The organism is Dryocola clanedunensis (assembly GCF_038405435.1).
Taxonomy (GTDB): Bacteria; Pseudomonadota; Gammaproteobacteria; order Enterobacterales; family Enterobacteriaceae; genus Dryocola; species Dryocola clanedunensis_A.
Map to the genome: position 1 here is coordinate 56818 of NZ_JBBYHZ010000006.1, position 57671 is coordinate 114488.

The 57671-nt window shown below is 54.9% G+C and carries 47 protein-coding genes and 1 pseudogene (2 of these 48 only partly in view); 31 read left to right on the forward strand and 17 right to left on the reverse strand.

All coding sequences use genetic code 11. The annotated features are described in order from the left end of the window. The 7 genes from bcsA to AAE045_RS14610 all read left to right on the forward strand — a co-directional run. A protein-coding gene (gene bcsA / locus AAE045_RS14580) for a UDP-forming cellulose synthase catalytic subunit (RefSeq protein ID WP_455548347.1) crosses the window boundary here: on the forward strand, nucleotides 1-1663 show its 3' portion. 959 nt of this gene lie to the left of the window's left edge; 1663 of the gene's 2622 nt are visible here — the last part of the coding sequence; the start codon falls outside the window, past its left edge; its stop codon occupies nucleotides 1661-1663. A 10-nt stretch (nucleotides 1664-1673) separates the two neighbouring features. Next, nucleotides 1674-4091, forward strand: coding sequence for a cellulose biosynthesis cyclic di-GMP-binding regulatory protein BcsB (bcsB, locus tag AAE045_RS14585; protein ID WP_455548348.1), 2418 nt, complete (start codon nucleotides 1674-1676; stop codon nucleotides 4089-4091). 3 nt (nucleotides 4092-4094) lie between these two features. Next, on the forward strand, nucleotides 4095-5204 hold the full coding sequence (gene bcsZ / locus AAE045_RS14590; RefSeq protein WP_455548349.1) for a cellulose synthase complex periplasmic endoglucanase BcsZ: 1110 nt from the start codon (nucleotides 4095-4097) through the stop codon (nucleotides 5202-5204). Then, a complete protein-coding gene (gene bcsC, locus AAE045_RS14595) occupies nucleotides 5186-8662 on the forward strand; it encodes a cellulose synthase complex outer membrane protein BcsC (RefSeq protein ID WP_455548350.1) in 3477 nt (1158 codons plus the stop codon). The genes bcsZ and bcsC overlap by 19 nt, the downstream gene beginning before the upstream one ends. Nucleotides 8663-8863: 201 nt before the next feature. Then, complete coding sequence (locus AAE045_RS14600) at nucleotides 8864-10360, forward strand: EAL domain-containing protein (protein ID WP_455548351.1); 1497 nt, start codon at nucleotides 8864-8866, stop codon at nucleotides 10358-10360. 170 nt (nucleotides 10361-10530) lie between these two features. Further along, complete coding sequence (locus tag AAE045_RS14605) at nucleotides 10531-11811, forward strand: dicarboxylate/amino acid:cation symporter (RefSeq protein WP_455548352.1); 1281 nt, start codon at nucleotides 10531-10533, stop codon at nucleotides 11809-11811. 204 nt (nucleotides 11812-12015) lie between these two features. Beyond that, on the forward strand, nucleotides 12016-13500 hold the full coding sequence (locus AAE045_RS14610) for a M16 family metallopeptidase (RefSeq protein WP_455548353.1): 1485 nt from the start codon (nucleotides 12016-12018) through the stop codon (nucleotides 13498-13500). Nucleotides 13501-13571: 71 nt separating this feature from the next. Here the strand turns inward: AAE045_RS14610 and kdgK are convergent, their stop codons facing one another. Then, a complete protein-coding gene (gene kdgK / locus AAE045_RS14615; protein WP_455548354.1) occupies nucleotides 13572-14510 on the reverse strand; it encodes a 2-dehydro-3-deoxygluconokinase in 939 nt (312 codons plus the stop codon). Between the two features lie 234 nt (nucleotides 14511-14744). On the opposite strand from kdgK, the gene pdeH reads away from it, so the two are divergent. The 3 genes from pdeH to AAE045_RS14630 all read left to right on the forward strand — a co-directional run bounded on the left by pdeH (nucleotide 14745) and on the right by AAE045_RS14630 (nucleotide 17894). Beyond that, complete coding sequence (gene pdeH / locus AAE045_RS14620; RefSeq protein WP_455548355.1) at nucleotides 14745-15518, forward strand: cyclic-guanylate-specific phosphodiesterase; 774 nt, start codon at nucleotides 14745-14747, stop codon at nucleotides 15516-15518. A gap of 62 nt (nucleotides 15519-15580) precedes the next feature. Next, complete coding sequence (locus AAE045_RS14625) at nucleotides 15581-17647, forward strand: AsmA family protein (protein WP_455548356.1); 2067 nt, start codon at nucleotides 15581-15583, stop codon at nucleotides 17645-17647. Nucleotides 17648-17726: 79 nt separating this feature from the next. Further along, entirely contained in the window at nucleotides 17727-17894 is a 168-nt protein-coding gene (locus tag AAE045_RS14630; protein ID WP_455426490.1) for a type II toxin-antitoxin system CcdA family antitoxin, read from the forward strand. Between the two features lie 178 nt (nucleotides 17895-18072). Here AAE045_RS14630 and AAE045_RS14635 read toward each other — a convergent pair whose 3' ends face one another. The 3 genes from AAE045_RS14635 to AAE045_RS14645 form a co-directional block, all read right to left on the reverse strand. Beyond that, a complete protein-coding gene (locus tag AAE045_RS14635; protein WP_455548357.1) occupies nucleotides 18073-19398 on the reverse strand; it encodes an MFS transporter in 1326 nt (441 codons plus the stop codon). A gap of 333 nt (nucleotides 19399-19731) precedes the next feature. Continuing rightward, the gene (yhjD, locus tag AAE045_RS14640) at nucleotides 19732-20793 is read right to left on the reverse strand and encodes an inner membrane protein YhjD (RefSeq protein ID WP_455548358.1); all 1062 of its coding nucleotides are present in this window, start codon (nucleotides 20791-20793) and stop codon (nucleotides 19732-19734) included. Nucleotides 20794-20843: 50 nt separating this feature from the next. Then, nucleotides 20844-21743, reverse strand: coding sequence for a LysR family transcriptional regulator (locus AAE045_RS14645; RefSeq protein WP_455548359.1), 900 nt, complete (start codon nucleotides 21741-21743; stop codon nucleotides 20844-20846). A 119-nt stretch (nucleotides 21744-21862) separates the two neighbouring features. Here AAE045_RS14645 and AAE045_RS14650 point away from each other — a divergent pair, with 119 nt between their 5' ends. Then, the gene (locus AAE045_RS14650) at nucleotides 21863-22621 is read left to right on the forward strand and encodes an SDR family NAD(P)-dependent oxidoreductase (protein WP_455548360.1); all 759 of its coding nucleotides are present in this window, start codon (nucleotides 21863-21865) and stop codon (nucleotides 22619-22621) included. A gap of 216 nt (nucleotides 22622-22837) precedes the next feature. On the opposite strand, the gene AAE045_RS14655 is transcribed toward AAE045_RS14650, so the two are convergent. Together AAE045_RS14655 and AAE045_RS14660 are read right to left on the reverse strand one after the other, a co-directional pair. Beyond that, nucleotides 22838-23236, reverse strand: a complete 399-nt coding sequence (locus tag AAE045_RS14655; RefSeq protein ID WP_455548361.1) for a YdeI family stress tolerance OB fold protein — start codon at nucleotides 23234-23236, stop codon at nucleotides 22838-22840. Nucleotides 23237-23368: 132 nt separating this feature from the next. Then, nucleotides 23369-23542, reverse strand: coding sequence for a DUF1127 domain-containing protein (locus AAE045_RS14660; protein WP_455548362.1), 174 nt, complete (start codon nucleotides 23540-23542; stop codon nucleotides 23369-23371). A 176-nt stretch (nucleotides 23543-23718) separates the two neighbouring features. On the opposite strand from AAE045_RS14660, the gene AAE045_RS14665 reads away from it, so the two are divergent. After that, a complete protein-coding gene (locus AAE045_RS14665) occupies nucleotides 23719-25137 on the forward strand; it encodes an aminotransferase-like domain-containing protein (RefSeq protein ID WP_455548363.1) in 1419 nt (472 codons plus the stop codon). Between the two features lie 168 nt (nucleotides 25138-25305). Continuing rightward, a complete protein-coding gene (locus tag AAE045_RS14670) occupies nucleotides 25306-26937 on the forward strand; it encodes an STY4199 family HEPN domain-containing protein (RefSeq protein ID WP_455548364.1) in 1632 nt (543 codons plus the stop codon). 72 nt (nucleotides 26938-27009) lie between these two features. Here AAE045_RS14670 and gorA read toward each other — a convergent pair whose 3' ends face one another. Continuing rightward, nucleotides 27010-28362, reverse strand: a complete 1353-nt coding sequence (gene gorA, locus AAE045_RS14675; protein ID WP_455548365.1) for a glutathione-disulfide reductase — start codon at nucleotides 28360-28362, stop codon at nucleotides 27010-27012. A gap of 270 nt (nucleotides 28363-28632) precedes the next feature. On the opposite strand from gorA, the gene AAE045_RS14680 reads away from it, so the two are divergent. Beyond that, complete coding sequence (locus AAE045_RS14680; RefSeq protein ID WP_455548366.1) at nucleotides 28633-29292, forward strand: bactofilin family protein; 660 nt, start codon at nucleotides 28633-28635, stop codon at nucleotides 29290-29292. A gap of 4 nt (nucleotides 29293-29296) precedes the next feature. On the opposite strand, the gene AAE045_RS14685 is transcribed toward AAE045_RS14680, so the two are convergent. Further along, nucleotides 29297-30139, reverse strand: coding sequence for a 23S rRNA (adenine(2030)-N(6))-methyltransferase RlmJ (locus tag AAE045_RS14685; protein WP_455548367.1), 843 nt, complete (start codon nucleotides 30137-30139; stop codon nucleotides 29297-29299). Between the two features lie 170 nt (nucleotides 30140-30309). Between AAE045_RS14685 and prlC the strand changes: the two genes are divergently transcribed. After that, nucleotides 30310-32352, forward strand: a complete 2043-nt coding sequence (prlC, locus tag AAE045_RS14690; protein ID WP_455548368.1) for an oligopeptidase A — start codon at nucleotides 30310-30312, stop codon at nucleotides 32350-32352. A gap of 25 nt (nucleotides 32353-32377) precedes the next feature. After that, nucleotides 32378-33136 (forward strand): 16S rRNA (guanine(1516)-N(2))-methyltransferase RsmJ, encoded by a 759-nt coding sequence (rsmJ, locus tag AAE045_RS14695; RefSeq protein WP_455548369.1) that lies wholly within the window; start codon nucleotides 32378-32380, stop codon nucleotides 33134-33136. A gap of 87 nt (nucleotides 33137-33223) precedes the next feature. Here the strand turns inward: rsmJ and uspA are convergent, their stop codons facing one another. Then, nucleotides 33224-33661, reverse strand: coding sequence for a universal stress protein UspA (gene uspA / locus AAE045_RS14700; protein WP_202305012.1), 438 nt, complete (start codon nucleotides 33659-33661; stop codon nucleotides 33224-33226). A gap of 346 nt (nucleotides 33662-34007) precedes the next feature. On the opposite strand from uspA, the gene uspB reads away from it, so the two are divergent. Next, nucleotides 34008-34343 carry a universal stress protein UspB gene (gene uspB / locus AAE045_RS14705; protein WP_202305010.1) on the forward strand — a complete coding sequence of 112 codons (336 nt, stop codon included), beginning with the start codon at nucleotides 34008-34010 and terminating at the stop codon, nucleotides 34341-34343. Nucleotides 34344-34541: 198 nt separating this feature from the next. On the opposite strand, the gene pitA is transcribed toward uspB, so the two are convergent. Beyond that, a complete protein-coding gene (pitA, locus tag AAE045_RS14710; RefSeq protein WP_455548370.1) occupies nucleotides 34542-36044 on the reverse strand; it encodes an inorganic phosphate transporter PitA in 1503 nt (500 codons plus the stop codon). Between the two features lie 229 nt (nucleotides 36045-36273). Here pitA and AAE045_RS14715 point away from each other — a divergent pair, with 229 nt between their 5' ends. The 3 genes from AAE045_RS14715 to AAE045_RS14725 all read left to right on the forward strand — a co-directional run bounded on the left by AAE045_RS14715 (nucleotide 36274) and on the right by AAE045_RS14725 (nucleotide 38286). Next, nucleotides 36274-37488 carry an NAD(P)/FAD-dependent oxidoreductase gene (locus AAE045_RS14715; protein ID WP_455548371.1) on the forward strand — a complete coding sequence of 405 codons (1215 nt, stop codon included), beginning with the start codon at nucleotides 36274-36276 and terminating at the stop codon, nucleotides 37486-37488. Nucleotides 37489-37642: 154 nt separating this feature from the next. Next, the gene (locus AAE045_RS14720; protein WP_455548372.1) at nucleotides 37643-37903 is read left to right on the forward strand and encodes a hypothetical protein; all 261 of its coding nucleotides are present in this window, start codon (nucleotides 37643-37645) and stop codon (nucleotides 37901-37903) included. A 38-nt stretch (nucleotides 37904-37941) separates the two neighbouring features. Continuing rightward, nucleotides 37942-38286: a TnsA endonuclease N-terminal domain-containing protein gene (locus tag AAE045_RS14725; protein ID WP_455548494.1), complete on the forward strand. Its 345-nt coding sequence runs from the start codon at nucleotides 37942-37944 to the stop codon at nucleotides 38284-38286. On the opposite strand, the pseudogene AAE045_RS14730 reads toward AAE045_RS14725, so the two are convergent. Next, a pseudogene (locus AAE045_RS14730) lies at nucleotides 38279-38784 on the reverse strand (transposase); the annotation flags it as partial. The gene AAE045_RS14725 and the pseudogene AAE045_RS14730 overlap by 8 nt on opposite strands. A gap of 561 nt (nucleotides 38785-39345) precedes the next feature. Here AAE045_RS14730 and AAE045_RS14735 point away from each other — a divergent pair. The 4 genes from AAE045_RS14735 (at nucleotide 39346) to AAE045_RS14750 (ending at nucleotide 44320) form a co-directional block, all read left to right on the forward strand. Beyond that, nucleotides 39346-40389, forward strand: coding sequence for a nucleotidyltransferase domain-containing protein (locus tag AAE045_RS14735; RefSeq protein WP_455548373.1), 1044 nt, complete (start codon nucleotides 39346-39348; stop codon nucleotides 40387-40389). Continuing rightward, a complete protein-coding gene (locus AAE045_RS14740) occupies nucleotides 40386-42122 on the forward strand; it encodes a ThiF family adenylyltransferase (protein WP_455548374.1) in 1737 nt (578 codons plus the stop codon). Before AAE045_RS14735 ends, AAE045_RS14740 begins: the two co-directional genes overlap by 4 nt. Further along, nucleotides 42115-42582 (forward strand): Mov34/MPN/PAD-1 family protein, encoded by a 468-nt coding sequence (locus tag AAE045_RS14745; protein WP_455548495.1) that lies wholly within the window; start codon nucleotides 42115-42117, stop codon nucleotides 42580-42582. The genes AAE045_RS14740 and AAE045_RS14745 overlap by 8 nt, the downstream gene beginning before the upstream one ends. A gap of 136 nt (nucleotides 42583-42718) precedes the next feature. Next, nucleotides 42719-44320: an SAVED domain-containing protein gene (locus AAE045_RS14750; RefSeq protein WP_455548375.1), complete on the forward strand. Its 1602-nt coding sequence runs from the start codon at nucleotides 42719-42721 to the stop codon at nucleotides 44318-44320. Nucleotides 44321-44596: 276 nt separating this feature from the next. Here AAE045_RS14750 and AAE045_RS14755 read toward each other — a convergent pair whose 3' ends face one another. Beyond that, nucleotides 44597-45076, reverse strand: coding sequence for a HEPN family nuclease (locus tag AAE045_RS14755; RefSeq protein WP_455548376.1), 480 nt, complete (start codon nucleotides 45074-45076; stop codon nucleotides 44597-44599). Between the two features lie 952 nt (nucleotides 45077-46028). On the opposite strand from AAE045_RS14755, the gene AAE045_RS14760 reads away from it, so the two are divergent. The 4 genes from AAE045_RS14760 to AAE045_RS14775 all read left to right on the forward strand — a co-directional run bounded on the left by AAE045_RS14760 (nucleotide 46029) and on the right by AAE045_RS14775 (nucleotide 49954). Then, a complete protein-coding gene (locus tag AAE045_RS14760) occupies nucleotides 46029-46304 on the forward strand; it encodes a hypothetical protein (protein ID WP_455548377.1) in 276 nt (91 codons plus the stop codon). Nucleotides 46305-47158: 854 nt separating this feature from the next. Beyond that, nucleotides 47159-48214: an ABC transporter substrate-binding protein gene (locus AAE045_RS14765; protein WP_455548378.1), complete on the forward strand. Its 1056-nt coding sequence runs from the start codon at nucleotides 47159-47161 to the stop codon at nucleotides 48212-48214. Beyond that, a complete protein-coding gene (locus AAE045_RS14770) occupies nucleotides 48201-49205 on the forward strand; it encodes a FecCD family ABC transporter permease (RefSeq protein WP_455548379.1) in 1005 nt (334 codons plus the stop codon). Before AAE045_RS14765 ends, AAE045_RS14770 begins: the two co-directional genes overlap by 14 nt. Continuing rightward, nucleotides 49202-49954: an ABC transporter ATP-binding protein gene (locus AAE045_RS14775; RefSeq protein ID WP_455548380.1), complete on the forward strand. Its 753-nt coding sequence runs from the start codon at nucleotides 49202-49204 to the stop codon at nucleotides 49952-49954. The genes AAE045_RS14770 and AAE045_RS14775 overlap by 4 nt, the downstream gene beginning before the upstream one ends. On the opposite strand, the gene AAE045_RS14780 is transcribed toward AAE045_RS14775, so the two are convergent. Then, nucleotides 49941-50663 carry a substrate-binding domain-containing protein gene (locus AAE045_RS14780; protein WP_455548381.1) on the reverse strand — a complete coding sequence of 241 codons (723 nt, stop codon included), beginning with the start codon at nucleotides 50661-50663 and terminating at the stop codon, nucleotides 49941-49943. The genes AAE045_RS14775 and AAE045_RS14780 overlap by 14 nt on opposite strands. 160 nt (nucleotides 50664-50823) lie before the next feature. On the opposite strand from AAE045_RS14780, the gene AAE045_RS14785 reads away from it, so the two are divergent. Then, nucleotides 50824-51714 (forward strand): LysR substrate-binding domain-containing protein, encoded by an 891-nt coding sequence (locus AAE045_RS14785; RefSeq protein WP_455548382.1) that lies wholly within the window; start codon nucleotides 50824-50826, stop codon nucleotides 51712-51714. Nucleotides 51715-51769: 55 nt separating this feature from the next. On the opposite strand, the gene AAE045_RS14790 is transcribed toward AAE045_RS14785, so the two are convergent. The 4 genes from AAE045_RS14790 to AAE045_RS14805 form a co-directional block, all read right to left on the reverse strand. Next, the gene (locus tag AAE045_RS14790) at nucleotides 51770-53146 is read right to left on the reverse strand and encodes an MFS transporter (RefSeq protein WP_455548383.1); all 1377 of its coding nucleotides are present in this window, start codon (nucleotides 53144-53146) and stop codon (nucleotides 51770-51772) included. Nucleotides 53147-53207: 61 nt separating this feature from the next. Beyond that, complete coding sequence (locus tag AAE045_RS14795) at nucleotides 53208-54200, reverse strand: transketolase family protein (protein WP_455548496.1); 993 nt, start codon at nucleotides 54198-54200, stop codon at nucleotides 53208-53210. A 5-nt stretch (nucleotides 54201-54205) separates the two neighbouring features. After that, complete coding sequence (locus tag AAE045_RS14800; RefSeq protein ID WP_455548384.1) at nucleotides 54206-55054, reverse strand: transketolase; 849 nt, start codon at nucleotides 55052-55054, stop codon at nucleotides 54206-54208. 99 nt (nucleotides 55055-55153) lie between these two features. Further along, a complete protein-coding gene (locus tag AAE045_RS14805; protein WP_455548385.1) occupies nucleotides 55154-55999 on the reverse strand; it encodes an NAD(P)-dependent oxidoreductase in 846 nt (281 codons plus the stop codon). Between the two features lie 479 nt (nucleotides 56000-56478). Here AAE045_RS14805 and AAE045_RS14810 point away from each other — a divergent pair, with 479 nt between their 5' ends. After that, nucleotides 56479-57240 carry a HalD/BesD family halogenase gene (locus tag AAE045_RS14810; protein WP_455548386.1) on the forward strand — a complete coding sequence of 254 codons (762 nt, stop codon included), beginning with the start codon at nucleotides 56479-56481 and terminating at the stop codon, nucleotides 57238-57240. A gap of 10 nt (nucleotides 57241-57250) precedes the next feature. Beyond that, nucleotides 57251-57671, forward strand: the 5' portion of a protein-coding gene (locus tag AAE045_RS14815; protein ID WP_455548387.1) for a class I SAM-dependent methyltransferase. 320 nt of this gene lie beyond the right edge of the window; the window shows 421 of its 741 coding nt (coding positions 1-421); the start codon lies at nucleotides 57251-57253; its stop codon lies off the right edge, out of view.

A 57671-nucleotide genomic window follows, 5' to 3' on the forward strand; every position in this document is an offset into this window, starting at 1 on the left:
CCGTGAGTTTGCCGAACAGGTGGGCGTGAAATACATCGCCCGCACCACGCATGAGCATGCCAAAGCCGGTAACATCAACAACGCCCTTAAGCACGCCACCGGCGAGTTCGTGGCAATTTTTGACTGCGACCACGTGCCGACCCGCTCGTTCCTTCAGCTGACCATGGGCTGGTTCTTTAAAGAGAAAGAGCTGGCGATGATGCAGACGCCGCACCACTTCTTCTCGCCGGATCCGTTTGAGCGCAACCTCGGGCGCTTCCGTAAAACCCCGAACGAAGGGACGCTGTTCTACGGGCTGGTGCAGGACGGCAACGACATGTGGGATGCCACCTTCTTCTGCGGCTCCTGTGCGGTTATCCGCCGTGAGCCGCTGGACGCGATTGGCGGCATTGCCGTAGAAACCGTAACCGAAGATGCCCATACCTCGCTGCGTTTACACCGCCGGGGCTGGACGTCCGCCTACCTGCGTATACCGCAGGCTGCGGGCCTGGCAACGGAAAGCCTTTCGGCACACATTGGCCAGCGTATTCGCTGGGCGCGGGGCATGACGCAGATTTTCCGCCTCGATAACCCGCTGTTCGGCAAAGGGCTGAAGCTGGCGCAGCGTTTGTGCTACGCCAACGCCATGTTCCACTTCTTGTCCGGTATTCCGCGGCTGATCTTCCTGACCGCGCCGCTGGCGTTTCTGCTGCTTCATGCCTATATCATCTACGCACCGGCGTTGAGCATCGCGCTCTTCGTACTGCCGCATATGATCCACGCCAGCCTGACGAACTCGAAGATTCAGGGGAAATACCGCCACTCGTTCTGGAGTGAAATTTACGAAACGGTGCTGGCCTGGTATATCGCCCAGCCGACGCTGGTGGCGCTGTTTAACCCGCACAAGGGCACGTTTAACGTGACGGCGAAGGGCGGCCTGGTGGAGAACGAATATGTCGACTGGGTGATCACCAAGCCGTATCTGTGGCTGGTGATGCTCAACCTGCTTGGCGTCGCGGTCGGCATCTGGCGCTTCTTCTACGGGCCTGAAAACGAGGCGCTGACCTGTATTGTGAGCATCGTGTGGGTGACCTATAACCTGATTATTCTCGGCGGTGCCGTTGCGGTGTCGGTGGAAAGTAAGCAGGTTCGCCATTCGCACCGCGTTGAGATTCGTATGCCAGCGGCTATCGCCCGCGAAGACGGCCACCTCTTCCCCTGCACCGTGCTGGACTATTCCGACGGCGGGGTAGGGATCAAGCTTGACGGCTCCGCCAACGTGCTGGAAGGGCAGAAGGTGAATCTGCTGCTCAAACGCGGGCAGCAGGAGTTCTTCTTCCCGGCGCAGGTTATGCGCGTCTTCGACGACGAAGTGGGTTTAAAGCTCGTTAATATGACGACCCGCCAGCATATTGATTTTATTCAATGTACCTTTGCCCGCGCGGATACCTGGGCGCTGTGGCAGGACAGTTTCCCGGAAGACAAGCCGCTGGAGAGTCTGCTGGACATCTTCAAGCTGGGCTTCAGGGGTTACCGACATCTGGCAGAGTTCGCTCCGCCATCACTGAAATTTATCTTCCACACCTTCACCCTGCTGGTGGACTGGATTGTGTCATTTATTCCGCGTAGCCCGGCGGAAACCCGAGCAGAACAGCGGACAGTGTCTGCATTGGCCCAACTTTGATGAAAACGCGATGAAAAGAAAACTCTCCTGGTTATGTGCGGCGGCAATAGGCCTTAATGCCCTGCCGATGATGATGGCAAACGCTGCCGATCCGGCAGCGCCAGCCGACCCTGCTGCCACGGCGGCGCCGACGGTTCCGGCCGTTGCGCCTGCAACGCAGGCCGTTGTTACGCCTGCGCCCGGCACGGCGGAAGCGGTTACGCCTGCCACGCCGCCGGATGCCAATCCTGTCGTCGGCCAGGTCATGCCTGGTGTCGTCGGTGCGGATGCCCCGGTCGTCGCCGAAAACACCCCTTCTCGCGACGTGAAGCTGAGCTTCGCGCAGATTGCGCCAGCGCCGGGCAACATGGTGCTGCGCGGCATGAACCCTAACGGTTCCGTTGAGTTCGGCATGCGCAGTGACGAAGTTGTCTCGAAGGCGATGCTGAACCTGGAGTACACGCCATCGCCGTCCCTGCTGCCCGTTGAATCGCACCTGAAGGTTTATCTTAACGATGAGCTGATGGGCGTGCTGCCGGTGACCAAAGAGCAGCTGGGTAAGAAAATTACCGCCCACCTGCCTATCGATCCGCTGTATGTCACCGACTTTAACCGCGTGCGCCTGCAGTTTGTCGGCCACTATCGCGACGTATGTGAAAACCCGGGCAGCTCCACGCTGTGGATGGACGTCGGTCGCGGCAGCTCCGTGGACCTGACTTACATGAAGCTGCCGGTGCAGAACGATCTGTCCCACTTCCCGGTGCCGTTCTTTGACAGCAACGATAACCGTGCGCTGGTGCTGCCGATGGTGTTTGCCGGTACGCCGGACGTTGCACAGCAGCGTGCCGCCGGGATTATCGCCTCCTGGTTCGGCTCCCGCTCCGTCTGGCGTGGACAGCAGTTCCCGGTGCTCTACAACCAGCTGCCAGAGCGTAACGGCATCGTGTTTGCCACCAACGATAAGCGCCCTGACTTCCTGCGTGACCATCCGCCGGTCAAGGCGCCGACCATCGAGATGATGTCGCACCCGGATAACCCGTACGTGAAGCTGCTGGTTGTCTTTGGCCGTAACGATAAAGATCTGGTGCAGGCGGCAAAAGGCATCGCCCAGGGTAACGTGCTGTTCCGCGGCAGCAGCGTCACCATCGATGACGTGAAGCCTCTGCTGCCCCGCAAGCCGTACGATGCGCCAAACTGGGTGCGCACCGACCGTCCGATTACCCTCGGCGAGCTGAAAAACTACGAGGAGCAGCTGCAGTCCAGCGGCCTCGAGCCGACGGCGATTAACGTCACCATGAACCTGCCGCCGGACCTCTATCTGCTGCGCAGCAACGGTATCGATATGAACCTGAAATATCGCTATACCGCGCCGCCGATGAAAGACAGCTCGCGCATGGATATCAGCCTCAACAACCAGTTCCTGCAATCCTTCAGCCTTGCGCCGAAAGATGCCGGTAACAAGCTGATGCTGCACCTGCCGGTGCTGCAGGGCCTGCTGGACGGCAAAACGGACGTGTCTATTCCGGCCCTGCGCCTGGGTGCGGCAAACCAGCTGCGCTTTGACTTCTCGTACACCAACCCAATGCCGGGCGGGACGCTGGAAAACTGTATTTCCTACCAGCCGGTGCAAAACCACGTGGTGGTGGATGACTCGTCAACCATCGACTTCTCTAACTACTATCACTTTATCGCCATGCCGGATCTGCGTTCATTTGCCAACGCGGGCTTCCCGTTCAGCCGCATGGCTGACCTGTCGCAGACTATCGTGCTGGTGAATAAAGATCCGAAGCCCGCGCAGGTGACCGCGATGCTGGATGCGCTGGGCTCTATTGGCTCCCAGACAGGCTTCCCGGGCATTAACGTCACGCTGACCGACGATGCCAGCACCGTGCAGGACAAAGATGCGGATCTGATGATTATCGGCACTATTCCCGACAAACTGAAGGACGATAAGCGCATTGACCTGCTGGTGGACGCGGCGAAGAGCTGGGTGAAAACGCCGATGCGCGAGTCCGCCCTGCAAAGCGTGATGACGGATAAGACTGACCGGGCGGCAGATGCGCAAACTACCGTCTCATCCAGCGGCCCGATGGCGGCCATCGTCGGCTTCCAGTCGCCGTATAACGACCAGCGTAGCGTGGTGGCCCTGCTGGCGGACAGCCCGCGCGGCTATGAACTGCTGAGCAACGCGATGAACGACAGCGGCAAACGAGCGGCGATGTCCGGTTCGGTTGCGGTTATCCGTGAGTCCGGCGTCAACGGCATCCGCGTTGGTGATATCTACTACGTCGGGCATCTGCCGTGGTACGAGCGCCTGTGGTATGCGCTTTCTACCCACCCTGTGCTGCTGGCCTTCCTGGCCGCAGTGAGCGTCGTGCTGCTGGCGTGGGTGCTGTGGAGAATTCTGCGCATTCTGAGCCGTCGTCGTATCGACCCGGATGACGAGTAAATTATGAAACTGCGGATGGGGATGCTGATGACAGGCCTGTTATTAGCATCCGTCACCGGGCAGGCTGCCTGTGAATGGCCCGCCTGGCAAGGCTTTAAACAAGCGTACGTCAGCGACGAAGGGCGGGTTATCGATCCGAGCAGCGAGCGGAAGATAACCACCTCCGAAGGGCAAAGCTACGGCATGTTCTTCGCGCTGGCCGCCAACGACAAGCCTGCCTTTGCGAAGCTGCTGGGCTGGACGGAAAACAATCTTGCCCAGGGCTCGCTGAAAGACCATCTCCCGGCCTGGGAGTGGGGCCGCAAAGACGACAATACCTGGACCGTGCTGGACAGCAACTCCGCCAGCGACGCGGACATGTGGATTGTCTGGAGCCTGCTCGAAGCCGGGCGGCTGTGGAACAAGCCGGACTATACGCGCCTGGGCCAGAGCCTGCTAAAGCGGGTGGCGAAAGAGGAAGTGGCGAAGGTGCCGGGCCTCGGCAATATGCTGCTGCCGGGTAAATACGGCTTTAACCATGCTCCCGAGTGGCGCTTCAACCCAAGCTATCTGCCGCCCCAGGTGTTAAGCCGCGTCACGCGCTACAAAGGCCCGTGGAAATCAATGGTCAAAACCAACCGGCGCCTGCTGCTGGAAACCTCCCCGAAAGGCTTCGCACCGGACTGGGTGAACTGGATAGAAGGCAAGGGCTGGCAGATGAAGCCCGGCGAGCCGCTGGTGGGCAGCTATGACGCGATCCGCGTCTATCTGTGGGCAGGCATGATGGCGGACAGCGATCCTGACAAAGCCGCGCTGCTCAGGCGCTGGCAGCCGATGGCGCAGATGACCGCTGACAGCGGCCTGCCGCCGGAGCACGTAGCCGTCGTGACCGGCGAGCGCAAGGGCGACGGCCCGGTCGGATTTTCCGCTTCGCTGCTGCCGTTCTTACAGGGCGATAAAGCCGCGCTCGACGTCCAGCGCAAGCGGGTTGTGGACAACCAGCCGCAGAGCGACGCCTATTTTAACTATGTATTAACGCTCTTTGGTCAGGGATGGGACCAGAAACATTTTCGATTTAATGCTCAGGGTGAGCTACTCCCGAACTGGGGCAAGGCATGCGCAAATTCTCAATAAATATTCTTAGCTTATCGCTTGGCCTGGTGCTGATGCCCCTGACCGCAGCTGCCGTCACGCCCCAGCAGCAGCTGCTGGAGCAGGTGCGGCTGGGTGAAGCCAGCAAACGTGAGGATTTGGTACGCCAGTCCCTGTACCGTCTTGAGCTGATGGACCCGAATAACCCGGACGTCATTGCAGCGCGCATGCGTTATCTGCTGCGTCAGGGCGATCAGGCTGGCGCGAAGAAACAGCTGGAGCGGCTTGCTGAGCTGGCCCCGTCCTCTTCTGCCTACCAGCAGGCGACGACCACCATGTCGCTCTCCACGCCGGAAGGGCGTCAGCAGCTGCAGCAGGCACGGCTGCTTGCCTCAACGGGCCACACCGCCGAAGCCGCAGCCGCCTACGAGAAAATTTTTAACGGTAATCCACCGGCGGGCGATATAGCCGTGGAGTACTGGACGCTGATGGCGAAAGAACCCGCCCGCCGCGGGCAGGCCATCGACAAACTTAAAGCGCTGAATATCTCAAGCCCCGGCAACGCCATGTTGCGGGCTAATCTGGCACGCCTGCTGTTTGCTGATGGCCGAGACCAGGAAGGATTTGCGGCACTGGAGCAGATGGCGAAGGCGAGCAACAGCCGCCAGGACGCCGCCGATCTCTGGTATGCGCAAATCAGCGATATGCCGGTAAGCACCGCAAGCGTTGCGGCTTTGCAGCGCTTCCTCGGCGTCTTTAGCGAAGGCGAAAAAGCCGATACCGCGCGAGCGGCGCTGGCCGAACAGCAAAACAAGCTCGCTGATCCTGCGTTTAAAGCCCGTGCTGAAGGCCTTGCCGCCCTTAGCGCCGGTACGGCGGGCAAAGCGATTCCGCAGCTGCAGGAGGCCGTGGCGGCCGATCACAGCGACAGCGAAGCCGTTGGCGCGCTGGGCCAGGCTTATTCGCAGCAGGGCAACCGCGCGAAGGCCGTGCAGCAGTTTGAAAAAGCGATCAGGATGGATCCTGAGAGCGATAACCGTGGCAAATGGGACAGCCTGCTGCAAACCAACCGCTACTGGCTGCTCATTGAACAGGGCGACGCCCAGCTCAAGGCCAACAATCCTGACGGCGCGCAGCAGAAGTACCAGCAGGCGCGCAGCGTGGATAACACCGACAGCTATGCGGTGCTTGGCCTGGGGGATGCCGCGGTTGCAAAGAAAGACGACGCGGCCGCCGAGCGCTATTACCAGCAGGCTTTACGCATGGACAGCGGCAACAGCAACGCGGTGCGCGGGCTGGCTAACGTTTATCGTCGCCAGTCTCCTGAACGCGCCACGGCGTTTATTCAGGGGCTTTCCGCCAGCCAGCGCCGCAGCATTGACGATATTGAGCGCAGCCTGGAAGGGGAGCGCCTGGAGCAGGAAGCCACCGCGCTGGAAAGCCAGGCGCAGTGGGCGCGGGCCGCAGAAGTCCAGCGCCAGCGCCTGAAGCTGGACCCGGAAAGCGTGTGGATCACCTATCGCCTGAGCAAAGATTTGAGCGCGGCAGGCAGCCGCAGCGAGGCGGACTCGCTGATGCGTAGCCTGGCCCAGCGCCGCCCGACGGACCCGGAGCAGGTCTACGCCAACGGGCTGTATCTGTCCGGCAACAATCAGGAAGAGGCCGCGCTGACCCACCTGAATACGCTGCCGCGCAGCCAGTGGAACGACAATATCAACGAGCTGGCGGACCGCCTGCAAAGCAACCGCGTGCTGGCTACCGCCAGCGCCCTGCGCGAGGGCGGCAAAGAAGACGAGGCCATTGCGCTGCTGAAACAGCAGCCCCAGTCGGACCGTATCGATCTTACTCTTGCCGACTGGGCCACCCAGCGGGGAGACAGCGCTACCGCCGTGCTCCAGTACGAACAAATTCTTAAGCGCGATGCGAATAACACCGACGCGCGCTTAGGCCTTGCCGAGGAATATGCCTCCCAGGGCAATAAGCAGCGGGCGCGCGACCAGCTGACACAGATGCAAAAAGCACCGGCCAGCGAGCCGCCGACGCTGAATACCGAACGCCGTGTGGCTAACGTGCAGGCCGCAACGGGCGACACCGCCCGGGCGCAGCAGACCTTCGCCCGCATTATCCCGGAAGCCAAAAGCCAGCCGCCTTCCATGGAGAGCGCGCTGGTGCTGCGTGACGCCGCCCGTTTCCAGGTGGACAGCGGCCAGCCGAAGCTGGCGTTTGAAACCTATAAAGACGCGATGGTTTCCGCAGGCGTGACCGATAAGCGTCCGACGGACAACGACACCTACACCCGCCTGACGCGTAACGATGCGAAGGACGACTGGCTGAAACGCGGCGTGAAAAGCGACGCCGCCGACCTCTATCGCCAGCAGGATGTGAACGTCACGCTGGACCACGACTACTGGGGATCGAGCGGCACGCCGGGCTACTCCGATCTTCAGGCCCACACCACCATGCTGCAGCTCGATGCGCCGCTCAGCGACGGGCGGATGTGGTTCCGTACCGACATCGTCAATATGGACGCCGGGTCGTTCAGCAACGGCAGCAACGGCGGTTACAACGAGCGCTGGGGCACCTGTGACGACCACGGCTGTACCGGCAGCAACAGCCAGACGGCGAACGGCGCAAGCCTGGCCGTCGGCTGGAAAAACAAAACCTGGGAAGCGGATATCGGCACCACGCCGCTGGGGTTTGACGTGGTCGACGTGGTGGGTGGCGTCAGCTACAGCAACGATCTCGGCCCGGTAGGCTACACGCTGAACGCGCACCGTCGTCCTATCTCCAGCTCAATGCTGTCGTTTGCAGGCCAGCGCGATCCGAATACCGACACGGTCTGGGGCGGCGTGCGCGCCACGGGCGTGGGCATCAGCACCAGCTACGACAAGGGCGAAGCCAACGGCGTCTGGGCGAGCCTGAGCGCGGACACGCTGACCGGGAAAAACGTTGAGGACAACTGGCGGGCGCGCTTCATGACGGGCTACTACCACAAGCTCATCAACGAGAACAACCGCCGCCTGACCGTTGGCCTGACCAACATGCTCTGGCACTACGACAAAGATCTCAGCGAATACTTCCTGGGCCAGGGCGGCTACTACAGCCCGCAGCAGTACGTTTCGTTTGCGGTGCCGGTTATCTGGCGCCAGCGCACGGAAAACTGGTCCTGGGAGCTGGGCGGCTCCGCGTCCTGGTCCTACTCGAAATCGAAGGACGGCAAGCGTTATCCGATCTCAAGCCTGGTGCCGAATAACGGCCTGTACCCCGATCGCGACGACCCGTCGGCCGGCGGCAGCAGCAACGGCTTCGGCTATACCGCGCGGGCGCTGGTGGAGCGCAGGATTGACTCCCACTGGTCGGTTGGCGCGGGGATAGACATTCAGCAGGCGAAGGATTACACCCCAAGCCACGCGCTGATCTTCGTGCGCTACTCCATGGCAGGCTGGCAGGGCGATATGGATATGCCGCCGCAGCCGCTGGTGCCTTACGCGGATTATTAATGTTTGCCGGATGGCGCTGCGCTTACCCTACCTACGGACTGGGTGTTTACCAGGGCGGATAAGCGCGGCGTCATCCGGCGGAAGTCCATTAACAGATTGAACCGATTCTCCGCTGTCATCGCCTAAACGTGCTAACAATGCAGTATACTCAGGCCGCATAGGATAATGCTTAGACGGTCAGAGAATCAGCGGAGAGTAAGCTTGCGAGTCAGTCGTTCCCTCACGATAAAACAAATGGCGATGGTGTCTGCCGTCGCCGTGGTCTTTATTTTCATTTTTATCGTCGTGCAGCTCTTCCACTTCGTGCAGCAAAGCCGCTACGACACCGCAAGCCAGATGGAAAAAATCGCCCATTCGGTGCGTTTACCCCTGTCCGAAGCCATTCTGAAGGCGGATATTCCGCAGGCGGAGGCCATTCTCAGCCAGATCCAACCCTCCGGCATCATCAGCCGGGCGGACGTGGTGCTGCCGAACCAGTTCCAGGCGCTGCGCAAAAGCTTCCTTCCGGAGCGGCAGATCCCGATGTGGATAGCCCGCCTGTTCGAACTGCCGGTGCAGATCTCCCTGCCGCTCTATTCCCTTGAGCGACCGGCGAACCCGCAGCCGCTGGCGTATCTGGTGCTGCAGGCCGACTCCTGGCGGATGTACAAATTTATCATCAGCACCATTTCCACGCTGCTGACCACCTATCTGCTGCTGGCGCTGATCCTGTCGGTGGCGATCAGCTGGTCGATTAACCGGCTGATTATCCATCCGCTGCGCAAAATCGCCCGCGAGCTGGACGATCTCACCCCGCAGGACGCCGGTGGCCATCAGCTGAAGCTGCCGCCGCTGCACCACGATGACGAAATCGGCATGCTGGTTCGCAGCTACAACCGCAACCAGCAGATGACGTTCCGCAGGTTCCAGACGGAGCAGGCCCAACGTCGCCAGACGGAAGAGTACGATATTCTGTCCATGCTGGAGAATCACCGGCTGGCGCTATGGCTTCAGCCGCAGGTCAATATGCGCAGCGGCGAGACGGTCAGCGCTGAAGCGCTGCTGCGGGTGCGGCAGCCGGACGGCGAATGGGGCCTGCCGGAGGGGCTTATCGAGCGGATTGAGGCCTGCGGGCTGATGGTGAACATCGGCACCTGGATCCTCGAAGAGTCCTGCCGTACGCTTGCGGCGTGGCAGAAGCGGGGCATTGCGATGCCGCTTTCCGTTAACCTGTCGGCACTCCAGCTGCTGCATAAAGAGATGGTGCCGTCGCTGCTGGAGATGCTGGCGCGCTACCGCATCCAGCCGGGCACGCTGATTCTGGAAGTCACCGAGAGCCGCCGTATCGAAGACCCCGACGCGGCGGTCACCATTCTGCGCCCGCTGCGCAAAGCCGGGGTGCGCATTGCGCTGGACGATTTTGGAATGGGCTACGCCAGCCTGCGCCATCTGCACCATATGAAGGCGCTGCCCATCGACGTGCTGAAAATCGACAAGAGTTTCGTCGACGGCCTGCCGGAAGACGGCGAGATGGTCAGCGTGATCGTGTCGATGGCGAAAACCCTCGGCCTGAAGCTGGTGGCGGAAGGGGTTGAAAAGGCGGCCCAGCGGGACTGGCTGCTGGCGCGGGATGTCACCATAGCCCAGGGCTTTTTGTTCTCGAAGGCGCTCTCGCCGGAGGAATTTGAAACCCGCTATCTCTCCACGCCGACAGCGTAACGGCTTTGTTGCAAATGTTATGGGCTGGCGCGAGTCAGCTCAATAATTTAACAATTTTGTTTACAAATTAGCGCTGTATCACGTATCTGCACGTTCATGAGTGGTAATTTTCCCCCGCAGGCCGCACGGCTGGTCGCGGTGCTGCGGAATTTACCTCTCAAGGACACCCTATGAAACTCTTCAAAAGCCTCTATTTCCAGGTACTGACCGCTATCGCCGTCGGTATTCTGCTTGGTCATTTCTACCCGGAAATCGGCGCGCAGATGAAACCGCTGGGCGACGCCTTCGTTAAGCTCATCAAAATGATTATCGCTCCCGTCATCTTCTGTACCGTCGTCACCGGCATTGCGGGGATGGAAAGCATGAAGGCGGTGGGGCGCACCGGCGCCGTGGCGCTGCTCTACTTCGAAGTGGTCAGCACCATCGCCCTGATTATCGGCCTCATCGTGGTCAACGTGCTGCAGCCGGGCGCGGGGATGAACGTGGACCCGGCGACGCTGGATGCGAAAGCGGTGGCGATGTATGCCGAGCAGGCGCAGCAGCAGGGGGTTGTCGCCTTCCTGCTTGATGTGATCCCCGGCAGCGTCATCGGCGCCTTTGCCAGCGGCAACATTTTGCAGGTGCTGCTGTTCGCCGTGCTGTTTGGTTTTGCCCTGCACCGCCTGGGGCACAAGGGCCAGCTGATCTTTAACGTGATTGAGAGCTTCTCGCAGGTCATCTTCGGCATCATCAATATGATTATGCGCCTGGCCCCGATTGGCGCGTTCGGCGCGATGGCCTTTACCATCGGCAAATACGGCGTCGGCTCGCTGGTGCAGCTCGGCCAGCTGATTATCTGCTTCTATATCACCTGTATTCTGTTCGTGGTGGTGGTGCTGGGATCGATTGCCCGCGCGACCGGCTTCAGCATCTTCAAGTTCATCCGCTACATTAAAGAAGAGCTGCTGATCGTGCTGGGAACCTCTTCTTCCGAGTCCGCGCTGCCGCGTATGCTCGATAAGATGGAAAAGCTGGGCTGCCGCAAGTCGGTGGTGGGGCTGGTTATTCCAACGGGCTATTCGTTCAACCTGGACGGCACCTCCATCTACCTGACGATGGCGGCGGTATTCATTGCCCAGGCCACCAACAGCCACATGGATATTTTCCACCAGATCACGCTGCTGGTCGTACTGCTGCTTTCCTCAAAAGGGGCGGCGGGCGTAACGGGCAGCGGGTTTATCGTGCTGGCGGCCACCATCTCCGCCGTAGGCCATTTACCGGTGGCCGGGCTGGCGCTGATCCTCGGCATCGACCGCTTTATGTCCGAAGCGCGCGCGCTGACCAACCTGGTCGGCAACGGCGTCGCGACGGTGGTGGTGGCGAAATGGGTCAAGCAGCTCGATGAGAAACAGCTCAAAGAGACGCTGGATAACAAACATTCTGCCAAAAAAGTGACCGAAGTCTCTTCATAACCCCCTCAATTGCCCGCAGCGACTTGCCCTTGCTGCGGGCGACTCGGCATAATCCCCTCATACTTATCTTTTTTATTCTTTAAAAGTGACGTTTGCGCGTATCCGCGGTCAAACGGAGTGGTGCTTTGTCACCAGCGAGGGCCAGTTCTGCTAACACTGCGCCATCGTTACACTTTTTAACCAGGAATGTTTTCAGGGGTTCACATGCAGGGCACCAAAATTCGACTCTTAGCTGGCGGATTGCTGTTGGTCGCCGCCGCCGGTAGCGTGCAGGCAGAAGCTCTACAGCCCGACCCGGCATGGCAGTCCGGCCAGCTGGCCAATGGTTTTCAATGGCAGGTGCTCGCCACACCGCAGCGCCCAAGCGATCGTGTAGAAGTCCGACTGCTGGTGAATACCGGCTCCCTGACTGAGAGTACCCAGCAGAGCGGCTACAGCCACTTCATGCCGCGCCTGGCTTTGACCCAGCACGGCAGCCTGCAGCCGCTGCAGGTGCGCTCTTTATGGCAGCAAAGCACCGATCCGGCGCGTCCGCTGCCGCCGGTCGTCGTCTCCTACGACTTCACGCTGTTTAACCTCAGCCTGCCGAATAACCGCAATGATTTACTCAAAGAAGCGCTGACGTTTCTGGCGGACAGCAGCGGCAATATGGCGGTAACGCCTGAGACCGTGAACGCCGCGCTGCAAACCCAGGATATGGTCGCCAGCTGGCCGATGGACACCCAGGACAGCTGGTGGCGCTACCGCCTGAAAGGCTCCACGCTGCTGGGCCACGACCCGGCGCAGGATTTAAAGCAGCCGGTGGATGCCGAACAGCTCAGGGCATTTTATGAGAAATGGTACACCCCGGACGCGATGACCCTCATCGTGGTGGGCAACGTCGACAGCCGCAGCGTGGCCGAACAGATTAACAAGACTTTCGGCACGCTTAAGGGCAAGCGCGAAACCCCGGCCCCGGTGCCAACCCTCTCTCCGCTTAAGCTCGATCCTGTCAGCCTGATGACCAACAGCGTGCGCGAAGATCGCCTGTCGCTGATGTGGGATAACCCATGGCAGCCGATCCGTGATTCTGCGGCGCTCCTGCGCTACTGGCGTGCGGACCTGGCCCGTGAGGCGCTGTTCTGGCACGTGCAGCAGAACCTCAGCAAAAATAATCCTAAGGATCTGAATCTCAGCTTCGACTGCCGCGTGCTCTACCAGCGCGCCCAGTGCGGGATTAACATTGGTTCACCGAACGAAAACCTGAACGCTAACCTCTCCACCGTAGGCCGTGAACTGGTGCGCGTGCGCGATAAAGGGCTTTCCCAGCAGGAGTTTGATGCGCTGATAGCCCAGAAAAACGACGAGCTGACCAAGCTGTTTGCCACCTATGCCCGCACCGATACCGACGTGCTGATCAACCAGCGTTTGCGTTCGCTGCAGAATCAGGTGGTGGATATCGCGCCGGAGCAGTATCAGAAGCTGCGCCAGGACTTCCTGAGCAGCCTGACGCTGAACATGCTCAACCAGGACGTGCGCCAGCAGCTGTCCCAGGAGATGACCCTGGTGCTGCTGCAGCCGAAAGGCGAGCCGGAGTTCAACATGAAGGAGCTGCAGGCGACGTGGGATAAGGTGATGACGCCTGTCGCGGTGCAGCCGCTGACGGACAATCCTAAGCAGGATGTGTCGGATATACCTCCGGCGCAGTAGCCACTGCGGTGGATGACGCTAATGCTTATCCACCCTACGGTTTTGCGATCGTAGGGCGGATAAACGCAGTGTCATCCGCCGTATGGCATTGCACTTTTAGGAATAATAGCCCCGCGGTACTGAATCACGGTGCTGGCGGTTAAATGCCCGCGTTTGGCTGCCTCTTCGGCGCTGCCTCCGGTCAGGCGTACGGACAAATAGCCCGCGCTGAACGAATCCCCGGCGGCCGTCGTATCAACCACTTTCTCTTTCGGTAATTTCACCGCCGGAACCTCCAGCGTTGCTTCACCCTGAATGGCCACCAGGCAGGACTCTGCGCCGCGCTTGATGACCACTTCCTGCACGCCTGCGGCCTGGGTGCGGGCAATCACCTCTTCCGCTGGCTTCTCGCCCCACAGCAAATCTTCGTCGTCCAGCGTCAGGAAGGCGATATCGGTGTGGCTCAGCATCTGCTGATACACCTTCTGCGTCTCTTCTTTGCTGGCCCACAGGCGCGGACGATAGTTGTTATCGAAGATCACCCTACAGCCGTTCGCACGGGCTTTTTCCAGCAGCGCCATTAGCTTCTCACGGCTGGCTGAATTGAGGATCGCGAGGCTGATACCGCTCAGGTAGAGATAGTCAAACTGAGCAAGCTCCGCGCAGATCGCTTCAGCCTGCTCGCTTTCGAGCCAGAAACGGGCCGCCGCTTCGTTGCGCCAGTAGTAGAAGGTGCGCTCGCCGCTGGCGTCCGTTTCGATGTAATAGAGGCCCGGCAGGCGGTGCTCCAGCCGCTGGGTGAGATCGGTGCGAACGTGTTCGTCGTGCCAGGCATCCAGCATCTGCTGGCTGAAGCTATCTTCGCCCAGCGCCGTCACGTAATGCACTTCCAGCTCCTCTTCGGGAACCTGACGGGCGATATAAACGGAGGTATTAAGGGTATCGCCGCCAAAGCCGCGGCTGACTTCCGCACCCTTTTGCGACAGTTCAATCATGCATTCGCCGATAACGGCAATTTTCCGGGTTGGCATAAGTAGGTAACCTGATTTTTTTAGAATTGCGGCTAGTTTGGGGGGCGACTAAAAATGAGTCAAACGATTTAAAACGACGTTTCGAAAAACTTTGAGCCAGGCCAATTTTCTCTCTTCACCGGTAAATTCTGCCAACAGGACGAACCACTGACGATGAACATAAAGTTATCAATCGTCACGCCGATAACCTTTCGACGGGCCATCTGAGTTATCAAGTCAAACAGGACGTACAGGATGAAGTTGAAGCAGATTACTCACCGGCTTAATACGGCTGAAGCGAGTATCGAAAGTTTGCAGGAACGGCGGTTTTGGTTGCAGTGCCAGCGGCAATATACCTTTCAGCCGATCTATAAAATCGACGGAACGCTGATGGCGGTAGAGCTGCTGACGGTGGTGACGCATCCGGGCGAGGAAAACATGCGCATCCCACCGGATCGCTATTTCGCGTCCATCTCTACCTCCAGCCGCCTGAAGGTGATAGAGGAGCAGCTGCATCTGCTGGGGGAGTGGCAGGCGGTGTTTCTCGGCCACGGTATTCTCGCCTCGGTGAACGTGGACGGCCCGACGCTGATGGCGATGAAATATCACCAGCCGATTCTGGCGCTGATCGATAAGCTGCCGTGGGTGCGCTTTGAGCTTGTTGAGCATATCACCCAGCCGCAGGCCGCTACCCTTGCGCGGATGCATGAGTTTGGCCCGCTGTGGCTGGATGATTTCGGCACCGGCATGGCGAACTTCTCGGCGCTGAGCGAGGTGCGCTATGACTACATCAAAGTTGCCCGCGACCTGTTTATCATGCTGCGAAAAAGCGAAGAGGGCCGCACGTTGTTTACCATGCTGCTGCAGCTGATGAACCGCTACTGCAAAGGAGTGATTGTCGAAGGGGTGGAAACGCTCGACGAATGGCGTGACGTACAGGCTTCGCCAGCGGTGGCCGCCCAGGGCTATTTTCTGTCACGACCCGTGCCTTTTGAACACCTTGAAAACGTTTTGATTCGCCTTCCCTGATGCCGTTTTGGTGACCCTAAACTATCTTTAGTTAAGGCAAGTCACACAGGAAGGTGAAACACATGACAAGAACCGGCAAAATTATCAGTGCAGTCGTCGGGGTTTTATTGTTGTTGGTTGTGGTAGCAATTATCGTGATTGCGACGTTTGACTGGAACCGGCTCAAACCGACCATCAACCAAAAAGTCTCGACGGAGCTCAACCGGCCCTTCGCCATACGCGGGGATTTAGGGGTCGCGTGGGAGCGTAATAAAGAGGAAACCGGCTGGCGCAGCTGGGTGCCCTGGCCGCACGTTCATGCCGAAGATATTATTCTGGGTAATCCCCCGGAAATTCCTGAAGTCACCATGGTGCACCTGCCCCGCGTAGATGCCACTCTTGCGCCGCTGGCGCTGCTCACTAAAACCGTCTATATCCCGTGGATCAAGCTGGTGCAGCCTGATGCGCGGATCATCCGTCTTTCCGAAAAGAACAATAACTGGACGTTTAAGCTGGCGGGGGATGACAAAAAAGACCCGAACGCGCAGCCGTCCGCCTGGTCTTTCCGCATGGACAATATCCTGTTCGATAAGGGGCGCATCTCCGTTGACGATAAGGTCAGCAAGGCGGATATGGTGATCCTGGTCGACCCGCTAGGCAAACCTCTGCCGTTTAATGAAGTCTCCGGGGCTAAGCCAACCGGCAAAGACGCCGCGAAAGCGGGCGACTACGTGTTTGGCCTGAAGGTAAACGGGCGCTACAACGGCGAGCCAATCGAAGGGACGGGGAAAATCGGCGGCATGCTGGCGCTGCGCAGCGAAGGCGACACGGCCTTCCCGGTGCAGGCTGACGTTCGCTCCGGCAATTCCCGCGTCGCGCTTATCGGGACCGTGAATGACCCGATGAAAATGGGCGGCGTGGACCTGAGGCTGAAGTTCTCCGGCGACTCGCTGGGCAACCTCTACGATCTGACCGGCGTGCTGCTGCCGGATACGCCGCCGTTTGAAACGGACGGCCACCTGCTGGCGAAAATCGATACCGAAAAGGGCTCGGTCTTCCGCTATCTGAACTTCAACGGCCGCATTGGCGACAGCGATATCCACGGCTCGCTGACCTATTCGCAGGGCAAGCCGCGTCCGAAGCTTGAAGGCGACCTGGAGTCGAAACAGCTGCGGCTGGCAGATTTAGGGCCGCTGATTGGCGTGGATTCCGGCAAGGGCGCGCAGCAGAGCAAGAAATCCGAAGAGAAGAAGGGCGAGAAAACGGTTCAGCCTGCGGACAAAGTTCTGCCGTACGACCGTTTCGAAACGGATAAATGGGACGTGATGGACGCGGACGTGCGCTTCAAAGGCGGCCGCATCGAACACAGCGGCACCCTGCCGCTTAGCGATCTCTCTACCCACGTTATCCTGAAGAATGCCGACCTGCGCCTCCAGCCGCTGAAATTTGGCATGGCGGGGGGGACCATCAGCGCCAATATTCATCTGGAAGGGGATAAGAAGCCGATGCAGGGGCGGGCGGACATTCAGGCGCGCCGTCTGCAGCTTAAGCAGCTGATGCCGAAAGTAGAATCCATGCAGAAAACACTCGGCGAGCTGAACGGTGATGCGGATCTTCGCGGCCAGGGCAACTCCATTGCGGCGCTGCTGGGCAGCAGCGACGGTAACCTCAAGCTGCTGATGAACGACGGGCTGATCAGCCGTAACCTGATGGAAATTGTCGGCCTTAACGTCGGGAACTACATCGTCGGGGCAATCTTTGGCGATGACGAGGTGCGCATCAACTGCGCCGCCGCGAACCTGGATTTACGCAACGGGGTGGCGACGCCGCGCATCTTCGCCTTTGATACCGAAAACGCGCTGATAAACGTGACGGGGACCACCAACTTCTCCAGCGAGCGTCTCGATCTGACCATCGACCCGGAGAGCAAAGGGATCCGCATCATGACCCTGCGCTCGCCGCTCTACGTGCGCGGCACGTTCAAAAATCCGGATGCGGGCGTGAAGGCCGGGCCGCTGATTGCCCGTGGCGCAGTCGCCGCCGCGCTGGCAACGCTGGTCACTCCGGCCGCCGCGCTGCTGGCGCTGATCTCACCGTCTGAAGGGGATGAAAACCAGTGCCGTAATATTCTGGGGCAGATGAAGAAGTGATATTGCTTAAATAATTTTTACGATCTAGATTCCCTTAAACACATGGACTCGTCATGTGTTTAAGGGAAAAGGAAAGGCCATGGAGCAAGGAAAGAAACCAGATCGTTGCATAAAACCATTTGTCGAATTGAAAAGTAAATACATAAAACAGCAACATTGGAAGGAACATAACCGTGAGGGGCTTCAGGAGCTAAACCGTATTACAGAGATAAGCGGGAACTTTGCGAATGAACACCGGAAATTTTGATGTTAGTAAACATACTCACAAAATAGAAAAGTAAAAAATTTAATAGAGTATTTTTCATCAAGAATATGAAAAATAGTGTCGGAAGGCGCCAGGCTTTTCCGACCTACAATTTCACACAGTATTAACTTATTACGTGAAATTATAGGGTGGAAAAGCGCTGACGCCTTCCACCAAAAGGTTACAGCGACTGGTGACGAGTCTCTTTGGTCAGCAGCAGCGCAATCAGCGTCAGAACGGACATCCCCGCCAGATAGACACCGACGTAGAACAGGCCGTAGTTAGACTGCAGCCAGGTGGCGATATACGGCGCGACGGACGCGCCCAGAATCGACGCCACGTTATAAGAGAATGACGCCCCGGTGTAGCGCACTTCCGTCGGGAAAAGCTCCGGCAGCAGCGCGCCCATCGGGCCGAACGTCAGGCCCATCAGGCTCAGGCCAATCAGCAGGAACGCCATCACCAGCGCTTCGCTCCCCGAGCCCAGCAGCGGCTGGAACAGGCACAGCGCAAAGATAATCATCAGGCTGGTAATCACAATCATGCACTTGCGGCGGCCAAAGGCATCCGCCAGGTAGCCCGCAATCGGCACCATCACGCCAAACCCAATCACCGCCATCATCAGCATCCACAGCACGTCGTTGCGCGAGAAGCCCAGGCCCACCGGGACAGCGGCGGTGCTGTAGGTCATGGAATACACCGTCATGATATAGAACAGCGTGTAGGTGGCGAGCATGATAAACGTGCCCAGAATCGTCGCTTTCAGATGCTTGCTGAGCAGCGTGCCCATCGGTACTTTAACCTGCTTGCCCGCTTTGGCGATTTTGGCAAATACCGGCGTTTCATGCAGCGAGACGCGAACGTACAGGCCGATAATCACCAGCACCGCAGAGAGGATAAACGGCACGCGCCAGCCCCATGACATGAACTGTTCGTCGGTCAGCAGCCAGGAGAGCAGCAGGAAGGTGCCGTTGGCAAAGAAGAAGCCGATTGGCGCGCCGAGCTGCGGGAAGGAGCCATAGAGCGCACGCTTACCCTTTGGCGCGTTCTCCGTTGCCAGCAACGCGGCACCGCCCCATTCCCCGCCCAGGCCAAGCCCCTGGCCAAAACGCGCCAGCGCCAGCAGCATCGGGGCCAGCACGCCGATAGTTTCATAGCCCGGCAGCAGGCCGATAATCACCGTGGAGACGCCCATGGTCAGCAGCGAAGCAACCAGCGTTACCTTGCGGCCCACGCGGTCGCCGAAGTGGCCAAACAGCGCGGAGCCAATCGGACGGGCCACGAAGGCAATGGCAAAGGTCGCCAGCGACTGTAGCGTGGCAGCCGTCGGATCACCCTGCGGGAAGAAGATGTGCGGGAAGACAATCACCGCTGCGGTGGCATAGATATAGAAGTCGAAGAACTCAATGGCCGTGCCGACCAGAGAAGCAACAACGACTTTTCCCCGTGAGTTGACCGGCGTGCTCTCGGTCTCGGTATCGATAGATGTGGCAATGGATGCTTGCATAATTTTTTCTTATTTATATGGCGACGAAGGGCCATATTACGCACAGCAAAAGCCTGATTTCAACGCGCCCGGCGGCCCGGGTGCGCTCGAAAATTGTTCATAAAGCGAATAATTTTCATCCCTCCGCAGAAGCATCTTATATATTCTTATATTCAGAAGTAAGGCAGATAATAAAACTGGTTTTTGGTTAAATAAAAGTTACAGGCTGGATTTATGTTCTGGGGTGGCTGTCGGGGCTGAATCCGATTTTGGTGGATGACGCCACCCTACGTAACACTGCGATTCGTAGGGGAGATAAGCGCAAGCGCCATCCACCAAAATGTTTTGTGTGCGTTATTTATGGGTTTTCCCGGGCATTCTCGGGTCGTCTTTGTACTCCGCCGTGGCAATCCACGCCGCGCAGAACAGCGTTAAGCGTGCGAAGAAATAGAAGAAGGCCATCAGCCCCAGCACGGAGCCAAAGGCCGCGCCGGACGGCGAGCTGACCAGTTTTGGCAGGCTGTAGGTCATGATGATTTTAATCACCTCGAAGCCGATGGCGGCGATAAACGTGCCGCGGATCAGCGCCTTTTTGCGCGGGCGGTGGCGCGGCAGACGCCAGAAAATCCAGAAGAACAGCAGGTAGTTGGCGGCAATAGAAATGGCGAGGCCAATCAGATGCCAGGCCGGTTTCAGCCACTCAATGCTGTCCAGATGCAGGAAGCTGATGATGGTCGCCTGCGCCGAACCGGCAATCGACGTAATGGAAAGCGTGACCACCAGCGCCACCAGCAGGCCAATCAGCGAGATAAAATCGCGCAGATATTTCACCCAAAATTTCTCCTGGTCCTTTGGGTTGCGCTCCCACCTGTCCCGCGACTGCGCACGCACCGCCTCGCGCAGATTTCCCATCCAGTTGATGCCTGAATAGAGCGCAATCAGCAGGCCGACCAGCCCGACCGTGGTGCGCTGCTGCACGGCGGTATTAATAATATTTTTCAGCGTGGCCGCAAGCGTGGGGTCGCTGACGTTGGTGAAAATCTTGTTGAAGATATCCTGCAGCAGCGTCGGGTGGGAGGCCAGAACATACCCGCCAGCGGCGAAGGCCACCATCATGATGGGGATGAGCGACAGGAACGAGAAGTAGGTGATCGCCGCGCCGAACTGATTGCCCAGCCGGTCATTGAAACGTTCGGCAGCGCGTATCAGGTGGGCAATCATCGGCCGTCTGACCGTTTTGTTCACGGTATCAATGGTGTGATTGACCGTCGCATTGCTGGTCTTGATTTTTACCAGCGGGTCCGCGCTGTCCGGCTGTTCCACAGGCGCGGCTGCGGGTTTAGGCTCCGTCTGAAACTGAGCGACCGGCTCGTAATCGAGCGAGTCGGTAGGGCGTTTTTCCTGATTATCCGGCATCAATGGTTCCTTATCTTTGGGCTGGACGTTAGGGAATTATAGCCCGAACGCTAATCGACATAGGATTTCATTGCCCCGGTGAGCCATTCCATAAACAAATGTACCCGCCGCGACAGGTTGCGGCGATGGGGATACAGCAGCGAAACGGGCAGGGGAGCCGCGCGATACTGCGGCAGGATCTCAATGAGCTTTTTGCTTTTGAGGTGCTCTTTCAGGCCGATTCGCGGCGCCTGAATAATGCCCAGACCCGCCAGACACGCGGCCTGGTACGTCTCCGTGCTGTTGACGGTGATCACCCCGCCGGTTTTTATCCACCGCGCTGATTTATCCTCCCAAACTTCAAACCCCTGCGGGCGGGTGCCGAGATTGACGGCGTAATGCACCACGGCGTGGGAGGCGAGATCCTCCAGTGAATCCGGGTAGCCGAAACGTGCCAGATAGTCCGGGCTGGCACAGTTAACCTGCGTCAGCCTGCCCACCGGGCGTGCCACCAGGCCTGAATCCTTCAGGTGGCCCACGCGTACCACGCAGTCGAACCCTTCCCGCACCACATCAACCAGCCTGTCGCTGCTGCTTAGCTCCAGCTCAATACCCGGATACTGCTGCAAGAAAGCCGGCAGCTTGTTCAACACGAGATTTCTGGCCAGCGACACGGGCATGTCCACGCGCAGGCGTCCGCTGATGGTGGAAGGATCGTGCAAAAAAAGACCATCCAGTTCGTCCAGGTTGGCGAGCAGATCCCGACAGCGTTCGTAATAGACCATGCCGTCCTGGGTTAACTGTACGCGGCGGGTGGTGCGATAGAGCAAACGCGTGCCCAGCGCGCTTTCCAGCGCCTGGATCTGCCGGGATACGCTACCTTTAGGTAGCCCCAGGGTGTCGGCGGCACGGGTAAAACTCTCCAGTTCAGCCACCCGGATGAACAGCTGCATTGCCTGTATTTTATCCACTAAAAACCGCCATTGTTGTTTGAAATGAAACAGTGATGCGCATATAGCCATCTTTATCGATTTTTTAGCATCTAATAAGCTGTATCTCAATCACCGTACAGCAATCAACGAGGCAAAATATGAAACAAACCATCGCAATAGTGACCGGCGGCAGCCGTGGATTAGGAAAAAACGCCGCGCTGAAGCTGGCGGCCAGGGGCGTCAGTATCATCCTCACCTATAACAGTAAGCAGCAGGAAGCGCAGGACGTTGTGCGTGAACTTGAGCTGAAAGGCGTGAAAGCGGTAGCAATTCAGCTGAACGTCGGCGAAAGTGCCAGCTTCGCGGCCTTTACGGCGGAAGTGAAACAGCAGCTGCACGACGTGTGGCAGCGCGACTCGTTTGATTATTTAGTAAACAACGCCGGTATCGGGCTGGACGCGTCGTACGAAAAAACGACGGAGGCGCAGTTTGATGAATTAATGAACATCCACCTGAAGGGGCCGTTCTTCCTGACCCAGCACCTGCTGCCGCTGATAAAAAACGGCGGGCGCATTTTGAACGTCTCTACAGGGCTAACTCGCTTCGCATTTCCCGGCAAGGCCGCTTACGCCACCATGAAAGGGGCCATGGAAGTGCTGACGAAGTATCAGGCTAAAGAGCTGGGCGAGCGCGGTATCTCGGTGAATATCATCGCGCCGGGGGCGATTGCGACAGATTTTGGCGGCGGCGTCGTACGGGATAATGAGCAGGTGAACAAGGCAATTGCGGAACATACCGCCCTGGGCCGCGTGGGTCAGCCGGATGATATCGGCGATGCGATTGCTGCAATTTTGAGCGATGAAATGGGCTGGGCTAACGCACAGCGCATTGAGGTGTCCGGCGGGATGATGCTGTAGGTTTGTTCCTCTCGCCTGTGGGGCTGTCTTGTACGGGTCTCTGAAAATGTTATGGGCGAGATCGAGAGGGTTCCGTTCACCGTTCGCAACGGTAGCAGGGATAGCAAGACGTACGGGGGAACGGAATACCTGCGGGTTTACAGATCTCACCCTGATATGTAACCAGAGTGAGATGTGAGTAAGCTGCAGCACCCTGCTGGGAGAGAATAAAGCTCGCTACTGCTTCTGCAGGTGATCCACTTTCATCACGGCGGGCTTCTGCTTTTTATCCAGCGTGCCGTTAATGGCGACCAGCTGGTCGGGCTGTATGCTGCGGCCATCAAACACTGCCAGCGGGATGCTGACGTCCAGGGTGCCGCTCTTGTCTCTGAACTGGTACCGGTCTTCCCCCGTTTTCTTAATCAGGTTACCGGTCAGCGAGATGCTGGCGCCGTCATGCATTGCCTTCGCCTGCACCACGGTCATCCCCTGCGCGTCTTCCATGCCGCGATAGCCTTTATCCATCGCATGCGGTGACGGTGGGGCGGCGTCCGTTTTTAGCCCACCCTGATCGTCGGCCAGTACAGAGCAGCTGAATAAGGCGGTGAATCCTGCAATAACCAGAACTTTCTTCATTGGTTCTCCTTAGGCTTGAGCTTTTGGTACACCCTTTAAGCCTGGCATAAGGTTGCAAAATCGTCTTTTTTCGTCCGCATTTCGTCCGCAGTAAAAAATGACGACGCGGGTGAACGGCGCCGTCAGGCGTACTTATTTCCTGCGTGATAGGTCATCCGGCGTCAGTCCAATGTCTCTTAATTGTTCCTTACTCAGCTTCTGCAATGTGCGCTCCGTCTGGCGCAGCAGCCTTCTGTGCCGAAAATACTGGTAGATCATAATGAAGCCGTAGAACGGTCTGCGAGCGCGGTTTTCTTCAAAGCCCATGATGTTTCTCCTCTGATCGGTTCGAGGTTCATCATGCGCCGCCATACAATTTGCAGACAGATTCAAATATAACTTTTATTTAACATACAGAAGCGCTAAAACTTGAACTGAATGGTGCTCTGACCGGGGATCTGTACTGGTTTTTGGCTCTGTATGGTTAAAAAAGAGGATACAGCATGACGCGCTACCAACATCTTGCCACTTTGCTGGCGGAACGCATCGAACAGGGGTTATACCGCAGCGGCGAGCGGCTGCCCTCGGTGCGCAGCCTGAGCAGCGAGCACGGCGTCAGTATCAGCACCGTTCAGCAGGCCTACCATCTGCTGGAAGATCGCCAGCTTATTTCACCCCAGCCGCGCTCCGGCTATTTCGTCACCCATCGCAAAGCCCAGCCTCCCGTCCCGCCTCTGACCCGTCCGGTGCAGCGCCCCGTAGAAATCACCCAGTGGGATGCGGTGCTCGAACAGCTCTCGGCCCGGGAAGAGCGTCAGATGGTGCCGCTGGGCAGCGGTAATCCTGATGTCTCCCAGCCCACCATGAAACCGCTCTGGCGAGAGCTTGGGCGCATTGCCCAGTATCAGAACCCTGAGCTGCTCGGCTACGACAGCCTTTACGGGATGCGCGCCCTGCGCCAGCAGATCTCCCGCCTGATGCTCGACAGCGGCTGCGTGGTCAACAGCGACGATATCCTCATCACCAACGGCTGCCACGAAGCGCTGTCCATTGCCATTCGCGCCGTGTGCGAGCCGGGCGATATCGTGGCCGTCGAGTCCCCGTCGTTTCACGGCACCATGCAGATGCTGCGCGCCTACGGCGTTAAGGTGGTCGAGATCCCCACAGACTCCGTCACCGGCATCAGCGTGGAGGCGCTGGAGCTGGCGCTCGAGCAGTGGCCGATCAAAGCGGTGATCCTGGTCCCCACCTGTAATAACCCGCTCGGCTTTATCATGCCCGAAGCGCGCAAAAAGGCGGTGTTCTGCCTGGCCCAGCGCTTTGATATCGCCATTATCGAAGATGACGTGTACGGCGAGACGGCCTACGAATATCCGCGGCCTATGACCATCAAGTCTCTGGATATCGACGGCCGCGTGCTACTGTGCAGCTCTTTCTCCAAAACGCTGTCACCGGGGCTGCGCGTAGGCTGGATTGTGCCGGGGCGCTACCTTGACCGCGCTTTGCATACGAAATACATCGGTACGGGCAGCACGGGCACGATTGCACAATACGCGGTAGCTGAGTTTATCCGCAACGGCCACTACCATCGCCATCTGCGCCGCATGCGGCAGATTTACCATCGTAACCTTGAAGAGTTCACCTGCCGGGTGCGGCAATACTTCCCGTGTGGCATCTGCGTCAGCCGCCCGCAGGGTGGTTTTATCATGTGGGTGGAAATGCCGGAAAATATCGATCTGGTTCCCATCTGCTGCGCGCTGCGCGAGCAGGGGATTCAGATGGTGGCGGGGTCGCTGCTGTCGGCCTCCGGAAAATATCGCAATTGTCTGCGTCTGAACTATGCTTTGCCGTTCGATGCCGCCCTTGAAGCGGCGCTGCGCACAACGGGTGAGGCGCTGGGCCATGTGCTGGAAAACGCTTAGTTTTTCCTCGCTTATTCGGGCATAGATCCGGGTTAATGCGCGCTACACTCCTGTTTAATGGCGAAACTGCGACCTGACCCTACAACCATAAAAATACCATCGTCGATGGATTGGCGCGGGCTGACCGCGTCAGGCGTTTTCACGCCGCTTACCTTATAAAGGATAATCATGACCAGCACCGCACAGCTGCTGACACGGGATAAGTTTGAGACTTGCCTGAGCGTGATACGTAAGGCGTCATTACAGATCCTCCCGCTTTTAAGAATTCGCGTTGCCGAAGGCAAGGACCCACAGTGGTTTTATCAGCAGCTTGAGCTGGCCCGCCAGGGGATAGGCAGCTGGGGAGCGGTGGCCCGGCGGCTCAATCTGAACGACGCTGAGATTTCGCAGTTCACCCTTTCTCTACGCCACCTCCAGCAGCTTGTTCCGCAGTATGAAAGCGGGCAGGAGGTCAGCGATAACCAGCTGATTGCCGCCCTGCGCTTTATTGGTTTTCTGGAGCTGGTGCGCAGTAAACAGCCGTTGCTGAGCTATTCAACCGAGCTCGCCGGGGAGGATGCGGGCCTGCAAAATACGGCGAAGCGGCAGATTCGCGCTCTTGAGCTGATGCTGCGCGGGGTGATTAACAGCGCCTGGGGGAGCCAGACGCAGCTGGTAAACCAGCTAAAAACGCAGTTCGGCGCGGAAAAAGTCAGGCGCTGGCTTAAAAACGCCGAGCGGGGCGATATTCTCACCGGCATGCGCTTTGGCGAGCTGGCCCAGCTGCTGGTGGATAAAAAAGAGTTCGCCCGCCACTACGCCGCGCTTTATCAGACTTCGCCGCAGCTGAGCCTGTTTATCGATCGGCGTAAAACGCTGCAAACCTTCCTCGATGACGTCCGCCTGATCCGTAACGATCTTCTGGAGCTGCGCCCGTTAACCAGCGCACAGGCCACGCTGCTTGATAACTATTACTACGAGATCAGCGGCGCGATCCAGAAAGCCTGCGACGAAGGGCGTATGCCGGTGAATCCTCGCGCTCTGCTCTCCTGCGACGAAGACGAACTGGACGATTATATTACCCGCGCCCACAGACGGCATGAGGCGACGGGCGGCGACACGGAAGAGATCAAAGACGCCATCGAACGGCCGGACCTGCGTAATGCGGATAAGCAGCGGGACGTAGCCGATACGGCATCCGTTGCGCTGTGGGCCATGGTGGGGATAGGCGTTATCGGCATCGTGATATTTATCCTCACTATCGTGAACGATATGAACAGCCAGCCGCAGGATAACCGCACACCTCAGGTCACCGCGTCAGTAATGGCGGCGGAGCACGCCCCGGAAAACGTCAGCCCAAGGGACATGCTGGCGAATATGGGCATTACCTGGGATGAAAACAGCCTGCGTTCAGCCATTGCGCGCGGGGATTCGCGCATCATAAAGCTGTTTATGCAGGGGGGAATGAACTGGAAAGCCTCCTTCGCAGAGCCTGCCCTTGCCGCAGACTACCGGGAGGCATTGACCACTCTGCTTCAGTATCGCTCGCAGATGGACGAGCCGCGCCCGTGCCGCAGAATGATATCGACTATCGCGCAGGCGATGAACGACGGGCAGAGCCTGACGTCGAAGCGGGAGGAGTTTTTACTGGCATTTTGCAGCACGCCCGGGACGATAAAGCGGCAGAAGGAAGAGCTTGAAAGAGCGCTGCTGCGGCAGGCGGCGGCACAAAAACGCAGCGCCGGGGCTAAAGGGCGGGACGCCCCCGTGGACGACAGCGAAGTCCGCATCCAGCAGGCTATTTATAATGCGATTAAGTGAAAATCTGTTATAGGACGAGTAGAAACAGAAAAGCCAGGCGTTCCCTGGCTTTTTCATATGCTGGCGGTTTTATTAACGCATAGTCACAAACTCTTCCGAGCCGGTCGGGTGAATCGCAACCGTGTTGTCGAAGTCTTTCTTCGTTGCGCCCATTTTCAGCGCCACGGCGAAGCCCTGCAGCATTTCGTCCATGCCGTAGCCGATGCCGTGGATACCGACAATTTTCTCGTCCGCGCCCGCGCAGACCAGCTTCATGCGGCACGGCTGGCGGTGGGAGGTGACGGCGGTATACATCGCGGTGAAGGAGGATTTATAAACCTTCACGTTGTCATCGCCATACTGCTCGCGCGCCTGCGGTTCGGTCAGGCCCACGGTGCCGATTGGCGGATGGCTGAACACCACAGTTGGCACGTTACTGAAGTCCAGATGCTCGTCCGGCTTGTTGTTGAACAGGCGCTCGGACAGGCGGCGGCCTGCGGCAACCGCAACCGGCGTCAGCTCAACGGCTCCGGTGTTGTCGCCTACCGCGTAAATACCCGGCACGCTGGTGTTCTGGAATTTATCGACTTCGATGTAGCCTTTGGCGTTGGTTTTCACGCCGGTCACGGCCAGGTTGAAGTTGTCCGTTGCCGGTTCACGGCCAATCGCCCAGATCAGGCAGTCTACGGTTTCGCTGCGGCCATCCTCAAGCTCCAGCGTCAGGCTGCCGTCGGCATTTTTGACGACCGCTTTCGGCACGGCCTGGGTGTGCAGCGTTGGGCCTTCGGTGTTGATCACTTCCAGCAGCGTTTCCACAATCAGCGGGTCGAAGGTGCGCAGCGGTGCGTGCTTGCGCACGAACAGGTGCGTTTCAGAACCCAGCGCGTTTACCACGCCTGCAATCTCCACGGCGATATAGCCCGCGCCCACAACCGCCACGCGTTTTGGCAGCGCTGGCAGCGCGAAGAAACCGTCTGAATCAATGCCGTATTCCACGCCCGGGATATCCGGGTGGCTTGGGCGGCCGCCGGTGGCAATCAGGATATGGTCAGCGGTAATCGTTTCGCCGTTCACTTCCACGGTGTGCGCATCAACAAATTTTGCGAAGCCACGAATAACATCAACGTTGTTTTTACCCAGCACGTTGTCGTAGGAGGTGTGAATACGGTCGATATAAGCGGTACGGGCGGCGATCAGCTTGTCCCAGTCAAACTTGTTCACGGTGGTGTCGAAACCGTAGTCCGGGCCATAGTTGTGGATTGCCTCGGCGATTTGCGCCGCGTGCCACATCACTTTTTTCGGTACGCAGCCCACGTTCACGCAGGTGCCGCCCAGATCTTTTGCTTCAATCAGCGCGCATTTCTTACCATACATTGCCGCACGGTTACTCGAGGCGATGCCGCCGCTGCCGCCGCCGATGGCGAGGTAATCATAGTGTTTGGTCATCTGCAGGTTTCCATGAATGAGTAAAAAAGAGTTGCCCGGATTGTAACGCTTAACTTCCCGTTGCCGCAAAGGGTGCTTCTATGACTGCAATAGGCAGGGACGATGTCAAATTTATCTTAATTGCGAGATTAACGATGGCGAACGTCTGAGGGTTTTATATACACTCCCTTTTCTGGACAGTTTATGCAGTTAAGGTAACGGAAACCTTATTTCCCCCGCATCATGAAAATTGACCATACGAAAACCGATACGCTGTTATGGGGCATCTGGTTGAGCTGGGCAACTGCGCTTGCCAGCTATGTTCTGCACTGGTCAGCAGTGATGTTTGCCGCTTTCGCACTGCTGCTTTTACTCTTCTTGCTACGCCAGCTAAGCATCAAAAAAGGAATGGAAATGTTTAAAAAGAAAAATAAGGATCCCGACTACGCAGCGCCAGCCGCAATAACTACGGCAGAAAGTAGTCCCCAGGCTGCGGAAGGCGAAACGTCCGCCGCCGCTCAGCCCGCCCGTCGTTGTACCGTTGTGGCACAAAGCTCTCTTTTTACCGGTGATGTAAAGATTGAGGGCGATATTCATGTCTATGGCAGAGTCGTGGGAAATATAATTCTGACGGATGGAATATTACATGTCATGCGTGACGGTTATATTGAGGGAGAATTTACCGCGCCGAATATTATTATTAACGGCCACGCGAAGGGGACCTGTATTGGTGACAAGGTCGAAATCCTGGAGCACGGTGAAATTGAGGGCGTATGCCGCAGCGACCAGTTCTCTATTCGCCCGGGCGGCAGCTTTATCGGCACGTCCGAACGCCTGTCCGCCGGGGTTAAGCGGGAGATGGAATCTGAACGTGTTGTGAAAATAAAAAAGGGCCCGCAGGATAAACCTGCTGAGCCCTCTTCGGCTGTCGCCCACGCCCTGGGTGAGTAGCGGATTACTCCGGCACGATCCAGCTAAGGGTCGTTGAACCCGTACCCGCCGGGACCAGCGTTTTATGCAGCCACGGCAGCACGTTTGTCATCTGCTGCTCAAGCTTCCACGGCGGGTTAATCACGATCATTCCTGAAGCGGTCATGCCGCGCTGGTCGCTGTCCGGGCGCACGGCCAGTTCGATCTGCAGAATGCGGCGAATGCCGGTCTCTTCCAGCTCGCGCAGCATACGTTTGATCTGCTGACGCAGAACCACCGGATACCACAGCGCGTAGGTGCCGGTCGCAAAGCGTTTGTAGCCTTCGCTGATGCCCTTCACCACGTCCTGATAGTCGGTTTTAATTTCGTAAGGCGGGTCGATCAGAATCAGACCGCGACGGGATACCGGCGGCAGCTTAGCCTTCAGCTGGGTGTAGCCATCGGCGCGCTCTACGCGGGCACGATTATCCTTCTGGAATTCAGAACGCAGCAGCGGGAAATCCGACGGGTGCAGCTCGGTCAGCTGCAGGCTGTCCTGCTCGCGCAGCAGGTGGCGCGCAATCAGCGGGGATCCAGGGTAATAGCGCAAGTTGCCGCTGTGGTTAAGCGCTTTAACGGCGCTGATGTACGGCTCCAGCTCTTCCGGCAGGCTGTCCTGCTGCCAGATACGGGCGATGCCTTCCATATACTCGCCGGTGCGTTCGGCATGTTCGCTGCTCAGCTTGTACCGGCCAGCGCCTGCATGGGTATCGAGATAAAGAAACGGCTTCTCTTTCTCTTTTAAGGATTCAATAATCAGGCTTTGAACGGTGTGTTTCAGTACGTCGGCGTGGTTGCCGGCGTGAAAGCTGTGGCGATAACTGAGCATGGCTTGCAGGGTTTCCAAAAGACAAAAGAAGAACAACTAATCTGCACAGTATACAGCCTTATGCCCGTCGCCCGGCATTGAAATTAACTACACTAAGCCTCATGTTAAAGAGATTGCCTTTGAGAGCGCCAGATGAGCGCTCAACTTGCCCAATTACAGGAACCGCGCTTATGACTAATCCATTGTTGACCCCTTTCGAGCTTCCTCCGTTTTCTTCCCTCAAACCTGAACATGTTGTCCCGGCCGTGACAAAGGCGCTGGACGACTGCCGTGCTGCGGTGGAAAACGTGGTGGCGCAGGGCGCGCCGTACAGCTGGCAGAACCTTTGCCAGCCGCTGGCGGAAGTGGACGATCGTCTGGGGCGCATTTTCTCGCCGGTCAGCCATCTGAATTCCGTGCAGAACAGCCCGGAGCTGCGTGAAGCCTACGAGCAGACGCTGCCGCTGCTGTCCGAATACAGCACCTGGGTCGGTCAGCACGAAGGGCTGTATCAGGCCTATCGCGATCTGCGTGACGGTGCCAACTATGCCGCACTGAGCGTGGCGGAGAAAAAAGCCGTTGATAACGCGCTGCGTGATTTCGAACTGTCCGGTATCGGCCTGCCGAAGGAAAAACAGACGCGCTACGGTGAAATCGCCGCCCGTCTTTCCGAGCTGGGCTCTACCTACAGCAACAACGTGCTTGATGCGACCATGGGCTGGTCAAAGCTGATTACTGACGAAGCCGAGCTGTCCGGGATGCCGGAAAGCGCGCTGGCGGCTGCCCGCGCCCAGGCGGAAGCGAAAGAGCAGGACGGCTGGCTGCTGACGCTGGATATTCCGAGCTATTTGCCAGTGCTCACTTACTGTGACAACCGTGCCCTGCGTGAAGAAATGTACCGTGCCTACGCCACCCGCGCCTCCGACCAGGGGCCGAATGCGGGCAAGTGGGATAACACCCCGGTCATGGAAGAAATTCTGGCGCTGCGCCACGAGCTGGCGGAGCTGCTGGGCTTCGGCAACTACGCTGAAAAATCGCTGGCGACCAAGATGGCGGAAAACCCGCAGCAGGTGCTGGAGTTCCTGACCGATCTCGCAAAACGCGCGCGTCCGCAGGGCGAAGCCGAACTGGCGCAGCTGCGCGCCTTCGCGAAGAATGAGTTCAACGTTGATGAGCTGGAGCCGTGGGATATCACCTACTACAGCGAAAAGCAGAAGCAGCATCTGTACAGCATCAGCGACGAACAGCTACGCCCGTACTTCCCGGAAGACCGCGCCGTAGCCGGCCTGTTCGAAGTCGTGAAGCGCATCTATGGCATCACTGCCAAAGAGCGTAAGGACATTGACGTCTGGCACAAAGACGTCCGTTTCTTCGAGCTGTACGACGAGAAAAACGAGCTGCGCGGCAGCTTCTACCTCGACCTGTACGCCCGCGAAAACAAGCGCGGCGGGGCGTGGATGGACGACTGCGTTGGCCAGATGCGCCTGGCAGACGGCTCGCTGCAAAAGCCGGTCGCCTACCTGACCTGCAACTTCAACCGTCCGGTCAGCGGCAAGCCCGCGCTGTTCACCCATGACGAAGTGATCACCCTGTTCCATGAGTTCGGCCACGGTCTGCACCATATGCTGACTAAAGTCGAAACGGCGGGCGTATCCGGTATTAACGGCGTGCCGTGGGATGCGGTCGAGCTGCCGAGCCAGTTTATGGAAAACTGGTGCTGGGAGCCGGAGGCGCTGGCGTTTATCTCCGGCCACTTCGAAACCGGCGAACCGCTGCCGCAGGCGCTGTTAGAGAAAATGCTGGCGGCCAAGAACTATCAGGCAGCGCTGTTTATCCTGCGCCAGCTGGAGTTCGGCCTGTTCGACTTCCGCCTGCACGCGGAGTTTAACCCGCAGCACGGCGCGAAAGTGCTGGAAACCCTGGCAGAGATTAAGAAGCTGGTTGCCGTGGTGCCATCACCGAAGTGGGGCCGTTTCCCGCACGCCTTCAGCCACATCTTTGCCGGTGGCTACGCGGCGGGCTACTACAGCTACCTGTGGGCCGACGTGCTGGCTGCGGATGCCTTCTCCCGCTTCGAAGAAGAGGGCATCTTCAACCGCGAAACAGGGCAGTCGTTCCTCGATAACATCCTGACCCGCGGCGGTTCCGAAGAGCCGATGGAGCTGTTCAAACGCTTCCGTGGCCGCGAGCCGCAGCTGGATGCCATGCTCGACCACTATGGTATCAAGGGATAATGGGCATCAAGGGCTGAACCATTTCGTGAAAATCTGTTTATTGACTGAATCAGGCGCCGATTCCGGCGCCTTATCGCTTTTGAGCGAGCGCTGGGGGCTTACCCACGACGAAGACGCCCCGATGGCGCTGGTTCTTACTCCGGAACACCTCGAACTGCGCAAGCGCGATGAGCCAAAGCTCGGCGGTATTTTCGTCGATTTTGTCTCTGGTGCGATGGCGCACCGCCGTAAGTTTGGCGGTGGCAGAGGTGAGGCGGTTGCGAAGGCCGTTGGTATCAAAAGCGGCTATCTGCCAGACGTAGTGGACGCCACGGCGGGGCTGGGTCGGGATGCCTTTGTGCTTGCGTCCGTGGGCTGCCGCGTGCGGATGCTGGAGCGTAACCCGGTGGTTGCCGCGCTGCTGGACGACGGGCTGCGCCGTGGCTATCAGGACGCGGAGATCGGCGGCTGGCTGCAGGAGCGACTGCAGCTGATCCATGCTTCGAGCCTGACGGCGTTAAGCGATATCACGCCGCGCCCGGAGGTGGTTTATCTGGATCCGATGTTCCCGCACAAGCAGAAAAGCGCGCTGGTGAAAAAAGAGATGCGGGTGTTTCAGTCGCTGGTGGGGCCGGACGAAGATGCCGATGGCCTGCTTGCGCCTGCGCGCCTGTTAGCAACTAAACGCGTGGTGGTGAAGCGCCCGGATTACGCGCCGCCGCTCGGGGGAGTTGAAACAAAGAATGCAGTGGTGACCAAGGGACACCGGTTTGATATTTATTCTGGAACCGCGGAATTAGCCTGAAACCAGGGCGGATAAGCTTGCGCCATCCGCCCTCTGTTGAAACTGACGGATGGCGCTCTCGCTTATCCGCCCTACGGTTAAGAACGGTTAGTCTTCGTCTTCGTCACGCAGCGGTACAATCAGCATATCGATGTGTACGGTGTTGATAAGCTGGCGCGCAGAGGACATCAGTTTGCTCCAGAAATCCTGATGGTGACCGCAGACCACCAGATCCATATCGTACTTCTTGATGGCGTCGACCAGCACCTGGCCCAGGTCACCGCTGCCGCTTAAAGTCTCGGTAATCGGGTAGCCTGCGCCGGTAGACAGCTCGCTCAGCGCATTGTGCGTCTCTTCAGAAATACGCTTTTGCATATCCCCAAGGTTTACGTCGATCAAACCGGTGTAGAGATCGGAGTAGTTTACATCGACATGAATCAGGGAAACCTTCGCGTTGTATGGACGAGCCATAGACACGGCCTTTTCCACCAGGACTTTGCTCTCCGGGGAGAGGTCTACCGCGATCAGAATGTGTTTGTAAGCCATAATTATACTCCTTCCATAAGTTGTCACAGACCTGCCTGGAACCCACGCAGAACCAATTCCGGCGTAAGGACTTCAATTGTAGATGCTATTTCTACCCTATCCCGAATGATAAAACCCGTCAATCCGCCACCCTTTTAAACATTCAAGCCAAAAATAGCGTTTACCGTCTTGATTATGGTTAACCTTATGGCGAAAAAATTAGGGGATCTCCTACACTATTAAAGAAGCCGTTCCGGAATAGTTATGTGAGCCGGATCTGCTTTCTGATTGCTGAACTGTCTGTCGAGGTATTCGGGGTGAGCGGTTGTCCCGGAGCGCTGCTCCGTGGCTACGCCGAGGGGGAAACATGATCAGCACCGTTGCGCTCTTTTGGGCGCTTTGCGTAGTTTGTCTGGTGAATATGGCGCGCTATTACTCTTCACTGCGCGCTTTGTTAGTGGTGCTTCGTGGATGCGATCCGTTGCTTTATCAGTACGTCGACGGCGGCGGCTTTTTCACATCCCATGGCCAGCCCAGTAAGCAGATTCGTCTGGTGCGTTATATCTACGCCCAGCGCTATCTGGATCACCACGATGATGAGTTTATTCGCCGCTGTGAACGGCTTCGTCGCCAGTTTATGCTGACCAGCGCCCTGTGCGGGCTGGTGGTGATAAGCCTGATAGGATTAATGATTTGGCATTAAGGATAACGCATGCTTAAGCTGCACATAAAAAAAGCGGGCCAGTAAACTGACCCGCTTTTTTATTTTCTGCCTGACGCTACACGAAGTGCAGATTTAGTAGGTCGGATAAGCGAAGCGTCATCCGACACCACCACAACCTACACAAAGTACAGATTTAGTAGGTCGGATAAGCGAAGCGTCATCCGACACCGCCACAATCTACACGAAGTGCAGTGAAATCCAGTACAGCGTACCCGACAGCAGAATCGAGACCGGCAGGGTGAACACCCAGGCCATCAGGATATTCGTTACCGTTTTGCGCTGCAGACCCCCACCGTCAACCAGCATCGTCCCCGCAACGGAGGAAGAGAGCACGTGGGTGGTGGAAACCGGCATCCCGGTGTAGCTCGCAATACCGATGGAGACGGCGGCTGTCATCTGCGCGGACATGCCCTGCGCATACGTCATGCCTTTCTTACCAATCTTCTCACCGATAGTGGTTGCTACGCGACGCCAGCCAATCATGGTGCCACAGCCGAGCGCCAGAGCGACCGCCATGATAATCCAGATAGGGGCGTACTCGATGGTATGCAGCAGGTCAGTTTTCAGCTCTTTCAGGAAGCGTTTGTCTTCCGGCTTGGTTTCCGGCAGCGCGGCGGCTTTATCCGCGGTATCAGAGATACACAGCAGCAGGCGGCGCATATGGCTACGCTGCTCGACGCTCAGATTGTCATAGCTGTTGATATTACCCAGCAGCGTTTTAGCACGCTGTACGGCTATCATTGCGCGGCTTGCGTCGCAGTGGAATTCAGCAGGCTTGCTGGCATCCTTTGCTTCTTCAGGCGTTGGAATGGCCGGGTTAAGGTCAACCACATGCTGGATGGCGTCACCGTGCTGAGCGTAGTACTGCTCAAGGTGGGTGATGGCATCGCGGGTGCGGGCAATATCGTAACCAGAGGCGTTCATATTGACCACGAAGCCCGCAGGGGCCACGCCGATCAGAACCAGCATGATCAGACCAATGCCCTTCTGACCGTCGTTTGCGCCGTGAGAGAAACTTACGCCGATGGCGGAAATAATCAGGGCAATACGCGTCCAGAATGGCGGTTTTTTCTTGCCGTCCTGCTTCTCACGCTCGGCCGGAGTGAGGTGGATACGGCGCTTTTTCTTCGTGCCGCTCCAGTAGCGACGCAGCAGGAAAATGAGTCCGCCCGCAATCACCAGACCCACGATCGGGGAGAGGATTAACGACATGAAAATCCCAATAACTTTCGGGATATTAAGCGCATCGACCATCGAGGAGCCGGTCATCAGTGCGTTGGTCAAACCGATACCAATGATGGCACCGATAAGCGTATGGGAGCTGGAGGCCGGCAGACCAAAGTACCAGGTGCCGAGGTTCCAGATAATAGCGGCCAGTAACATAGAGAACACCATGGCGAGGCCATGTGCGGACCCTACGTTCAACAGCAGGTCTGTTGGCAACATATGCACGATCGCATACGCCACGCTTAGCCCACCGAGCAGAACGCCGAGGAAGTTAAATACCGCAGCCATTGCCACCGCAAGTTGCGATCGCATTGCGCGGGTGTAGATGACGGTTGCCACTGCGTTTGCAGTGTCATGGAAGCCGTTGATCGCTTCATAGAAGAGAACAAATGCCAGAGCTAATAATAATAAAAGGCCCGTATGCATATCGAGGCCAGCAAACAAATGTAGCATAGACGTTACGCCATTTTGAGGACATGAACGCGGCGCATTATGTAAGACAACAGCCTGATGCGCCAACTGAAATATAGACTTTTCTTGATGTTTGTCGTGAAAGCTCGCAACAACGAAAAGATTTACATTTTGTTTTTCAACCACCTGCATTTGTTAATGCGCTTTAGGCTGGTGCGACCAGCCGCAGATCTTTACAATTCCACCCCTTAAGCATAGTCGGGAGTCGGTCGTGGAAAAGTTTGATGCCATTATTATTGGTGCGGGTGCAGCTGGAATGTTCTGTGCGGCAATGGCCGGGCAGGCGGGTAGCCGCGTGTTACTTATCGATAATGGTAAAAAACCGGGCCGTAAAATCCTCATGTCTGGCGGGGGTCGCTGCAACTTTACTAATCTTTATACCGAGCCTGCGGCCTATCTGAGCCAGAACCCCCATTTTTGCAAATCTGCCCTGGCGCGCTATACCCAGTGGGATTTCATCGGCATGGTGGACAAACACGGCATCGCCTGGCATGAGAAAACCCTCGGCCAGCTGTTCTGCGATGACTCCGCCCAGCAGATCGTCGATATGCTGGTGGCGGAGTGTGAAAAGGGTAAGGTCACCACGCGCCTGCGCAGCGAAGTGCTGGGCATTGAGCGCGATGAACAGGGCTTTACCCTCCAGCTTAACGGCGACAGCGTGCAGACCAGCAGGTTAGTGATTGCTTCCGGCGGCCTGTCGATGCCGGGCCTGGGCGCCACGCCGTTCGGCTATAAAGTGGCCGAGCAGTTTGGCCTGAAGGTGCTGCCCACTCGTGCGGGCCTGGTGCCGTTCACGCTGCATAAGCCGCTGCTTGAGCAGCTGCAGGTGCTGTCCGGCGTCTCCGTGCCGTCGGTTATCAGCGCTGAGAACGGCGTCAGCTTCCGCGAAAGCCTGCTTTTCACCCACCGTGGCCTCTCCGGTCCGGCGGTGCTGCAGCTGTCCAGCTACTGGGAACCTGGTGAGTATGTGAGCGTTAACTTACTTCCCGACACCGATCTGGAGGCGTTCCTCAACGAGCAGCGCAACGACCATCCGAATCAGAGCCTGAAAAATACTCTCGCGATGCAGCTGCCAAAACGCCTGGTGGAGTGCCTGCAGCAGCTGGAGCAAATCCCGGACGTCACGCTAAAACAGCTTAACGTCCGCCAGCAGGAAGAGTTGATTGAGAAACTGCAAAACTGGCGGGTGCAGCCCAACGGCACGGAAGGCTATCGCACCGCAGAGGTGACCCTCGGCGGCGTGGACACCAACGAGCTGTCATCCCGCACCATGGAAGCCAAAAAAGTGCCGGGCCTGTACTTTATCGGCGAAGTGATGGACGTCACCGGCTGGCTGGGAGGCTATAACTTCCAGTGGGCGTGGAGTTCGGCCTGGGCCTGCGCTGAGGCGCTGCGCTGTGAATTGATAAAAAAGTTAGGCCACTAATATAAGAGTTGTGTCACTAATCAATTTTTTAGTATTAAAGTTGTGACACTATTTTTTTACTTTTTGTTTTTATTGATTTTTTTTTGTCTTCACTATGTATTGCTTGTGTGCTGCGAAATCTTTCCACTAAACTTATCTTAGGTACGGTGAGTCCGTGATCAGCCTGAGATTTATCGAGGTTGGTATGAGCAGAGGAAGACGTTTTACATCTCTTGAGAGCTACGAGAAAGCGCTTAAGGAGGGTGTTGGCGTTGGTTCTGGAGAATTCTATCAACCTTGGCTACGACCTCAGAATTTTACCGGTTCAACAGGCAACAGATCTGCCATTCTCGGGCTTAAAACATTCAGGCAACACAATATGTTGTCTGGGATTGAGACCGAGTTCTTCTATCTTGCCGATTCAATGATGCAGTAATCGATATTCGTGAACAATTCCCACTCCTGCCTCTTACCCTGACTCAAAATATTGCCCGAATAATCAATATTGACCATCCCGCTTTACGCAGAAAAGCGGGAGAGAAAGGTACACCAGGAGAACCCTCGGTCATGACAACTGATTTTGTTCTTACTTTCCAAAACCCTGATGGTTCTGTCTGGTATCAGGCTTATTCGATTAAATCAGATGAAGTTATTACAAAAAGAAATGCAGAAAAGCAGGAGATAGAACGTCTGTATTGGGAAGGTATCAATGTGCGTTTTCAGGTTTACACAGGAAGTGACGCGACTCGCACGAAAAGCACCAATATTAGCTGGGTTACGTCTCCTTTCCGTATGAGAGGGTTGCCAGATTATGGTTAAACCGGAGGCCTTTGAAGTTACGCAGGTATAAAAAAAACAGGCCAAATCCCCAGTTGCGCTGACTGTCAGTGATGCGGATCAGCCAATCGGCAATGACGTCATTTTCCTCATTCAGCTTAGGCTGATAGCGATAGCAGCCTTCACTAACAACAAACAACTGGCAGGCAAAACGCACGCTGACGTTTCGTCTTCTGACCGCATCCTGAGCCATCAGCTTTCGACGCGATGGCTTCACCACTTTTTTGCCATGGCTTCCTGAATGATTTCGGCTTTGAGACGTTCTTCAGCATACATTTTTTTGAGGCGACGGTTTTCGTCTTCCAGTTCTTTCAGACGGGTCATCATGGAGGCGTCCATACCGCCAAAACGAGAACGCCACTTATAGAAACTGGCATTGCTCATGCCATGCTCGCGGCACAGTTCGGCCACCGGTGTTCCGGCCTCGGCTCGCTTCAGGATGGACATGATCTGGCTGTCAGTAAAACGTGATTTTTTCATAGAAATCTCCCGGTTCAGATTACGAGAAAATTCTACTTATAAACACACCGGTTTTTCGGGGGGATTACCATGCCGCTCTTCAGTACTGAAAGCACCCGCAAAAATAAACTGCTCGAGAAGGATCCAGAGCCTAGGCTCCCTCATATCATGAGATCCCAACTCTTCATATACGGGTTTCATTTCCTCATGGCGCTCTATTAGACGTTCAAATACTGACCAAGTTGAAAACTAAACTGGGATTGAGCAATCACGCCACTCATGCAACTTGTCTTTCAACAACAGCAAAGCTTGTTCGGGGATGTCTGTTCCTAAATCAGTGGTCACGGGATATTCCTACTTTTAAAAGGTTGGCTCATTCTTGACAAGAAATTCCCCTATGTCGGTAACCGGAACAAAAATATAGGGTGTTTTCCGGTCACCCGATACCTAGCTCACATAAGTTTCTCTCATTCTTTCAACAGGGCATCAGTCAATCAGATAGAGATTATTTTTTGCCCTATCACTTGAAAACAAACGAAGCGGCACAATCTAAATGGAATTCACAACAAATATGGGGTTAATATGAGCATTCAGAGTAAATTCCTTAAATTTCATGATGCTATAAAGCTCGGGCGAAAAGATCTGGAATATACTAATGCACGATTAAAGGATGACAGCATCACCGAGAGTATTAAGGCTAGGTTTCGCTTGGATGGGTATCCAGTTATCGAGGATTTCATTCAGGGCTCTCTTGCAACAAGCACTGGTATCCGTGAAAAGGGCCAGGATTTTGATATTGACCGTGCGATTGTTATCGAAGCTAGCACTGCTCCAGAAAACCCAATCACACCTAAGTTGGCCGTTCTTGACGTCTTAGAAACTCGCGGATTTATAAATGCGAAAATTAAGAAACCATGTGTTACTGCTGATTATAAGACTGAAGATCTGCACATTGATATCCCCGTCTACCGACAGTATGAAAATGGGCAATATGAGCTTGCAGTAGGGAAACGCCTCTCTGATGAAAGTAACAGAGAGTGGGCTATGTCCGCACCACGCGAGCTTATCGACTGGGTTAAGAATTACGACAAAGAAGTTGCTTATGCTTCTGCAAAACACGACCAGTTTCGCCGTACTGTTCGGTACCTGAAACGGTGGAGGAATTACAAATTTGCCGATGAGATTCGTCGTAAAATCTTCTCCATCGGGATTACCGTTATGGTGAAGGAGTGTTTTGTTTCTTCAGTCGATAACGAAGGTTTTGCAGATGATCTTACGGCGTTAAAGTCAACAGTTTCAGCGATACAGGCCTCTCCTTGGTATTTTACTTCTTTAGGAGAAGGTAAATATAAGGTTAAGGTTTCCTTACCAGTAGGAAACCGTCGGGATATTTTTCATGGGAGCAGCGTAGTAACGGGGACTCAGTTCAAGAATAAACTCGCCGCTTTATTGAAAACTCTGGAAAGTGTTGCTAGTGAAGAAAACGAATCAAAAAAGTGTGAGATTCTTCGTTCAGAATTCGGTGAGGATTTTCCAGAGGATACATCTTCTTTGTCTTCGAAAAGTCTTAGCAAAAATGCCGTCTATGCAACCGCTGGTGCGGTAGGGACGTCGCAAGGAGCATGAACTATCAAGTTATCTCAACCTACCTAACTGAATGCGGGTATAACGTATCCGCAGTTCCTGTTTCAGGTGAATCTACAGTCCTCGGTGTTGAGTTGTGCATTGGCGAATACAACGTGTCACTACATCATCCGGCAATCACTGAGTTGACCGGATTGCCCGTCTTTATGCTTGTTAAACCATCCACTTTCCCTAGGATTGCACATACTTTTGTTTTTAGTGAAGTAGATCTTGCAAGCATATGCATCAATGTTCCCGATGCTGTGTCAGTGAATTTTGAACGTCCTGAACTGGCTTTTGAGGAGTCATTGAAACGGCATATAGACTTACTAACACGAGCATTAACCGATGAAGAGTGGAATGCATCTGAGTTGCTCCGTGAATTTGAAGCGGGCTGGTATAGAATTGTTGATTCTGGCACGTCAGAGTTTATTTGCTTGTCCGAGAGCGGAAAACTAGAAGAATTGTGCATTTTGAAACCCCGAGCAGGACGTTCTACAGGTTTGCAGTCTTACTTCTTCGGTTATCCCGAAGGATATGCAGTCGATGAATCCTTTTCCCCAATTAACCAATTACTGAATAACAGAGAAGCAGCCAAAGGGGTTGGTATTATTATACCTCTTAGTAAACTTAAGCCAGCTCCTGAAAGTTGTGAAGAGCTTAAAGAGTGGTACCTTACTGCTCTGTCTGATATGGACGAAACTGATATAACGCAGCTTACTCAAAGGTATTCTCGGTATCGCTCACACGAATTCTGGGTTGTTTTTAATGCGTTGACACCTTCCGGTAGAACCTGGTTCGGCATTCATTTTTCGTTAAAAAATACTAAGCAAGGTGGGAAGAAAAACCTACCGTTAAAGGATATGCAACTTATTGATTGGAGTTTGAAAGCGTTTACGGTTTCACTTTTTAATAAGGAAAGGTTGATGCCCCGCAGCGGTGCTAATAGCTCCTTAAGTAGTGTAAATATACTATTAGTTGGGTGTGGTTCCGTTGGGGGAGAAGTAGCAGACAAACTGGCTGCATCTGGGGTTGGTAATATGACTTTGTCTGACCCTGATGTACTAACACTGGACAATCTTTACCGTCATATTTTACCTCCTTCGTATGTCTCAAGTAGTAAGTCATTTGGTCTTAAATTTAACTTAATTTATAAATATCCTTGGCTTAGCATTAGGGATATGACATTTCGTTTATTACAACTCAGAGCGCGAGATTTTCTCTCAAGTTTTGATCTTATCGTCATTGCGATTGGCTCACCCACTCATGAACGCTTATTTCATGAATATCTTTTGAAAGAAAAAATTAAAACTCCAGTGATGAATACTTGGGTTGAAGGATATGGTATTGGGGGGCATGCAGTGTTGACTATTCCCGGTAAAAAAGGGTGCTTACTCTGTTCATATCTTGATCCGAATGACTTATCCAGAGGTCTTGCTTCTAATTTGAATTTTCTGAAACCAAATCAGGATCTAACCAAGAACCATGCGGGGTGTGGTGATGCCTTTCTTCCTTACAGTTATATAGCATCGACACAAACATCTTTAGTTGCTGCTGATTTAGCAGTGAAATATTTGTTGGGCTCGATTAATTATTCTTCTAAGGCTAGTTGGAAAGGTGACTCCTCCGATGCAGTGAAAAACGGATTTCAGCTAAGCGATAGATTCAAGTTGTTTACACGTTCTCTTGAAATTGTGCCTCTCTATAAACAGGGATGCGATCTTTGTGATGAATAGAGATCAGATTGTTATACTCGGTACAGGATTTCAATTATTAGTACATCAAAAAGTATACTGTACATGGGAGGCTTATAGACAGATTGATAAGACTGCTCCTGAGGCGTTTGGTATCCTGATTGGTGGAAAGTCGCTGGATAATGAGCAGTACAAATTAGTTGAAATTACTGAGCCGAAGGCAGGTGACTTGTGCTCAAGGACACACTTTATCTTAAAAGATCCCGGGCATCAGTTCATTGTAAATCAACGTCATGTTGATTCTAAAGGTGAGCTTGCCTATTTGGGGACCTGGCATACGCACCCTGAAGATGTTCCTTATGCTTCTATGACTGATATCGATGACTGGAAGAAATGTGTAAAACGCAATTTGGATCGGCAATTATTTTTTGTGATAGTGGGACTAAAAAAAATGGTTTTATATTATTACAATGAAAACGGCTTGAATCGGATTGAGTTCTAAGTACGAGATACAAACGATGAATGAGTATTTTTGTATGGATGAGTCCGACAAACTTGCATTGACATCAAAAAGTTTGCGACAGGTCTGTCATCAATGCTGATAACTTTTCAAAATTATTACATGCTTGGATGATTTTATGACGGTTGTTAATGAGGCTATTTTAAAACTGGCAAATCAAGCTCTTCTTCCTCCCCTTGATACCAGTGTAAATGTTGAAAACTATCTCGAGTTTGTAAACTCGGATATTCAGTGGGATGAGGTTATTGTATTTAGCGATAGTAATCATCAAAACACACTCATTCTTCTTTTAAAGAACGCAATAATTGTTTGTGCCATGCGATTCAATTTAGAAATGTCTGAATTTATAACGATCATTCAACGTTTATGTCGCAATGGTAAAACTCTTAAACTAGCCGTATTACAAGGTGATGTTCTTAGTGAAACTGATATAGCTGAGTTTACATCGCTTCAAAATGTTTTGGCTGCATGTAGTTTCCAGACAATTAAAGTGACTATCACCGAAATCAAAAAATATCTGACAGCTTTAGGGAAGCCAGGCGCTAAAGGACGGGGGCCTAACTTCAGTAAAGACACAAAAGAGAATGTGTGGAAGGATAGCCATGGAAGATGCATGTTTACAGGGTGTGGGCAGCGCCTTGGAATAGATGAGTTATCTGGGGAGAAGGGAAACTTTAGCTACCTTGCTCATAACGTTGCATCCTCTGAGAATGGTGAACGAGGAATCCCCGTTCTATCTGAAAAGTTATCTAATGATGCAAGTAATATATTGTTATTATGTGATAAACATCATCGGCTTGTGGATAAGATTGCAGGCTGCAACTATCCCGCTAGTCGTCTTTCAGATATGCGTGTACAGCATTGTCGGTTATCGGAAATTTTGCTTGATGGCCTGAGCTACGAGTCTGTAGACGTATATGTTTTGTTGTGGCCTGTGAATGCCCAGGTTGTTTCCCCTCCTGGTTCGAGGGATATTGCAGGTTCCCTGGCCACGATGAAGTTACGATCATTGTGTATTCCAAATGTCCTGGATAACGGCGGAGAGAATGTTTTCCTGCGTGCGGGGACAATTGGCGGACAAATTCCTTCAATTATAGAATCATCTGCACGCCGGATTCTCGATCAGACACGAAGGCATGATTTCAAAGCTGCATTGTTTGCTTTCGGGCCTATGCCAGCATTAGTTGGTTTGGGTGCATTACTTGGTAATAAGGGACAATTCCTTCCAATGCTTCGATACAGAGATAGTGGGTGCTGGATGTGGCCAAAAGAAGAGCCAGTCAGCAAATTTTACTCTGTTGAAGGTAAGGACTCGCTTGTTGCTCATGAAGATGTAGTCATTAGTATTAATTTCACCGCAACTTCCCCGGCTGTGGTGGCTAAAGCGCATGAAATAAAAAATCGACTGGGGTGCAGTGTTATTAACTACACAGCAGTACCTGAATTTATGGGTAATGGTGCGATTCCTCATCCTGAAAATGGCATCGCTTTGTGTGCTCAGTTGCAGCAGGATATGCATGATTTCAGACTTAAATATGGTGTTAAACGCATCCACCTTCTGATTTGTGCATCTAATGCTGCTTCTATTTTTGTGGGGCAAGCCTACGATTTGCATCATCCTGATATGATAGTTTATGATTTTGAAGGTGAAGGGATGAAACCTGTGCTTTTGATTAGCAATAATCTTGGTGGTACAAAGTTGTTATCACCTGAATGTTAAGCTACCAGATTAAGTGCGGCAAAAGGCACATTGAATCTGAATGGATCCATATAACAATGGCCACGATGATGTGGGGTACTTACACAGAGAGCTACTTACGATGGGTTAACTGCTCTAGAGTTAAAGCCATCAGTTTGGTTCCCCGGAAGAAACCCAAGGCACGTGCTGTTCCGGAAGGTAGTAGGCATCCGGACTCTCGTGCTGAAGACGGGGTATTTCTATAGCCCTATCTGAAGATAGGGCTATATGGCTGAAGATCATGTCATTAGATCATTTCTAGCCAGCTTTATGGGGCCTGCGTTCAAGGTTGCTAACTAAAACTGAAGCGTAATAATTTAGGAAAGGCAGCATCTCATTAGCACTGAATCTTGCGTAGATATTTCCGTCGCGATCTGTCTCTTTAAAATGTATTTCATCGACTAGATTGTTCGCATCTAGAGATATCACCTCGATGCTGAAATGAGCAATAGAGTGCCTCATTTTTAAAATGAGATCCTTCAAGGTCATCTCCGGTCCGGGAAGTGTTGATTCAGTTAGTCCCATTTCAGATTTCAGCTCTTGGGTGAGTCGACAAGCAGGAATCCATGATAATGCTCGCTCTTTCGGCATAACGATAAGCCCGAGCAGGCAATTCAGGGTTAGAGTGTAATTGTATTGTTGTTCAAATGGCGTTTCTTGGATCAGAGCATTGTATTGGTTAATCAAATCTATTGTTCTTTGAACAAATTCTATCTCGAAATCTGCGTAATTTCCCATTCAACTGGCCCTTTATCATCAAAGCTCGACCATATCATGCCATCATCCTGACAATTTGATTTCCGTCATTACTGTAATGGTTCCGGTTTCGGGACTTTTCGGATCCAATACACAGAATGTCTACGTACTGTATGTAAACCGAATTGTACATATTGAAAGTATGGTATTAACGATATGTTTTATAAGGTGTTGCGTATTTTTATGCGGAACGTAAGATCGGGACATTAATTTTCACTGGCCTCTATAACCTGATGAACAACTTATCTCCTGACGCCATCCATCTCACCAAGGATGTCGTTGCAGCCCTTATTGCCGCCAACATCCCGATGCCCATGAACGATCACGTCGTTGGTCAGCACCTCGGCGGCTGCTCTCTGTCACACATATCTCCGATGATGAGTGAATTCTGTACCCGCTAGGATGCAAAAGACCGTAAGGTGAAGGTATGACTCCGGATATCAAACTGCGCATTCGTGCGTTCTGCAACGCTCTGATTTCTGCTGCCGATATCCGGTCGCATGAGTGTTCCCATCTGCCGCGCTGACGTGAGGTACTGAATGGTTTTCCGGGAGGCAGCTGCGAGCTGGCCAGTAACTTTCTGGCGCAGTATCTGAAAGATTGTCATTCGATGCTGCAGCCCCAGATCATCCTGATGTGCACTACCGAGGACTTTCGTAAAGAGACCGGATCGTCAATATAGTCACATGTGATTGTGAAGCTGGACACTTGGGCACATCGATCTGACACTGAACCAGTTTCCGAAGTACAGCAGTCGCGTATGTATTGAAGAGAAAGGAACGCTGACCACCTTGATAGGCGATATTCGAAAGTTCGGTGGCACAGTTTTGACGAAGGAAATCATCCTGTAGGCAGGCATACTTGATGGTAGCGAACTTTATCAGTGGCTGAAAGACACAGCCAGCGAGTTGCTGAACGAAAAAGGATCGTTAATATGACTCATATAGAAATAATAATGTCAGTCAAAAAGGGAATGAAGTCAGCAACGGAGGATGCCATTTCAATGAATTTGTATTCCGGTGCAAAAATAGGGGTTGAGTATCTGGCAACGGTATCAGTTGGTCCGGCATTAATCAGAAGTAAAAGCTTTAGCCATGGAGATCATGAGCTTCATTTTGAATACAGTACCAAGAAATTTATCTCGTCTACCGTACCGCTAATAAAAAAACGACACCGCTACCGGGTCATATTTTTGCAAGAAATATCGTGAGAAAACTTTCAAATACCACCAGAAATGGAAGGATAGATATAGCGTTACTTAATAAATATATGGGTATGGAATTTCCCTTATGTACGATTGAGGTGAAAGGGGATAACCCTTCCAAGAAATTGATGATTTACAGAGAAATTTAGAGTGCATGGTCTATTCAGCAGAAACAGGAAAATCCGCATTAGACCTCACACTAAGCTGCTCGTTTTTCTGTTATGTGAAGGATGCATACTGCGTTAAGTAAGAGCCTGAAAAACAGTATGTTAAAAATCTTAGAGATATCTTTGAAAGCAAAATTGCCGGTTTCAGAAAAACTGTACCTTCTGATATCAGCCTAAATGTTGAAGTATTCACACTTTCTAAAAGACTTGCTCCAGACAACGCAGATCAGCATGATTTTTATCTAATTGAAGATGAAATACATTTGTCTTTAGGTGTGATTATTTACCTAGAGCGTAATCGCCATCCACCTTCCACCGGCGTTCTTCCTGTATTACAAGTCTCGATACCCTGAGGTTAAACCTGTAGCAGGAAGGGTTGCGGAAAAATTCAGAGCTCTTGTGATGTGAACACATGCCGTTGTAGCAAACGTTTGGGTTTGGAGGTATTTTGGGCATGAGTAAAAAATACTACATAGCCCATTTATCAATCGAAGGCACTATCATTAATTTTATTTACGACATTTTTGTTAAAAACATTTAAATACAATTGGTTATTTTTTTAGTGGTATAACTATCATTAATTTTGGGATTAGTAGCATAACTTTTTTATCACACCACATGCGCTAAGATTGCCCCTCGATTCGCTATGTAATAAGATATATAGCGAATCCACTCCTTGCCCTGAAGCTCCCTATGCAAACCATTCGCAGTATCGCGCTCGCTTGCGCCACGCTTTTCCTCGCTTTTTCTGCCCATGCGGATCGGGTTATCACCGACCAGCTGGGCCGTCAGGTTACGTTGCCCGACCATGTTGACCGGGTTGTTGTCCTGCAGCACCAGACGCTAAACCTGCTGGTTCAGCTCGATGCGGATAAAGACATTGTTGGCGTGCTGAAGAGCTGGAAGAAACAGCTCGGCCCTGGCTTCGCTCGTTTCATGCCCGCCATAAATTCTTTGCCGATGCCCGGCGACCTCACTCAGGTCAATATTGAAAGCCTGCTGGCGCTCCATCCGCAGGTGGTGTTTGTCGCCAACTACGCGCCTGCGGAGATGATCCAGCAGATTCAAAATGCGGGCATTCCGGTGGTGGCGATTTCGCTGCGTAAAGACGCGGCGGGGCAGCAGAACAAAATGAACCCGACGATGAAGGACGAAGAGCAGTCCTACAACGAAGGGCTGAAGCAGGGTATCCGCCTGATTGCCGACGTAGTTGACCGCAAAACCCAGGGCGAGGCGCTGATTAACTATGCCTTCGACGCGCGGGCAAAATACAACGCGCCGGTGAGCGATATCCCGGATAGCAAAAGAGTTCGCGTTTATATGGCGAACCCGGATCTGAATACTTACGGATCGGGTAAATACACGGGCCTGATGATGAAGCACGCCGGGGCGCTGAACGTGGCCGCCGCAAGCGTGAAGGGCGCGCGACAGGTTTCGCTGGAGCAGGTCCTGCAGTGGGATCCGCAGGTGATCTTCGTGCAGGATCGCTACCCGCAGGTGGTAACGCAGATCATGAACGATCCCAACTGGCAGGCCGTTGATGCGGTGAAAAACCATCGCGTGTGGCTGATGCCGGAGTACGCCAAGGCCTGGGGCTACCCGATGCCGGAAGCGCTGGCGATTGGCGAGCTGTGGATGGCGAAAAAGCTCTATCCGCAGGCCTATAAAGACGTCGACGCTGATGCCCTGGCGCAGGACTACTACCAGCGGTTCTACCGGGTGAACTGGCAGTCCGATGCTAAGCAGTAAATCAGACCTGTTTCTGCAGCCGGCGCTGATCGTTTCGGCGCTGGCGCTGGGTATCGGCTCGTTGTGTCTGGGGCAGTATCCGCTGGCCCTGAGCGACGTTTTCCACCAGCTTATCCACTTTTCCCATCCCGAAGGCATGGCCAGCCAGATTGTCTGGTCCGTCCGGCTGCCGCGCGTGCTGATTGCGCTGCTGGCGGGCGGTGCGCTTGGCTTGTGCGGCGCCACGTTGCAGGGGGTGTTTCATAATCCGCTGGTGGATCCGCATATTATCGGCGTCACTTCCGGCTCCGCTTTTGGCGGCGCGCTGGCGATTCTGCTTGGCCTGCCGCCGATTGCGATGATGGGCTCAACCTTTGCTTTTGGCCTCACCGCGCTGATTCTGGTTTACGCGATTGCCGCGTTACAGGGGCGGGAAAACGCGCTGATCCTTATCCTCTCCGGCATTATTCTGAGCGGCTTTTTTGCCGCGCTGGTGAGCCTGATCCAGTACCAGGCCGATACCGAAGAGACGCTGCCCAATATCGTCTTCTGGCTGCTGGGCAGCTTTGCGACGGCGAACTGGCACAAAGTCGTGATGCTTGCCGTCCCGGTGGCGCTTGCTGCGGCGCTGCTGTTCCAGCTGCGCTGGCGCATAAATTTGCTCTCGCTTAATGATAAGGACGCCAGGGCGCTGGGCGTGAGGGTCGTGCCGCTGCGGCGGACGGTGCTGGTTTGCTGTGCGATTCTGGTTGCGGCCCAGGTCGCCGTGAGCGGCAGCATTGCCTGGGTTGGGCTGGTTATTCCGCATCTGGTCCGCCTGCTGGTCGGGGTCGACCATCGCCGCCTGCTGCCCGCGTCGTTCTGGCTCGGCGGCTGCTTTATGATTGTTGTGGATGACCTGGCCCGCACCCTGACGCAGGCGGAGATCCCGCTGGGCATCATCACCGCGCTGCTCGGCGCGCCGCTGTTCACCTTCCTGTTAATCCGCTCCAGCCGTAAGGCCCGCCAATGACATCCGCAACGCTCAACATCCAGCAGCTCCGGTACGGGCACAAAGAGGCGCTCTTCGAGCCGTTAACCTTTCGCTGCCAGCGTGGGGAAATCTGGGCCGTACTCGGGCGCAACGGGCTGGGGAAAAGTACCTTACTGGATACGCTGAGCGGCGTGCTAAAGCCGCTGGGCGGGAGTTTCAGCAGCGAAGGGGGCGTGGGCATTGTGGCGCAGCATTTTCATCTGCCGTTTCCCTATACCGTGCGCGATGTCGTGCTAATGGGGCGGGCGCGCCATGTCGGGCTGTTTTCCCTGCCGGGGCGCAGAGATGCCAGGCGAGTCTCCGGGGCGCTGGAACAGCTTAATATTGGCCACCTCGCCGCGCAGACTTTTACCTCACTTTCCGGCGGGCAGCAGCAGCTGGTGATGATTGCCAGAGCGCTTGTAACCGCCAGCCAGACTCTGCTGCTGGATGAACCCTGCTCGGCGCTGGACTTAGCCAATCAGCAGGTGGTTTTGCAGCTGATAAGCGATCTGGCCCTCCGGCAAAACCGCTGCGTGGTGTTCAGCACCCACGATCCCGTTCACGCTCAGCAGGTGGCGACGCATACGCTGCTCCTGCTGCCCGAAGGGAAATGGCTGGCGGGGGAAACCGATGCCGTTCTGACCGAAGAGAACATGCATCGCGCTTACGGCCTGCCGCTCCGCAGGGTCAGCCTGGAGGGGACTTCAGCGTCCTGTCTGGTGCCGCTTTTTACTATCGAAAAGTAGCGGGCAAAAAGCCTGCTGCGGTCAGAATATCCTGTCCCTCGCGATCGGTAATGAACTCAGCCAGCGACCGGGCTTCCGGCGCCTGGCTTAATACCGCCAGCTGGTATTCGCACAGAATATTATGTTCATCGGGAATCGCGATGCTCAGCACGTCCGGCTGGTCTGCCAGCGCCAGGCCGTAGTGGGCATAGCCGATAAACACCTCCGCCAGCCCCTGGCGAATCACCCACGCGCTCGCCAGCTCGCCTTTCGGCACGCTTAGCGTCTCCCTGCCGCCGACCAGCTGAAGCGCTCTCTTCTTAAGTTCCTCACCCAGCCCCGGCTCGAGCCGTTCAAGCCCGTCGAACAGCGCCCAGGTGTAATCCCCCGACGGGTCGCATCCCGGCGTTGAGGTACCGATTCGCAGCGTCGGGTCGCGCAGCAAATCCAGCCAGTTAGCTTTGTGACGAGCCGTCAGGCTCAGGCGATTCCAGGCAAAGGTATGCGCGCTGTGCGCTTTGTTCGCGGCCAGCAAGGCCTGTGGATGAGCGCGATTGGCCGAAGCAAAAAGCGCACAGGGCTCCCCCGCCTCAATGCGTTCTTTCAGCAGCCCTGCCGGGCCGTACTTTACGTCTACGGCGATGCCCGTGGCCTGAGTGAAGCGCTGCATCAGCGGCGTGAAGGCCAGGCGCAGGCTACCGGCGGCCAGCACGGGTAAGGGAGAAGTCATCGGCGATTCCTGAATTTTTTAGTCTGCCGCAAGGGTACGCCTTTTACAGAGGGGCGGGCAAAAAGGTTTTTATCTTAGTCACACAACCCGATAGCTAACCCGTTTTAACAGGCATCCTGTTGTATAGTAAGCCTTAATACAACACGGTGCGGAGTTGACCATGGACATCCTGAATAAGCTCCCTCTGTCCTCGCTGAGATTGTTTGAGGCCGCCGGGCGAACCTGCTCTTTCACGCTGGCTGCCGGGGAGCTGGGGATAACGGCCAGCGCGGCCAGCCATGCCATCGGTAAACTTGAAAAGCAGCTGGCCGTCCGCCTGTTCTTCAGAAATACCCGCGAGATGGCGTTAACCGCCGATGGTGAACTGCTGTTAAGGCACGTTCAAAACGCGTTCAGCGAAATAAAGCAGGGCGTAAATTCCCTGGCGAAGAGCCAGCAGCGCCCTCTGCGCATACATACTGTTCCAAGCTTTGCCAATCAGTGGCTACTCTCACGCCTGTCATCTTTTATTCAGCGATATCCTGACGTGCAGTTCCGCTTCTCGGCAAATACCGATCCCGTCCGATTTGAAGACGACGAATTTGATTTAGATATTCTTTACGGTCAGCCGGTCTCCTCCTCGTATCACAGCATTCCTCTGTCGGTGGAGCAGCTGACGCCGCTTTGCAGCCCGCAGGTCGCTGAAAAAATCAGCAAACCCGAGGATTTGTACAGCTGCACGCTGATCCAGTGCGATGCCCAGCTTTATCAATGGCGAGGATGGTTTGAGGAGAATAATTTAGCGCCGCCTGAGCAGTACCATTTGAGCTTTGACCGAAGCTTTATGGCCATTAAGGCGGCCGTGGATGGGCTTGGCGTGGTGCTTGAATCCATGCTGCTTGCGGAAAAAGAGATAAAAAATGGCGATCTTGTGTGTCCGCTCGTGGAGACGACCCGGGAGCTGCATTACATCTGTCATTATTTATCTTTCCCGCGCTATCAGCAGCATCCCGCGCTGGAAGTGTTTAAAACCTGGCTGCTGAACGAGCTGAATAGTGCGAACCACCGCTAAGGCCGGCTGCGCGAAGAAAAGGAGCGGCTGGAAATAGTTAACCGCTCATGACGTTCTATTCGGGCATAGAAGCCCCGACCGGCAGCGGCTCTTTGATCGTCAGGACGACCAGCAGGCAGACAAATGCGGCGATGGAGAGGCTGATAAACACCGCGTTCCAGTCGTATTTGTCCAGCAGCACGCCCACGATAAGCGGCATGATCACCGCACCGCTGTTACCGCCCATATTGATTATGGAATAGGCTATCGGGTAGCACTCTTTTGACGCTCTTCCCATCGCGTAAACGGAATAGGCCGAGTAGCCAAGAGAGAGCAGTAAACCGATACAGAACAAAATGATCCCCAGCCCCACCTTGCTTTGCGGAGCGAATACCATAACGCCCATCATGATAATCGTGCAGAAGGCGCTGAACAGCATCAGCGGCTTGCGCCGCTTGCCAAACAGGTTATCCGACATCCAGCCGCCCAAAAGATTGCCCAGCACGTTCCCGGCAAACGGCGTCGAGGCGAGAATAGCCGAGTTGATAATATTGAAGCCGTGCTCCTGCAGCAGATACTTAGGTAGCCACGACATCAGCACGCCGTCCACAATTCCCACCATGCACATGTAGCCGATGGCGGCGCCGTAAATATCCCAGCTGGTAAAGATCTCACGGGAATTTTGCAGCTGAGGTAAGTTTCGCGTTCTGATAAGGCGGTCGATTAAACCGAATTTAAAGGGACGATACAGTAGCCTGGCCGGTTCTTCTTCTCCGGCGGCGACCGTTTGTGCAGCATTATCATTGATATAGTCAGCTTCTTCCTGATTTACAAACGGACTCTCGGAGGGTTTGTTTCTCACCAGCACGTACCACACCACGGCCAGCACAATGCCGGGAATGGAGAAGAAGTAAAAAATGTGTCTCCAGTCGTAGTTAATCAGTATCCAGGCGCAAATCGGCGGCACCAGGAACGGGCCGAATTTTGAGCCCGCGAGGAATAGCCCGGTTGCCGTTCCTTTCTCCTTGCTCGGGAACCAGTTATTAATGGTCGCGGTAGAGCTGATAACTACCGGCGCTTCGCTAACCCCTACCAGCGTTCTCAGAATTTTAAGATGCAAGAAAGAATCTACCCGCCCCATAAAAAACGTAAACAGTGATGTTAAGGCCATGCCCAGCGCGTACGAAAAGCGGATGCCTTTTTTACGGACCAGATAACCGGAGGGGATCTGGCACAGGGCATAGCCTGCGAAGAACAGGCTAATGATGATGCCGACATCGGTATTGTTCAGCCTGAACTCATCCTGAATATAGGGGATGGCAAAGCCAATGTTTGCCCTGTCGGCCTGAGCGACAACGAAAATGATAAATATCAGCGCCATGACGAACCAGCGATAGCTGCTCTTTCGCACGTTCTTTTTTGTGTCCACGGATTCAATGTTATTAGTCGACATATCAACCTCAAATAGCGTAGCGGAGGTAAAAGTGAGAAGCCGCCTCTGCGGCGGCTCAAAGTTATTTCAGACGACGTTTGATTTGTTCAACCATGCAGGCTTTCGAGATGCCGTAGCGATCGTGCAGGGTTGGCAGGGCACCGGCATGCAGAAACTCGTCCGGCAGCGAGATGACGTCAAACTCGCAGCTGACGCCCTTGCGCATCAGCAGCGCGGCAACGGCTTCGCTCAGGCCGCCAATACAGCTATGGTTTTCTGCAGTAACAACCAGACGCCCTGGTTTTGCTGCCTGGGCAAGAAGGGTATCTTCATCCAGCGGCTTAATTGTTGGCACGTGCAGCACCGCAACGCTGATGTTATCCCTGCGCAGCGCTTCGGCCGCTTCCAGCGCGCGCATGGTCATCAGGCCCGAAGAGATAATCAGCACGTCGTTACCATCCTCCAGCAGCTTCGCTTTGCCGAGTTCAAATTTATAATCATATTTATCAAGCACCAGCGGCACCTTACCGCGAAGCAGGCGCATGTAAACCGGCCCCTGATGTTCCGCCAGAGCGGGAACCGCCTGTTCAATTTCCAGCGCGTCGCAGGGGTCGATAATTGTCATGCCGGGAATGCCGCGCATGATGGCTAAATCTTCCGTGGCCTGGTGGCTCGGCCCGTAGCCGGTGGTTAACCCCGGCAGCGCCGCGCAGATTTTAACGTTGAGATTTTCTTCAGCGATAACCTGATGAATAAAATCATAGGCACGGCGCGTGGCGAAGACCGCATAGGTGGTGACGAAGGGCGTGAAGCCTTCTTTCGCCATTCCTCCCGCCGCGCCCATCAGCAGCTGCTCCGCCATCCCCATCTGGAAAAAACGTTGCGGATACGCCTGGGCAAAAATATGCAGGTCGGTATATTTTGAGAGATCCGCCGTCATACCGACGATTTCCGGGCGCGTTTTCGCCAGAGCAACCAGCGCATGGCCGAACGGCGCCGAGCGGGTTTCCTGGCCCTCATCTGCGATGGAGGCGATCATGGCGGAGGTGGTTAAGCGGGGTTTGCTTTGGGAAATCTGGCTCATGACAGCGCTCCTTCCGGTTTGTTGGCATCGAGTACGGCCAGCGCCTTTTGCCATTCGTCGGCATCGACGCGGATAAAATGGTTCTTGTCGCGGGTTTCCAGGAAAGGCACGCCTTTGCCCATCAGGGTGTCGCACAGAATGACGCGAGGTTGGTCTCCGGCATGGTTTTTCGCGTTTTCAAAAGCGGTAACGACTGCCGCAACGTCGTTCCCATTGACGCGTTGCACGTACCAGCCAAACGAGGCCCATTTATCTTCCAGCGGCTCAAAACCGAGAATTTTTCGTGAATCGCCGTCGGCCTGCTGTTTGTTAATGTCGACAATATTGATCAGGTTCGACAGGCCATGATGCGCAGCCGACATCGCTGCCTCCCAGGTGGATCCTTCGTCCAGCTCGCCGTCGGACATCGAGTTGATCACCAGCGACGCGCTCTCTTTCTGCCGTAGCCCCAGCGCCATGCCTACCGCGATGCTTAAGCCCTGGCCGAGGGATCCGCCGGAAATCTCCATCGCCGGGGTATAGGTTGCCATGCCTGACATAGGCAGACGGCTGTCATCGAACCCGTAAGTCTCGAGCTCTTCTTCAGGGATAATGCCTGCTTCAATCAGCGCGGCGTAATACGCGATGGCGTAATGACCGTGGGACAGCAAAAAGCGATCGCGGGCTTCCCAGCCCGGATCGGCCGGACGGTAATTCATGATGTGCGCGAAGGCCGTAGCCAGCACGTCGGCGTACCCCAGCGCCTGGCCGATATAGCCCTGGCCCTGTACTTCCCCCATGCGCAGGGCGTATCGACGGATGCGCCAGGCCGCCGCCTCGACTTTCTGCAGTTTCGTTTGTGACATAAATAAATTCTCTATCGGTTAATTAATAAAGGTTAATTTCCCAGTGTTAATTACTAGTGGTTTATAAAATGATGAATATGGGTCGGTCGGGAGGGTTATTTATTTCCAGGTTTCTATAACCCGGCTGTCATCATTAAGTTCAAGACCCAGTTCTTTTGCCTTCAGATAGCGCTGATGCGCGATATTCAGTAATGGAACATCGGCCTGATGTTTTTTTGCGGCTTCGGCAACCAGACCGCTATCTTTAATGAAAATATTAATGGTGCTTGTTACTTCAACATTATTGTCCTGAAGCATCCGCGGCCCCCGGTCCGAAAGCATCCATGAACCGGCGGCCCCTTTTTCAACCAAAGGTAAGACTTTGGCGGGGTCGATACCCAGGGCTCCTGCAAGGCTTAAAGCTTCTGCGGCAGCAACAATATGTACGGCACAAAGGTGCTGGTTGATGACTTTAATAGCCTGTCCTTCACCGATATTTTCCCCAACGAAACAAAGGGTGCCCATTGCGGAAAGCACCGGAGTGACTTTATCAATAACCGCTGGCGTACCGGCAGCAAATATCATTAACTCGCCTGTTGCCGCACGCGCTGTGCCACCGGTGACGGGAGCGTCCACTACCTTCGCACCGGCAAGTAATAGCGTCTGCGATGCTTCGCGAACGGCATCGGGACCAACCGTAGACATAATTACCCAGGTTTGACCGGCGACCGTATCCCCGGCGTCAGTAACCAGCTGCTTTAACTGCCCGGGTGTTGCTACCATAACGACCACGACTTCAGTGGCGGCAACCATTTTTATATTCGGCTGGACAACAATATTATATTTGGCTGCTTTTTTCCGCGAGACTTCAGATATATCTATGCCGGTCACAGGGTGCCCGGCGCTTTGAATTTGTCTTGCCATTGGTAGCCCGATTGCTCCAACGCCCACGAATGTAACATTCATGATATTCCCTCCTTATACGGCAAACATAGCCAACAGAAATAGAAATAGCGGTTCCCAAATAAAATCAGATACCCGGGGTAATGATTAAATTAAATAACCTTTATCTTGAGCGGGCAAATGTGCCTTATTCATAAGTCTGTGAATGCTATTCACTAACTGGAAGGGAGGAGCGCGGCGGAACGGCGAGCCGGGCGAGGGTTAAAACGTTCAAACCTGAAAACGGGAAGATCCTCGTTTGATATCACTCACATCTGCCGCACGGTGGACAAGCCTGTCGTGCCCTACGGCATGCGCAATCTGTGAGAAAGGTCTCTTCGTTTTTTGACGTTCCAGCGACGCAATATACGCCCCGGCGGGCGGATTTCGCTGATTGTTGTTCGTTTTGTGAGCGATTAATGAAATGGCTTACAAGAGAAAAGCTTTTTGCTGTGCAAAAGTGGTTCTGCGTTATCAACAACAATAACAGGCAGGAGAAAACAGTGGACAGCATCGAAGTGGCGATCGAAAAGCATATCCGTGCGTTTCCGGAATCGCTTATTAACTACCTTAAAAACGATTATAAAGACGATCTGATGGTCGTGATTGATGACCTGGTCCCGCTTGAGATCAGGTTAGCGATGGAGGACGAAGCCCGCCGTCTCCTCCAGGAAGAAGCTTTACGCAGAGAAGTGATCATCGCCCAAAGCGGCAACACGCCGCGCGCCTACGACAGCGTTGGCCGCAATGCGATCCGCGAGAAGGGCCAGTACATCTCGGCGTTTTTTGACAGCCCCAGCATCCTGAATTTGCTTTCCCGCATTACCGGCGAGCCGCTCTACAAGGTGCCCTACGAGCCGGAAGAGTTCATCATTAATTCCCAGAACCGCAGCGGCGACACCCACGGCTGGCACTGGGATGACTACTCCTACGCGCTGGTGTGGGTGGTTGATGAGCCGGACGTCTTCTCCGGCGCGCGCGTCGAATTCGTGCCTAACATTCCCTGGAAAAAAACCGACACCCGCGACTGGATCAGGAACGTGCTGACGGAGTACACCATCTACAGCCGCCACGTCGCCCAGGGGCAGTGCTACCTGCTGCGAGCCAGGGACGCGCTGCACCGCATCTCCCCGCTGACCAAAGAGTCACGCCGCACCGTCATCGTTTTCACCTATGCCAACGATCTTGACCTTGCGGATGCCAGCCTGACCCATGACTCCATGGAAGCGATTTACCCGCACGACACCCAGACCCAACCATTGTGAGACGAGAATAATGACCTCTATCAGAGAAAATGCGGGCGGCATGAACGACCGGGCCGGTTTCCCGGTGTTCTTTACCAAAGTGTCCGAGCACCTGGGGCGCTACGACGAATACGGCGATATCGCCAGGCAGATAGCCGACCTGTTCCCGCCGTCGCTCTATCCAACCGCCGTCGATATCTGCTGCGGCATCGGCAAGATGAGCCACGCCCTTGCGAACTGCGGCTATAAAACCCTCGGCATCGATTTATCCGCCGAGCAGCTGGAAATTGCCCGCCAAATCTCCCCCGGCCCCGACTACGTCCGCACCGATATGGGGGCGCTGCCGCCGGGCCAGTACGACCTGCTGCTGAACATCTACACCAGCTTCGGGTACTACAACACCGAGGAGGAGGACCTGGCCGTGCTGTCCGAGTGGTACAAGGCGCTGCGTC

Bases quoted from the DNA above. Each gene is read 5' to 3' on its own strand.
- bcsB (WP_455548348.1), top strand. From the start codon at position 1,674: ATGAAAAGAAAACTCTCCTGGTTATGTGCGGCGGCAATAGGCCTTAAT.
- bcsZ (WP_455548349.1), top strand. From the start codon at position 4,095: ATGAAACTGCGGATGGGGATGCTGATGACAGGCCTGTTATTAGCATCC.
- bcsC (WP_455548350.1), top strand. From the start codon at position 5,186: ATGCGCAAATTCTCAATAAATATTCTTAGCTTATCGCTTGGCCTGGTG.
- AAE045_RS14605 (WP_455548352.1), top strand. From the start codon at position 10,531: ATGAAACTCTTCAAAAGCCTCTATTTCCAGGTACTGACCGCTATCGCC.
- AAE045_RS14610 (WP_455548353.1), top strand. From the start codon at position 12,016: ATGCAGGGCACCAAAATTCGACTCTTAGCTGGCGGATTGCTGTTGGTC.
- kdgK (WP_455548354.1), bottom strand. From the start codon at position 14,510: ATGCCAACCCGGAAAATTGCCGTTATCGGCGAATGCATGATTGAACTG.
- pdeH (WP_455548355.1), top strand. From the start codon at position 14,745: ATGAAGTTGAAGCAGATTACTCACCGGCTTAATACGGCTGAAGCGAGT.
- AAE045_RS14625 (WP_455548356.1), top strand. From the start codon at position 15,581: ATGACAAGAACCGGCAAAATTATCAGTGCAGTCGTCGGGGTTTTATTG.
- AAE045_RS14630 (WP_455426490.1), top strand. From the start codon at position 17,727: ATGGAGCAAGGAAAGAAACCAGATCGTTGCATAAAACCATTTGTCGAA.
- AAE045_RS14635 (WP_455548357.1), bottom strand. From the start codon at position 19,398: ATGCAAGCATCCATTGCCACATCTATCGATACCGAGACCGAGAGCACG.
- yhjD (WP_455548358.1), bottom strand. From the start codon at position 20,793: ATGCCGGATAATCAGGAAAAACGCCCTACCGACTCGCTCGATTACGAG.
- AAE045_RS14650 (WP_455548360.1), top strand. From the start codon at position 21,863: ATGAAACAAACCATCGCAATAGTGACCGGCGGCAGCCGTGGATTAGGA.
- AAE045_RS14655 (WP_455548361.1), bottom strand. From the start codon at position 23,236: ATGAAGAAAGTTCTGGTTATTGCAGGATTCACCGCCTTATTCAGCTGC.
- AAE045_RS14660 (WP_455548362.1), bottom strand. From the start codon at position 23,542: ATGGGCTTTGAAGAAAACCGCGCTCGCAGACCGTTCTACGGCTTCATT.
- AAE045_RS14665 (WP_455548363.1), top strand. From the start codon at position 23,719: ATGACGCGCTACCAACATCTTGCCACTTTGCTGGCGGAACGCATCGAA.
- AAE045_RS14670 (WP_455548364.1), top strand. From the start codon at position 25,306: ATGACCAGCACCGCACAGCTGCTGACACGGGATAAGTTTGAGACTTGC.
- gorA (WP_455548365.1), bottom strand. From the start codon at position 28,362: ATGACCAAACACTATGATTACCTCGCCATCGGCGGCGGCAGCGGCGGC.
- AAE045_RS14685 (WP_455548367.1), bottom strand. From the start codon at position 30,139: ATGCTCAGTTATCGCCACAGCTTTCACGCCGGCAACCACGCCGACGTA.
- prlC (WP_455548368.1), top strand. From the start codon at position 30,310: ATGACTAATCCATTGTTGACCCCTTTCGAGCTTCCTCCGTTTTCTTCC.
- uspA (WP_202305012.1), bottom strand. From the start codon at position 33,661: ATGGCTTACAAACACATTCTGATCGCGGTAGACCTCTCCCCGGAGAGC.
- uspB (WP_202305010.1), top strand. From the start codon at position 34,008: ATGATCAGCACCGTTGCGCTCTTTTGGGCGCTTTGCGTAGTTTGTCTG.
- pitA (WP_455548370.1), bottom strand. From the start codon at position 36,044: ATGCTACATTTGTTTGCTGGCCTCGATATGCATACGGGCCTTTTATTA.
- AAE045_RS14735 (WP_455548373.1), top strand. From the start codon at position 39,346: ATGAGCATTCAGAGTAAATTCCTTAAATTTCATGATGCTATAAAGCTC.
- AAE045_RS14740 (WP_455548374.1), top strand. From the start codon at position 40,386: ATGAACTATCAAGTTATCTCAACCTACCTAACTGAATGCGGGTATAAC.
- AAE045_RS14745 (WP_455548495.1), top strand. From the start codon at position 42,115: ATGAATAGAGATCAGATTGTTATACTCGGTACAGGATTTCAATTATTA.
- AAE045_RS14750 (WP_455548375.1), top strand. From the start codon at position 42,719: ATGACGGTTGTTAATGAGGCTATTTTAAAACTGGCAAATCAAGCTCTT.
- AAE045_RS14755 (WP_455548376.1), bottom strand. From the start codon at position 45,076: ATGGGAAATTACGCAGATTTCGAGATAGAATTTGTTCAAAGAACAATA.
- AAE045_RS14760 (WP_455548377.1), top strand. From the start codon at position 46,029: ATGACTCATATAGAAATAATAATGTCAGTCAAAAAGGGAATGAAGTCA.
- AAE045_RS14765 (WP_455548378.1), top strand. From the start codon at position 47,159: ATGCAAACCATTCGCAGTATCGCGCTCGCTTGCGCCACGCTTTTCCTC.
- AAE045_RS14770 (WP_455548379.1), top strand. From the start codon at position 48,201: ATGCTAAGCAGTAAATCAGACCTGTTTCTGCAGCCGGCGCTGATCGTT.
- AAE045_RS14775 (WP_455548380.1), top strand. From the start codon at position 49,202: ATGACATCCGCAACGCTCAACATCCAGCAGCTCCGGTACGGGCACAAA.
- AAE045_RS14780 (WP_455548381.1), bottom strand. From the start codon at position 50,663: ATGACTTCTCCCTTACCCGTGCTGGCCGCCGGTAGCCTGCGCCTGGCC.
- AAE045_RS14785 (WP_455548382.1), top strand. From the start codon at position 50,824: ATGGACATCCTGAATAAGCTCCCTCTGTCCTCGCTGAGATTGTTTGAG.
- AAE045_RS14790 (WP_455548383.1), bottom strand. From the start codon at position 53,146: ATGTCGACTAATAACATTGAATCCGTGGACACAAAAAAGAACGTGCGA.
- AAE045_RS14800 (WP_455548384.1), bottom strand. From the start codon at position 55,054: ATGTCACAAACGAAACTGCAGAAAGTCGAGGCGGCGGCCTGGCGCATC.
- AAE045_RS14805 (WP_455548385.1), bottom strand. From the start codon at position 55,999: ATGAATGTTACATTCGTGGGCGTTGGAGCAATCGGGCTACCAATGGCA.